Genomic DNA, 57,671 nt, shown 5'->3' with positions numbered 1-57,671 from the left:
GCGCGTCGATATGCGCGGCGAGCGGGTCCTCGAACTGGCCGCCCATCGCGATCTGCACACGGCGGCGGATCACGTGGTGGTAAAGCACGAAGCGGGCATCGAGCGAGGATCGGAGCAGCACTTCGCGCGTGGCGACGTGCGCGTTGAGCTCATCGCTGTCCGCCGTCTCGAATGCGAGCCCCGGCACCATCAGCGAGAGCATGACCGAGCCGTCACGCAGCAGCACGACATTCTCGTCCACCAGCGCCTGGTAAGGCAGCCGGTCTCCGACCAGCGTTTCCCTGGCTCCCCAACCCTTGAGAACCGATTTCCTGTTTCCGGCCATCGTCATTTCCCCCGCTTCCCCGCATCCAGACCCGTACCCGGGCCGGGATCAGGGCGCGTAACTGTTGCAGCCCCAGCGCTGCCAGTTCGGCACGCGCGGGCATTTGCTGACCTTGGCGATCCACAGGTCGAACACCCGGGGCTCGCGAAGACAGGCGAGGTATCCCGCGCCATGGATCGCGATCGCCGCCGGCACCGCCCAGAAGCTCTTGGTGATGAGGAATATCTCCGTCGTCACCGCGGCGTTGATGATGAAGAAGCTGTACGTCACGCCCCCGAACATCTGCGGGCGGGTGAGCGCGCGGTGCACCGGATAGCGGGCGAGGCTCATCAGCCGTCCTCAGCCCGCGGCCGACTGGATGCCGGTCACGATCGCGCCCGCGCCGAACAGCACGAAGCAGCCGATGATGACCGTGGCACCGAACCGCCAGTTCATGCGGCCGGTCAGCATCATGAAGCCGACCGCGGCAACCGCCATGACCGCAACCGCCGTGGCGACATTGCCGAGCAGCGTCCCCTGGAGCCAGCCGAGCGCGGCCACGATCGGGCCGGAACCGGCCGGATCGGCGCGCGTGCCCGCCTGTGCATGGGCGATTGCCGGTGCAAGACCGAAAGCAGCTGCAAAAATCGTGAAAAGACCGCGCATATTGCGGATCTGAAACTGAGCGTATCGAATCACCATGCCCTCCGTATGAGGGCGCAGTGCTCCATCCTGATGACAGAAGTGTGACGACAACACGGCCAAATCGACAGCCATGTTGCAATCGTCACACCCGATTTCCGTTCAGCGATCCCAGCCTGCGCCCATCCCTCTGCGCATGAGCCCTTATACTTCAGGGGTACTCAAAATGGCCAGTATCCGCCAATTCCTTGGGGAAAATTCGGTAGCTCCCGAAGTTAGAACGATTTAATTTCGAAATCGCCTAGCGAGACGCCCGCGCATTGGCGCGCAGCAGGTTGTTGAGCGCCAGCCGGGCAGCTGCGCGCGAATCGACCCAGCTGCCGTCGGCCAGTTGCAGATCGTAGCGATCCGAGCTGCCGACAGCGGCGCGATAGGCCGCTATCGCCTTTTCGGTCTGCCCATTGGCGGCATAGGCCGTACCGAGATTTATCAAGGTGGCGGGATCGTCCGACCGGGCCGCGCCGGTGCCCTCCAGCTTGCGCACGGCAGCATCCGCATTCCCGGCCGCAAGCTCGGTATAGGCCACTTCCACGCGGTCGTCGCGGGGCACATCGGTCATCGGCGTGGCGGCGGCCTGGCTGAGCATGAGGGTGGCGGCAAGGGCAGTGAGGGACATGGCGGTTCTCCCGTTTCTCTATCTGTGGACTATCGGCAACATCCGCCCAGCCAAGTCGCTCCGCAAGAAAATGACGTTACTGTCATAAAACTGCAATGGACGTGTGAACCGCCCCCGACAGCCGCGAGTCGCGCCGACCGGGAGCCTCACTTGCCCCTCATGGTCACACTGTCGTCGTATAAGTGCAGATTTCTGTCACGGTATCGCCAACAAACTGTCACCCCTCAGCCCTAGACCCCGCGCTCAGCGAAGGCGGACTCGCCGTCTCGTTCCGACCTGACCAACGGGGGAATTCACGTGAAGACCATTCATGGCGTGCTGCTTCTGGGCTGCAGCGCACTCGCTCTCGCCGGCTGCGGCGCCGACGACATCTCCTCGCCGGGCGCCGGCTCGATCGACGTGGACATCAACAACCCGGCTCCCACGCCCACCCCGACCCCGGGCACCGGCCTGGTCGAGGCAGCGGCGGAGTGCCCCGGCACCGCGGCCACCGGCGGCCTCGTGCTGAGCAACGACGGCACCATCGAAGGCCCCGAAGGCAGCTGGCGCGTCTGCACCCTGCCGGCGCTGGTCAACGTCAGCTCGACGCTGCCCAAGCGGACCGGCGTGGTCTATCGCCTCAACGGCCGCGTGGACGTGGGCTGCGACGGCGGCTTCAAGGCGCCGACCGCGACTTCGACGTTCGCCACCACGACCGTCGCCTGCGGCGCACGCACGCTCAGCGCCGACACGAACGTGACGCTGACCATCGCGCCGGGCGCGATCGTCTATGGCGACAGCACCTCGGCTCCGGCCTGGCTCGCCGTCAACCGCGGCAACAAGCTGATGGCGGAAGGCACCGCGGCACTGCCGATCATCTTCACCAGCCTCCAGAACATCCAGGGCTCGAACACCAACGATTCGATGGGCCAGTGGGGCGGCGTCGTGCTGCTCGGGCGCGGCGAGATCACCGACTGCTCGACCGGCATGGGCACCACCGCAGGCAACAACTGCGAGCGCGTGACCGAAGGCGCGGCAGATCCGGCGAACTTCGGCGGCCAGGACAACACCTACAACGCCGGCAGCATGAAGTACGTGCAGATCCGCTTCTCGGGCTATTCGCTCGCTCCGGGCAACGAACTCCAGTCGCTTACCGGCGGCGGCATCGGCAGCGGCACCCAGCTCGAATACATCCAGTCGGTGAACAGCTCGGACGACGGCTCCGAATTCTTCGGCGGTGCGCTCAACCTGAAGCACTACGTCGCCATCAATGCCGACGATGACAGCCTCGACCTCGACACCGGCGTCCAGGCGAACGTCCAGTTCGCCCTGATCGTCCAGAAGCCGAACGCCGGCGACTCGTTCCTCGAGTTCGACAGCAACGGCAACGAAGCCGACGATCCGCGCACCAAGATCACCGTCGCCAACTTCACCGCTGTCCAGACCAGCGTGGGCTCGGGCAACAGCGGCAACCAGGCCTCGATGCTGTTCCGCGGCAACTCGGACGTCACTCTCGTCAACGGCGTGGTCTACACCCCGACGAACGAGTGCCTCCGCCAGAACGGCACCACCGCAGGCGGCTCTGCTGCGACCTCCCTCACCGCCCACTCGGTGGTGATGACCTGCGGCGGCACCGGCGCCTTCCTCGGCACCGGCACTTACGACAATGCCGCCGTCCAGGCCGCATTCAACGCCGGCACCAACAACAACGCCGCCTTCACCTCGACGCTGACGAGCACGTTCGTCAACGGCGCCGGCGAAACCGCGGTCCCGGCTTACGCCAGCCTGTCCACGCTCTCGAGCTTCTTCACCAACGTCACCTATATCGGCGCGGTCAAGGACGCTTCGGACACCTGGTATCGCGGCTGGACCTGCGACACCACCAACGCGAACCTCGGATCGAACAGCGCCTGCACCGCAGTGCCCACCGTCTGATCCGACCGCCCGCAGCATAACGAAGGGGGGCGGTCCAAGCTGGCCGCCCCCCGTTCGCATCCGATCCGATCGCATCCGTTACGTGTTCCAGGGGGACAATCCATGATCAAGCCGCGGCTCGTCACGCTGCTGCTCTCCACCGCGTTGCTCGCGCCGACCGCGGCGTGGGCACAGGACAGCACTTCCGCTCCCGCCTCCGGCATTGCCGGCGCCGTTCCCACTCAACCGGCGGATGACGCGGCGGCCGGAGAAGAGGCGCCCGACGTCTCGATCCCGGGCGGTGCGATCATCGTTACCGGCCAGCGCAGCCGCAACATCGAGCGCACGGCCCCGCAGGTCATCTCGGTCCTTTCCAGCGAGCAGATCGCGCGCACCGGCGAAGGCGACATTGCCGGCGCGCTGGGCCGCGTCACCGGCCTTTCGGTGGTCGGCAACGGCTACGTCTATGTTCGCGGCCTCGGCGACCGCTACTCGCTCGCACTGCTCAACGGTTCGCCGCTGCCCAGCCCCGAGCCGCTCAAGCGTGTCGTCCCGCTCGACCTCTTCCCCACCAGCATCATCGCCTCGTCGCTGGTACAGAAGAGCTATTCGACCAACTTCCCCGGCGAATTCGGTGGCGGCGTCATCAACCTGACGACCAAGTCGATCCCGGAAGAAAGCTTCCTGACCATCGGCGGCGGCATCGGCTGGGATACCGAAACCACCAACAAGCTGGGCTACACCTATTACGGCAGCCAGACCGACTGGACCGGCTACGACAACGGCAACCGCTCGCTTCCCGCCCCGCTCAAGGCTTACCTGAAGAGCGACACCGTGATGGGTTCGGGCAGCGACCAGGCGCTTGAAATCGGCAGCACGCTGTTCCGGGGCCGCAACTCGGTGGTCCAGAAGGTCGACAAGATGCAGCCGAACTTCTCGGCCGATCTTTCGGCGGGTACGCGCGCCGAACTCGGCGAGGCCACGCTGGGCGTGATCGCGGCGGCCGGCTACTCGAACAAGACCCAGACCCGCGATGCCGTGCAGCAGCTTACGCAGGGCCTGAGCGCCAACCCGGACAACCTCTGGGAAGACTACCGCACGGTCAGCACCGACAACCGGATCATCGTCAACGGCATGCTGGGCCTCGGCCTCGAATGGGGCGACAACTCCATCCGCTGGACCAACCTCTACATTCACGACACCAGCAAGTTCACGCGCCTTCGCGCCGGCCACCAGGAGAGCAACCAGGACGTCGACTACATCTCGCAGAAGACCGCCTGGTACGAACGCGCGCTGCTCGACACCCAGTTCACCGGTGAGTTCAAGCCGGACGACAAGACCTCGATCGACGTACGCGCCGGCTTTGCCAACTCTAAGCGGCTCTCGCCGTTCGAGATCGACTCCGAATATATCCGCACCAACGACGGCACCCAGTTCGGCGAAAACTTCGTCAACACCATGGGCACCGGGGCGGTCGATCCCACCACGATCAGCTTCTCGCGCCTGAGCGAGGACGTGTGGTCGGCCGGCGTCGACGTCTCGCGCCAGTTCTTCGACGGCTGGCGCGGCACCGCCGGCTATGCCTATCAGCTGAACCGGCGCACCAACACCAACCGCCAGTTCGGCGTCTATGCCAGTGGCGACCAGTCGCTGATCCAGGCGTTCGGCCTGCTGCGGCTCGACGTGCTGCTGCAGCCGGGGATGTGGTATCTGAACGATGCCTCGGGCATCAACTACAACCTCGAACTGCGCGACCTGACCGCCAACGTCGGCCAGTTCGATGCCCGCCTGCTCAACCACGCCTATTACGGCAAGTTCGATGGCCAGATCACCGACAGCCTCTCGATCGACGCTGGCGTGCGCTGGGAATATGCCAAGCAGACGACCGTCCTTCGCCCGGTCGGCGGGGTGGCCACGCCGACTACCGGCCTCAAGAAGGAATACTTCCTGCCTGCCCTCACGCTCACTTACGAGCTTGAGCCCGGCATGCAGGTCCGCGTGAACGGCTCGAAGACGATCGCCCGCCCGCAGTTCCGCGAGCTGGTCTACCAGAACTTCTACGATCCCGACAGCAACCGCACCTATCGCGGCAACCCGTTCCTGAAGGACAGCCAGCTCACCAACGCCGAGGCCCGCTTCGAATGGTACTTCGCGCGTGACCAGCGCGTTTCGGTGGGCGGTTTCTACAAGCACATCAAGAACCCGATCGAATCGATCCTCGCCGGCTCCGAAAGCTTCATCACAACTTACGCCAACGCCCCTGCGGCGGATCTCTACGGCGGCGAGCTGGAAGTACAGAAGAACGTCGATCTCGATACGATCGGCGGCGCCTTCTTCGAGAACCGCCGTCTCGTGCTGATCGGCAACTACACCTACACCAAGTCGAAGCTGAAGGTCGGCGCGGAAGACACCACCGACATCTACGGCGCCAGCACGACCCAGCTTGCCAGCGACTACTTCCAGAACGGCGCGCCGCTCACCGGACAGTCGGAGCACCTGCTCAACTTCCAGCTGGGCATGGAGGACACCTCCGGCCTCTCGCAGCAGACGATCCTGCTCAGCTATGCCAGCAAGCGTTCGGTCAGCCGTGGCCTGGTGGGCAGCATCCGCCAGCCCGACGTCATCGAATACCCCGGCCTGCGCGTGGACGTGGTGCTGCGCCAGGGGATCGCACTGGCCGGCAGGGAACTGGAACTCAAGCTCGAAGGCCGCAACCTCACCGGGCGCAAGCACCTCGAATACCAGACCTTCGAGGACGGCCGCGTGGACTTCAACACTTACGCCCTCGGCCGGGTCTTCTCGCTTTCGGCCACGGCCAAGTTCTGACGATCTCACCAGGGAGGCGCCTGCCCTCCCTACGGCAACTGACGACCGGTCGCAGCGATGCGGCCGGTCCTTTTTTCTTTGCCAGCACCGGTCGCCCGCGCTAAGGGCCGGCTTGTCATCTGGGGAGTAGCCGCCTGCGCCCCTTGCCCCGGCCATCGCCCGGACAAGACCAGCAGGACCTGTCGTCAACATACTTGGTCGAGAGACCATGGCGCACAGGAGGACGGAAAATCCGTCCGGGCGAGACCAATGGCGTTGCAGTTCCGTCCGGCCGGGCGGGTTCTGCCGCGCTATTGTCTTGTCTGTTGCCCGGCCCGGAGAATTCACTTGGAAGCCCTGCTGACGTCCACCGCCGTGGTCGCGCTCGCCGAAATCGGCGACAAGACGCAATTGCTCGCGATCGTCCTCGCCACCCGCTTCAAGCGCCCCTGGCCCATTGTCGGCGGCATCTTCGTGGCGACGCTCGCCAACCACTTCCTCGCAGCGCTGGTCGGCGAGCAGGCCTCCGCCTTCCTCGACGGCCAGTGGTTCCGCTACCTCGTTGCGGTCAGCTTCATCGCCATGGCCGCATGGACGCTGATCCCCGACAAGTTCGACGAAGACGACGAGCCCAAGCCCAGCCGCTTCGGGCCCTTCGTGGCCACCGCCATCGCCTTCTTCCTCGTCGAGATGGGCGACAAGACCCAGCTTGCCACGATCGCGCTGGGCGCCCGTTTCCAGAGCGTGCTCCCGGTCATGGCCGGCACCACCATCGGCATGATGCTGGCCAACGTGCCCGCGGTGTTCCTCGGCAACGAGATCATCAAACGCGTCCCGCTGAACGTGGTGCGCACGATCGCGGCGCTCCTGTTCCTGGTGATCGGCCTCTGGCTTCTTGCCCAGACCGCGGGCCTGCTGGGCTGACGATCCCTGCGGTTTCCGCGCCCTCGCGAGGTAAATCTTTCGCCTTGCGGGGGACGGCGGAGCCGGAACGACGCCGCCTCGGCAGCGGATGGCGAGCCCTCGGCTTCGTCCGGCAGCTCAGATCGCGTCGAAGACGTAGCCCAGGGAGCGCACGGTGCGCAGCGGATTGCCCGCACCCACACCCTTAAGCGCGCGGCGCAGGCGGCCGATCCAGACGTCCACCGTGCGTTCGTCCACCGGCGGCTCCTGCTTGCCCAGCGCGGCGATCAGCTGGGTACGGGTGAAGACCCGGCCCGGATGCTCGATGAAGTAGCGCAGCAGCCGCAGTTCGTTGGGCATCAGCGAGATCGGCCTGCCCTGCCAGCGCGCCTGGAACGCCGCGACATCCACCGACAGTTCGCCCTGCGCGAGGACGCGGCCGTTGGCGGTGTCCTGCTCGCTGATATTGGCGCCCAGCACCCGGTCCAGCAGGGCCGAGCGGGTCAGCGGACCGACCATGTAATCATCCGCGCCCATGCGCAGCGCACGCTTGCGATCATCGACGTTGTCTTCCTCGAGCACGATCGTGACATGTGCATGCGAGGTCAGACTGTCGGCCCGCAGGCGGCGGCACAGCTCAAGGCCCGACATTTCGGGCAGCACCCAGTCGATGAAGACCCAGAGCGCACCTTCGATCAGCGGAAGCTCAGCAAAGTCGGTCCAGCGGTGAAGGAGGACGTCGAAATCGTCGTGCCGAAAGGCCGCATGGCCCCCGGAAAGCTCGCTCGCCAGCAATATGTCGATCCGCCGCATGGCCCCCTGCGCATTAGCTACGGGCGGCTACTTGCCGCGCCAGTGTGACGAACAGGTGACATATCGGTGACATCACCATGAAAACACGGGCCGAACCCGCCTGTCATCGAAGTGACCCGCAACCGTCACCGCGCCGCAACGCGAAAGTGGGAATATCCCGGCAACTGGAACGGGGGCGCAACCGATGCGGAAAGACGTGGACACCCTTCTCGAACGCACCACCGGCGACAATGCAGGCGCCTTTGCCGGCACCAACATTCCCGCCTGGCTCGACCTGCCGGACCCGAAAGGCTTCCGGCCCAAACGCAAGTACGAGACGATCTGGATCTCCGACGTGCATCTCGGCACGCGCGGCTGCAATGCCGAGATGCTGGTGGACTTCCTGCGCTCGGTGGAATGCAGGACGCTCTATCTCGTGGGCGACATCGTGGACGGCTGGCGCCTGCGCAAGGGGTGGTACTGGCCCGATGCCCATAACGAAGTAATCCGCCGCATCCTCAAGATGGCGCACCGGGGCACCCGCGTGGTCTTCGTGGCAGGGAACCACGACGAGATGCTGCGCGATTATGCCGGGCTGACGTTCGGCGGCGTGGAACTGGTGCTGGAAGCGGTGCACGAAACGCTCGACGGCCGCCGCCTGCTGGTCACTCACGGCGACGCCTTCGACGGCGTGGTGCTCTACGCCAGATGGCTCGCGTTCCTCGGCGACAAGGCCTACGGCGCGTTGCTGCGGGCAAACATCGTGTTCAACGCGGTGCGGCGCAAGCTGAAGATGCCGTACTGGTCGCTCTCCGCCTACATGAAGAAGAAGGTGAAGAACGCGGTCCAGTACGTCTGCAGCTACGAGGAAGCCGTGGCGAACGAGGCGATCTCGCGCGGGTTCGACGGCGTGGTCTGCGGCCACATCCACTGCGCCGAGATCCGCCAGTTCGGCGGCATCACGTATCACAACGACGGTGACTGGGTGGAGAGCTGCACCGCGCTGGTCGAGGACCTCCAGGGTCATATCGCCATCGTCGACTGGATCGCCGAGACCGGCGGCCACACGGCGGATGGCGTGGAGGCGATCCGCGCCGAGGCGGCGGAGTGAAGCTGACCCTGGCGACGGACGCCTGGCTGCCGCAGGTCAACGGCGTCGTCCGCTCGCTCTCGGCCACGCTCGATGAACTGGTGCGGCTGGGGCACGAGGTGGAAACCCTCACTCCCGACCGGTTCTTCACGGTGCCGATGCCCGGCTATGCCTCGATCCGGCTGGCCATGGCGCCGCGCTTCGGGGTGCGCCGGATGCTCGACAAGGCGCAGCCGCAGATCGTCCATATCGCCACCGAAGGCCCGATCGGCTGGGCCGCACGCGGCTGGTGCCTTTCGCGCGGAGTGCCGTTCACTTCGGCCTTCCACACCCGCTTCCCCGAATATGCCGCCGTGCGCACCGGGCTCAGCGCCGAGCGGTTCTGGCCGATCATGCAGCGCTTCCACGCCCCGAGCCAGGCCGTGCTGGTATCGACCGACAGTCTCGCACGCGAACTCGCCGGACGCGGCATCTCCCACACCCGCCGCTGGAGCCGGGGCATCGACCATGCCCAGTTCCACCCGCATGGCACGCGGCACCCGGCGATGGCCGCCCTGCCCGGCCCGGTCCTGCTGAACGTCGGCCGCGTGGCGCCGGAAAAGAACCTCGAAGCCTTCCTCGACGCACCCGTGCCCGGCAGCAAGGTCGTGGTCGGCGACGGCCCCGCCCTGGAAAGCCTGCGACGGCGCTATCCGGACGTGCTGTTCCTCGGCGCGCTTTCGGGTGACGAACTGGCAAGCGCCTACCGCGCGGCCGACTGTTTCGTTTTCCCCAGCCTTACCGATACCTTCGGCCTCGTGGTGATCGAGGCGCTGGCCTGCGGCACCCCGGTCGCCGCCTATCCGGTAACCGGCCCGGTCGACATCCTCGGCCGCGACGGATGCGGGGTGGACGAAGGCCTTCGCGCTCCGGCAGGCGCGGCGGACGCGGTGCTGGAACGGGCGATCGCGGCCGCGCTCACGGTCCGGCGCGAGGACGCGGCGCTACTGGGCTCGCGCTTCTCGTGGCAGCGGGCGACCGGCCAGTTCCTGACGACGATCCAGTCCGCTCTCGAAGCCGCCGAAAGCCCAAGACGCGCGGCCGCGTAAAGCGCTGCGGCGCTCAGCGAAAACCGAGGCTGCGGGAGATATCCGCCGCCTCCTGCTGCACCAGCCGCGCAAGATCCTCCAGCCGGCCCTGCGCGCGCGGGGTGGGCGCGGCCACGACCAGAGCGCCGAGCACCAGTCCCGCGGCATCGCGAATGGCCGAGGCAGTGCCGGTTACGCCGTCAGCCGCCTGATCGACGGTCTGGGCGACGCCCTGCTCCCGCGCATCGGCAATGGCAGCGGCCAGGGCCTGGCGGTCCACCAGAGTTGCCGGGGTGAAGGCCTGCGCGCTCAGGCGGCGCAGGTAACTGTCGGTCGCATCTTGTGAGCATGTCGCCAGCAGCGCCCGTCCGCCCGCCGTCGCGTAAAGCGGGCGCCGGTCGCCTACACTGACCGAATAGCGCACGACGTTGCGGCTCTCTACCATGTCGACATAAGTGAGCTGGTCGCCATTCCCATCGCCCACGGCGAACAGCACGGTTTCGCCCGTCGCGGCGCAGAGACGGCGCATGCCGTCCCGGATCAGATCGGAGCTTTGCAGGCGGCGGCGTGCCTCGGCCAGTGCACTGCCGAGGCCGAAGGCGCCGGGGCCCAGCCGCCAGGTGCCATCCGCGCCGATCACGAAGTCTTCCTCTGCCAGCCCGCGCAGCAGCGCCGCGAGGCTGCTCTTTGGCGTGGCGAGACGGCGGCTGAGGTCCGCCAGCGACAGCGGCTCGCTGCTGGCGCAGAGGGCTTCGAGCAGGCGGACCACGCGCGTCACCGATTGCGGCGAGGCCGCCCGCGCTCCCACGCCTTCCGCGACCGTTCCGTCCTGCTCCGTCACCGTGCTCAAGCCTGCCTCACCGAAATGCCGGGATCACTTCATCCGCGAAGGTCCGGGCATAGGCAAGGAAACGCTCCGCCGGAAGGCCCGGCGGCATCATCATCGTGAAATGCTCAACCGGCGCCTTGTCGCGGAGGGCGCGGAAGCGGTCCACCGCCTCGGCCGGGGTAAGCACCTGAAGCACGCCGCTGCGCTTGAAGGTATCGAGGTCCATCGGCTTCATCGCCGCATCCTCGATCCCGATGGCCCGGTCCTCGGCCATCCACGCCGCATAAGTGTTGCTGACGTGATGAAAATAAGGCGCCAGTTCCTCGACCGCAGCCGCCTTGTCATGCGCGACGACCAGCATCAGTTCCTGCAGCCAGATCTTCGCAAGCGCCGGGTCCTTGCCCTGCTCCTCCAGCTTCTGGCGATAGAGCGGCCAGATATCGACATTGCCGAAGTATCCGTCGCCATGCCTCGCCACCCGCTCCATCGCCTTGGGCGCGAAGCCGCCGATGTAGAGCGGCACCTGCCCCCGGCTCGACAGCGCCGAAACCCGCGCGCCTTCGAGGCTGAAATGGCGGCCCTCGAAGTCCACCGTCTCGCCCGCCCAGAGCCGCCGGACGATGCTCAGAAATTCGTCGAACCGCGCACCGCGCCGGGTGAAGTCGAGGCCGTGGGCTGCATATTCGCGCGCCCGGTAGCCGATAGCGAGCCCCATCGCCAAGCGCCCACCGCAAAGCGTGTCGAGCACCGCGCAGTCCTCGGCGAAACGCAGCGGCTCGTAGAGCGGGCCAAGCGCGATGCCGGCACCGATGCGCATCCGCTTCGTGCGCGCTGCGATGGCCGCCAGCGCCACCAGCGGCGAGGTCATGTAGCCGTCCCCGGCGAGGTGGTGTTCGGGCACCCAGGCCCCGTCGAAGCCCAGCGCCTCGGTCTCGGCAACGACGTCGAGAATTTCGCCATAAAGCGCTTCCGGCGCCCGTCGCCACGGGCCGGGATTGCGGAAATCGTAAAGGTAGCCGAAGCCGAGTTCGCCCATCGTGCCCTGTCCCGTTCGTTTTCGGGAGGGAGCCTAGCGGCCGGGGCCGAGGCGGCAAGGCGCGGGGGCGATGAGTTGGCGAAGCCCGCCCGCCGCCAGCCGCCGCAGGGCGCCGGAGCGGCTCCCGGAGGAAGAGCCCTCCGGGAGCTTTCCTGCCTTACTTCTCCAGCTTGACCGGGCCGATCAGCCCCGAAGGTCTGAGCGGCGCATCGGCACGATAGGTCGGCATCGCCGTCCAGGTGATCGGCTTCGCGCCGGGCTGCGCATCGCCGACGAGGCGATTGACCCAGAGATTGGCCACCTTCACCTCGATGGTGTTGGCGCCGTTCTTCACGGCCTTGCCGATATCGATCCGGTAAGGCGCATGCCACGCCGCACCGACCGGCTTTCCGTTCACCGTGACTTCCGCCAGGTCGCCCACCTGCCCAAGGTCCAGCCAAAGCGGCTGCCCCGCTTTCGCACCCTTCGGCAGGGTGAAGCTGCGCGAATAGGTCGCCTCGCCGGAGAAGTACTTCACCCCGGCTTCAGCATTCTGTTCGAGCGGGGCGAGCTTCGGCATCTCGATCGAGGCGGGAGCGCCGCGGTCAGCCTGGAACCGCACCGTCCAGCCATCGTCAAGCGAAGCCAGCGCCTGCACCGGCCTGGCAGGCAGTGTAAGGCTCTGCTTCGCGGCCGCCTTGCGGAACACCACGAAGACCGCGTCACCTTCGGCCAGCGAGAGCGGCACGACCGTCTCGCCATTCTCCATGCGGTAGCTTACCGGCTCGCTGGTTCCGGTTTCCGGGTGCCAGAGTTCGGGAGCCTTGCCGGTGACGCGGAAGCGCGCCTCGATGGACTGCGCGCCTTGCGGATTGGAGAGGTAGTAGATCTCGCCCTGCCCGTCGCGGCGGTGGACGAAGGGGATTTTCGTATTCGCCTCTGCTCCGGTGAAGGTGAAATCCGGTGCCACCGACAGCTTGCTAAGCGCGCCTTCCACGTCCTTGCCGGCGATCACGCGGCCCTTTCCGACTGCGGCGTCACCGCTGCCCGGCCAGAGCTTCGCCACCAGCGCCGACCATTCCGCGTCCTGCGGGCCCATCATGCCCCCTGCCATGCTGGGCGTCGAGACCGGCGCATCGCCGATCACCGTGGCGCCGCCCTCGACCAGCGCGGCGAGCTTCTTCAGCGCTCCCAATGTCATGCGCTGCGACGAACCACCGAGGTAGATCGCCCGGTAACGCGCGCCGCCGGGCGCGGCGACCTCGTTGCCCTCGTTGGTGAGCAAGCCGGTGAGCGCATCGTAGCTGAGGAAATCGTAAGCGTGCGAAACCGGCGCATCGGCCGGCTTGTCGCCATAGAGCCCGGTCAGCGGTGCTTCCTCGCCGTAGAAGTAGGCCACATCGGCCACGTTCCGCCCCGCCTGAAGCAGCAGCGAGGAGCGCGAGATGTAGTCCACCCAGGGCTTGGCCATCTCGCCCCAGCTTTCCATCCGGTTGAAATACTGGCCGAAGATGAAGAGCGAGAGGCCGGGCTTCTTGTCGTCCACCGGCACATGGACCGAGGTATGGACCACCGGGCGGTTGACGCCGTTGACGAACTCCATGTCGATGAAGCGCTTCAGATCCTTGGGCGCGAAGGCCCAGGGCGACATCGAGGCGGTCATCGATTCCGCCGCGACGAGGTTCTGGCCGTAGAGATGCGCGACCGAAGCCGCGCCCTTCATGTCGGCGATCAGGGTCTGGCGCGGGCCTTCCTCGCGGAAGGTCCACATCGCGGCCATCGGGATATCCGTGTGGCTGCGCATGGTCATGTCGTCGCCCAGCATCGGACGCTTGTCTTCCAGCGCCTCGCCATAGACCTTGAGGCCATTCTCGTGAGCGACCCTGGCGACGGTGCCGTAATGCTCGCTGGCCAGCAGGTCAGCCAGGGTGCGGCGATAGTCGTAGAGGAACTTGTCCGATTGCGCGCGCGTGCCCACCAGCACGCCGGTCAGCGCCGGCAGCCAGGGCCGCGCGTCATAGCCGCGCAGGCGCTGGAACTGCTCCAGCATCTTCGGCGTCCAGTTCGCCTCTCCCACCTCGATGGAATCGTGAGCAGCGCGCGCACGCCGCGCTGGCCGATCATGTCCGGCCCGGCGGCATCCTTGTACATGCCGATGTAATGATCGAGATAACGGCGCACCGCGTCGCCATCGAACTTGTCCACCTCAAGCCCGGTCGCCTCGGGCGGTGCCGGGTGGTTGGTGGTGCCGAGCAGCGAATAGCCCATGCGCAGCACCCGCCAGCGCTGGCCCTTGGGCAACGCCGGGGCCTGCCAGTCGAGCGTGCCGTCCGCGTTGAGCTTGCCGGTGAGGTCGACAACGCTGGCGGGGGCGATACCGGCGGCACCGTCCTTCGGCTCCTCCAGCGCGTAATAGTCGCGGCTCATCACGAAGCCGGCCTTGGTCTCGAAACGGTCTACTTTCGCGGCGGCATCGAGCGTGAAGGTGCCGACGATCAGCGGCTTCTTCGCCAGCATCGCGCCGACGCCGTCGAACAATCCGTCCATGGCAATGCCCGGCGCGGGCGATCCGAGGCCGCCGTCCTGCTTGCGAGGATTGAGCACGACACGGAAATGCGCGGCGGTAACGGCGGGGAAGCTGACGGTCGTGGGTACGGCACCCAGCGTCAACGTGGCAATCGGCGTCCACGTGTTACCGTCCCCGCTCGATTCCAGCGCGCCCGTGAAAGCGGCTCCGGCGAAGGGAACCACCACATCGGGCACGAAGACCGTCGCGGTGGAGATCCGGGCCGGCTTCGCATAGTCGAGCCGCAGGCTGGGCGCCTCGCCTTCCTTGCGGGCCAGGGTTACGCCCTTGGCAAGATCGCCATCGAACAGCGCGGCAGCGGAGAGCACATTGCCCAGCCCATCCGCCGCGCGCGGCAAGGAGACTGCGGGTTCAACGGCTTCCGGATAAGCGAAGACGCCGACATCTCCGTAGTACGACGGCCCCGGAGGGGCGGGATGACCGGAGATCATCTCCTCGATGGACACCGCGGCACCCAGCGCCTGATAGGGCCCGGTCGCCGAAGGCGGCGCGGAAAGCTTGCCCGAGAAGCGCTGCCCGGCGGCTACCGGGGTCTCCGACCAGACCAGTTTCTTCAGGCCGTCCTGCGGCTGAACCCAGGGGCCGCCGGTTTCCGACCATCCGGGCGAGGCGGCGATGGCGAGTTCGAGCCCCTGCCGGTCCGCCTCGTGCGCGGCGAAACGGAAGGCGTCCTTCCACTCCGGCGTCATGTAGACGAGGCGCTTGTCGACCACTTGCGGGGTCTGAAGATTGGCGTCGAAGTTCTGCAATCCCCCGATGCCGACGCGCTTCATCCACGCCATGTCCTTGGCGATGCCGTCCTTCGAGATATTGCCGTTCATCCAGTGCCACCACACGCGCGGGCGGGCGGAATTGGGCGGATCGCGGAACTGGTCCTCAAGTGGAGCGGTAGAAGCAGCGGCTTCGGCGACGGGCGCCTGTTCCTGCGCGGCGGCAGGCATCGCAGCCAGCGCCGAGGTGAGTGCGGTTGCAGCGCACAGCACGGTACGAAACGATTGGATCGGCATAATTTCCCTCCCAAATCCAAATGGTTGTGTAGATTTTTTATTATTGCAGCAGTCTTGTCTTCACCTTGCCGCCGGGACGGGGAGTCCCGGCGATAAGGGTTTTCCGGCTGGGTTTGTTACCCTTTGGTCCGGCAGCATTTCAGGATGCGAAAGGGATCAGACGATCCCGGCGCCGAGGCCCACGGCCTTGCGTTCCTGCGCCTTGCGGTCGCGCCAGCGGCTTTCGCGGTAGACGCCCAGCACATCCGCCGCACCGCCCGCCTCCACGCGCGCCTTGGCAAGGATCGGGCTGACATCGACGTTGTAGGCCCGGCGCAGCGCCTGGAAGGCCATCATCGTGTCGTTGGCTTCCTGAGAGAGATGCAGCGCCTCGCGGTCCACCAGCAGCGCCTTGGCATAGCAGGAACCAATGGCTTCGGCGGAGGACAGCATGGATTCGATCGGATCGGTGACGTTGTGCGACTGGTCGATCATGTAGCTGGGCTTGAATCCGTCACGCGGGGCCAGTTCGGCTTCGACCAGTTCGTTGAACACCAGGAACAGCTGGTGCGGGTTGATCGAGCCCGAATCGAGATCGTCATCGCCGTACTTGCTGTCGTTGAAGTGGAAACCGCCCAGCTTGCCGAAGCGGTGGAGACGGGCCACGATCTGCTCGATATTCACGTTCGGCGCATGGTGCCCAAGGTCGACCAGACACTTGGCCTTGGGGCCCAGTTCCTGAGCGGCGAGGATCGAGGAGCCCCAGTCGCTGATGACGGTGGAGTAGAACGCCGGTTCGAACATCTTGTGTTCGAGCAGCATCCGCCAGTCATCGGGCAGCGCGGCATAGACCTGTGCGGCGGCATCCAGATAGCGGTCGAGGCTGCGGCCGAGGTCCTGCTGGCCGGGGAAGTTGGTGCCGTCCCCCACCCAGACGGTGAGATCGGTGGAGCCGAGCTGCTGGCCGATCTCGATGCATTCGATGTTGTGCTCCACCGCCTGCTGGCGCGTCGCCTCGATGGTCGAGGAGAGCGAACCGGTGGAATAGCTGTGCGCCTGATCTTTCTGGTCCTGGAAGGTGTTGGAGTTCACCGCATCGAAGCCAAGGCCAAGGCTGGCCGCTTCCTCGCGCAGCGCCTTGTAATCGCTCACCTTGTCCCACGGGAAATGCGGCGAGACGCGGGGGGTCAGGCGCGAAAGCTGGTTGATGACGGCGCAGTCTTCCAGCTTTTCATGGATGTTGGTGGGTTCGCCCGCAATCGGGAATTTGGCGAAGCGGGTTCCGCCCCGGCCAGCGCCCCACGAGGGAACGGCGACCGAGAAGGCTGAAACCTTGTCCTTGATCGCATCGATGGCGATGCCAGAACGCTCCAGCTTGCGGCCGAGCGAGGCATATTCGTCCTCCAGCGCATCTGCAGCGCGGGCATTGGCTTCGGCGATCAGTTCATCGGAAATCGGCAGTCTGCTCATTCTCTTATCCTCTTCCGCATCCGGCACCGCGATGCCGGAAAGGGGGAATGCGCCGGTTCGTGCATTCCCCCGAAAAACATCTCTTAGCGCGTGAACGCCTGTGCGTTACCCGCATCGACATTGATCATGTTGCCGGTCGATTTCGCCGACTGGTCACCGGCCAGGAAATAGACCGCCTCGGCAATGTCGGAAGGCAGCACGTCGCGCTTCAGCATGGAGCGGTTGCGGTAGTGTTCTTCCAGTTCCTTGCCGGTGTCGATCCCGTGGGCGCCCGCGCGTTCCTTGCGCCAGTCGCCGTCCCAGATCTTGCTGCCCTTGATGACCGCATCGGGGTTGACCACGTTGACGCGAATGCCGTGCGGCGCCCCTTCCAGCGCGAGGCAGCGCGCAAGGTGGTTCGCCGCTGCCTTGGCCGAAGCATAGGCAGAGGCATTGGTGGCCGCCGCCACGCCGTTCTTCGAACCGATGAACACCACCGAAGTCCCGCCCTGCTCCTTCATGCCCTTCAGCAGCGGCCATGCGGCGCGGCTGGTGAGGAAGTAGCCCTGCGCCAGTACGTCGTAATTGCGGTTCCACAGTTCGATCGTGGTTTCCTCGATCGGGGCCGAGGAGGCGATACCGGCATTGGCGACGAGGATATCGAGCCCACCGAACTCCCGCGCGGCGACGGCAAATGCCTCGGAAACTTGCGCTTCGTCGGTCACGTCACAGACGGCGGCGCGGACCACGTCCTTGCCGAACTGCTTCGCGAAACCGGCGCGAACTTCCTCCACGGCACCCGCATCGCGGTCGGCCAGCAGCACGCAGGCCCCGTCCGCCATCAGGCGCGCGGCGGTGGCGGCACCGATGCCGCCGGCGCCGCCGGTGACGAGCGCCACGCGGCCGACCAAGGGCTTGGGTGCGGGCATGCGCTGGAGCTTGGCTTCCTCAAGCAGCCAGTATTCGATGTCGAACGCTTCCTGCTCGTCGAGCGCGATGTAGTCGCCAATGGCCTCCGCGCCGCGCATCACGTTGATGGCGTTGCCGTAGAATTCCCCGGCAAGGCGCGCGGTGGTCTTGTCGGTGGCGAAAGTGATGCGACCCACACCGGGGACCAGCACGACCACCGGGTTTGCATCGCGCATCGCGGGCGAGTTGGGACGCTTGCAGCGCTCGTAATAGGCTGCATACATGTCGCGATAATCGGCAATCTTCTGAGCCAGATAGTCCTGGTCCTGAAGACGCGTAGGGTCGAGGGTCAGGGGAGCGATCTTGGTGCGCAGGAAGTGATCGGGGCACGAGGTGCCGAGACCGGCCAGACGCTCGAACTCCGCCGAGTTCACGAATTCCAGCGCTTCGGCGTCGTCCGAGAAGTGGCCCAGCTTGCGGCGCGCGCCGGTCATCAGACCGCGCAGGCGCGGCATGAGATCGGCGGCGATCTCCGCGCGGTTCCCGGCAGTGCCATGGGCCGCGCCGCCGAAGGCAGGCTTCTCGCCCAGCTTGGCGTTGAGATAGTTCGCCGCATCCGCAATCAGCTCGACAGTGTGTTCGTAGCAGGACTTGGCGCTATCGGCCCAGCAGATGATGCCGTGACCGGCAAGCATGACGCCCTCGACGCCTGGATTGGCCGCCACATAGTCGCGAAGCTGGACGCCGAGCGTGTAGCCGGGGCGCTTCCAGCCGAGCCAGCCGATCTTGCCGCCCCAGATTTCCTGCGTTGCCGCTTCGCCGCCCGAACTGGCGGCCAGCGCGATGATCGCGTCCGGGTGAACATGGTCGACATGGGCGAAAGGCAGCAGCGAGTGCAGCGGCGTATCGATCGAGGCGGCGCGCGCGTTCAGGTTGAAGGTGCAGTGCGGCAGGTAGCCGACCATCTTGTCGTCGTCTTCCGGCCCGGCATAGTGCGCCTCAAGGCCGAGCAGCTTGTCCTGATAGAGCGTGGCGAAACCGTCGAGCTTCATCGAGCCGATGTCGCCGCCCGAACCCTTCACCCACAGCACTTCCACCGTTTCGCCGGTGAGCGGGTCCACTTCCGCCAGCTTGGCCGAGGTATTGCCCCCGCCGAAGTTGGTGACGGTCAGATCGGAACCCAGCAGGTTCGAACGATAAAGCAGCAATTGCTCGGGAGACAGCGTCGCGGCCAGCGAATCGTCCCAGCGGCTGGAAGGAACGGCAAACGGTATCGCAGCCGGGCGGGAAGCGGTCATGGTATCCATAGTCATCCTCTACCAATTCGTGCTTGCATGAGCAATCTGTTTCGCTACAAAACGATCACGTTCGATCATCAAAGTCAATCATAATTGGTCAGAGCGTGTTTGGGTTGGAGGATGGTTGGAGAGCCATGACGGGTACCGGTACATTCATCGTCGTCGATATCGGCAAGACCCTCAGCAAGGTGACGCTGTGGACGCGCGGCGGGCGCATGATCGACCGTCAGGTGCGCCCCAACGTCCCCTGCGAGCATGACGGGCTGCGTGTTCTCGACGTCGAGGGAATCGGCCAATGGCTGCGCGCCACGCTGCGCGGCTGGTCCGGCCATCCGGTGGAAGCGATCATCCCCGTGGCCCACGGCGCGGGCTTCGCCGCTCTCGACGGCGCCGGCGGCAATGAGGGCCTGCTGTTCCCCCCGCTCGACTACGAACAGGCCGTCCCCGAAGACGTGATGGCCGACTATCGGCGCGAGCGTGACGCCTTCACCCTCACCGGCAGCCCCGCCCTGCCCGACGGCCTCAACCTCGGCACGCAAGTCTACTGGATGGCCCGCCGCCACCCCGAGGAGATGGCCCGCGCCACGCTCGTTCCCTGGGCGCAGTACTGGGCCTGGTTTCTCTCCGGCAAGGCCGCGAGCGAAGTGACCAGCCTCGGCTGCCACACCGATCTCTGGTGCCCCGCCGATGCGCGATTCTCGCCCATGGCCGAACGATTCGGCTGGGCGGAACGCTTTGCCCCCGTGGTCAAGGCGAGCGACGTGGTGGGCACGCTCCGCCCCGAGATCGCCGCCGAGACCGGCCTTCCGGCCACGGCCCAGGTGCTGGCAGGCCTCCACGATTCGAACGCCGCTCTCCTCGCTGCGCGCGGCTTTGCCGAGATCGCGCGGCTGGAGGCGACGATTCTCTCCACCGGCACCTGGTTCATCGCCATGCGCCTTGCTGCCGAGACCTTCTCCATCGCCGCCCTTCCCGAGGCGCGCGACACCCTCGTCAATGTCGATGCCTATGGCTGGCCGGTGCCTTCCGCGCGCTTCATGGGCGGGCGGGAGATCGAATCGGTAATCCAGATCGACACCCGCCGCGTCGACATCCGACCCGACCAGCCCAGGCTGATGGACGCCGTACCGGGCCTGCTCGAACGCGGGACGATGATGATGCCCACGCTCGCGCCGGGTTTCGGACCGTTCCCGCACGGCAAGGCAGACTGGGTGGACAAGCCCGAGGAATGGGCCGGCACCTGGTACGCGCGGCGTGCCGCGATCTGCCTCTATGCGGCGATGGTGGCCGACACCTCGCTCGACCTGATCGGATCGAAGGAGCGCCTCCTGATCGAGGGTCGCTTCGCCGATGCCGAAGTCTTCGTGCGCGCCCTCGCCGCGCTGCGGCCGGAAACCGAAGTCTATGTGGCGAACGCACATAACGACGTCTCGTTCGGCGCGCTGCGGCTGATCAATCCGCTGCTGCAAGCGCAAGGCGGGCTGCGCCGTGTCGAGCCTCTCGAAGGCGATCTCATGGCCTACCGCGAAAAGTGGCGCGCGCACATGCGGGAGCTTGCCTGATGATCACCGCCTCGATCCCCGACTTCCGCGAGGCCGCCCGCCGCCGCCTGCCGCGCTTCCTGTTCGAATATATCGACGGCGGCTCCTATGCCGAGGCAACGCTCCGGCGCAATGTCTCCGACCTTGCTGACCTTGCGCTGCGCCAGCGGGTGCTGCGCGACGTTTCGCAGCTCGACCTCTCGACCGAATTGTTCGGCCAGAAGCTCGCCCTGCCCGTCGCCCTCGCCCCGATCGGGCTGGCCGGGCTCAACGCCCGGCGCGGCGAATGCCAGGCGGTGCGCGCGGCGGACAAGGCGGGCATTCCCTTCACGCTCTCCACCGTGGGTGCCTGCACCATCGGCGAAGTGGCCAAGGCGGCGAGCAAGCCGTTCTGGTTCCAGCTCTACATGATCCGCGACCGCGCCTTCATGAAGGACCTGCTGGCCAAGGCGGTCGAGGCAGGCTGTTCCACCCTCGTCTTCACTGTGGACATGCCCGTCCCCGGCAGCCGCTACCGCGACTATCACACCGGACTTGCCGGAACCGGCGGGCTCAAGGGCGCAGCATGGCGCGCGGCGCAGGCCGTCGTCCGCCCCGCATGGGCATGGGACGTGGGCCTCAACGGACGGCCCCACACTTTGGGCAATGTCGCCCCCGTGCTTCAGGGCCGCACCGGCATCGAGGATTTCTTCGCCTGGATGCGCAATAATTTTGACCCTTCGATCAACTGGCGCGATCTCGATTTCATCCGCTCGGAATGGAAGGGGCCGCTGGTCATCAAGGGCATTCTCGATCCCGAGGATGCGAAGGAAGCCGCCGAACTCGGCGCGGACGGGCTCGTCGTTTCCAACCACGGCGGCCGCCAGCTTGACGGCGTGCTTTCCAGCGCGCGCGCCCTGCCCCCCATCGCCGACGCCGTGGGAGACCGCATGACCGTGCTGGCCGACGGCGGCATCCGCTCCGGCCTCGACGTCGTGCGGATGCTGGCGCTCGGCGCCAGGGGCGTGCTGCTCGGCCGCGCATGGGCCTGGGCGCTCGGCGCCGGGGGCGAGGCGGGCGTAACCAAGATGCTGAAATTGATCGAGGCCGAGATGCGCGTCGCCATGGCGCTCACCGGCACGACGAAAATCGCAGAGATCGACAGAACGATCCTGGCGGGAGGGACCTGAAAATGACTGAAACCACGGGACAAGAGGACAACTGGCGCAACACCATACTCGCCGGCCTCGCCAATTATATCGACGCCGGCTCGATCGTCGCCGGCTCGGCAGCGCTCGCGCTCTGGCAGGAAAGCTACCACCTCTCCAACGACTTCGTCGGCCTGATCGCCGCCTTCGGCCCCAACGCCATCGGCGCGGGCGTGGGTGCGCTGATCGGCGGCTGGCTCTGTGACAAGCTGGGCCGCAAGAAGATCTACCAGTGGGACATGCTGATCTACGCGCTGGGCATGTCGATGCTGGTCTTCGCGGTAGCGCCGTGGATGATCGTGGTCGGCTTCCTGATCGTCGGGCTCGCCGTGGGCGCGGACATTCCCGCAAGCTGGTCGCTGATCGCCGAACAGGCGCCGGACAACAAGCGCGGCAAGCATTCCGGGGTGGCGCAGGCGCTGTGGTATCTCGGCCCGGTCGTGGTGCTGCTGATGAGCCTCGCGCTCACTTCGCTCGGCGTGCTCGGCGCGCGGATCGTCTTCGCGCACCTCGTGGTGATCGCGCTCGGCCTTACCCTGCTGCGCTCGAAGATGAAGGAATCGGAACGCTGGGTGGAGGCCCAGAAATCCGAGGTGAAGCGGCCGCCGGTCTCCAGCCTGTTCAAGGGCAAGTACCTCGCCTCGATCCTCGGGCTCGTGGGCATGTACGGGTTCTGGAACCTCTGGGCCGGCACCAACGGCTTCTTCTTCCCCTATATCCTGCGCACGATGGGCGCGGCCACCCAGGCCCAGAGCGTCGCCATTCAGGCGGTCTCGTTCTTCGTTGCCATGATCTCGGTGACGTTCATCTTCATGCGCCTGTCGGACAAGGTGAACCAGCGCACGCTGTTCATCGTCTCCGCGGTTATTCAGGTCGCGGGCATGATGCTGCTGGCGGTATTCCCGCTGACGATCCCGGTCGCGCTGCTCTATGTCTTCCTGCTGCAATTCGGCGGCGGCTTCGGCGCGCAGAGCTTCTTCCAGCTCTGGAGCTCGGAGATGTTCCCCACCATGCTGCGCTCCACCGCGCAGGGCGTGTGCTTTGCCATCGTGCGCATCTCGCTGGGCGTGTTCAGCTTCTTCGTGCCCATGCTCAACGCCACGGGCTTTACGAACCTTGCCTGGATTCTTACCGGGTTCCTTGTCATCAGCGGGATCATCGGCGCACTCTGGGCGCCGCGCAACGAAGGCAAGTCGCTAGAACAGCTCGAAGCCGAACAGGCCGATCCCGGCCGGACTCAAAAGGAAGCACAAGTCGCATGCACGCCGAGGAACGCGAACGCCTGATACTCGAGGCCGTCGCCGATACGGGCTTCGTGAGCTACCGTGCTCTCGAAGCCCAGCTCGACGCCTCGCCGGCCACGATCCGGCGCGACCTGACGCGGCTGGAGGAATCCGGCCGCATCCTGCGCGTCCACGGCGGCGCCAAGCTGCCCGAGGACGAGAAGCCTGACAGGCCCCAGGGTCTGGCAGGCACGCCCTTCGAGCAGTCCATCACCCAGAACCTGCCCGCCAAGCAGGCCATCGGCCGCGCCGCCGCCCAGCTCTGCCGCCCCGGCGAGGGGATCATGATCGACGGCGGCACCACCACGCTTCAGATGTGTCCCTATCTCGACGGGCTGGACATGCAGGTGCTGACCAACTCACTGCACATCGTCCACACCCTGCTGCCGCAGACCGGAACGCGGGTGCTGCTGCCGTCAGGCACGGTATTCCGCGAACAGAACATCGTCCTTGCGCCCGCGGGCGAGGATTCGATGCCGCGCTTCCACGCGCCCAAGCTGTTCATGGGCGCGGCGGCGGTCGGACCTCAGGGGGTTATGCAGCAGGACGTGATCCTCGTCGCTGCCGAGCGCCGGTTCATGGACCGGGCCGAGGAAGTGATCCTCATGGTCGACAGCTCGAAGTTCCGCTCCTCCTCGGGCGCGATCGTCTGCGGGCTGGACGAGGTGGACGTGGTCATCACCGATGCGGGCGTGCCGCAGGATATGGCTGAACGGCTGCGGGATCTCGGGGTGAAGGTGATCGTGGTTTAAGGAAGAGGAAGGTCCGCTCCTTGCGGCGCAGCCAGTAAGCGGAAGTCGGTTGGTCCGTCTGACCTCGACAGTATTGGGGGTGCAGGGGGTATTGCCCCCCTGCCTTTCCTCTTCCCCTTTAAAGCGAATTGCGCTTCGCAATCCCACCCAGCACCGAAGCGCTCGGCTTGGGCGTCCGCGCGAAAGTCGTGCGGTCCACGCTGCACAGGCCGAAGTGGGGCTTATAGCCGAAAATCCACTCGTAATTGTCCAGCAGCGACCAGTGCATGTAGCCGAGCACCGGCACCCCATCATCCATGGCCTGCTTCAGCCCTTCCAGCGCGGCGGGAATGAAGCGCGCGCGCAGCGTGTCGTCCTCGGTGCCCACGCCGTGTTCGGAGACCAGCACCGGAACCTTCGTGGCAGCGTGGACATAGCGCACCGCGCCCGCCAGCGACGGCGCCCAGACTTCGGTGCCGGACCAGTTGCGGTCGGCGCCGTCGGGCGCGGGCAGACGGCCCTTGTCGTTCCAGACCGCGCGCTCGTAGTTCTGCACGCCGATGAAATCGTCCCCCTTGGCGATCTCCAGCCAGCCGCCGTAAAGTTCGGCGCGGACCTTGTCGCGCAGGGAGTTCTTGCCGGCAGCCTGGTCATCCAGCACCGAGAGCGTGAAGCCCACCGGCAAGTCGCCGCGTACCGCCTTGATCGCGGCACGTGCGGCCTTGTGCCCGGCCATCTGGCCGGCGACGATGGCGTCCACATCCTCGCGACCGGCGACATTGGCGCAGAGGAAACGCTCGACGCCAAGGCGCTTGGTGGCGGCGGCAAGGGTCTGGCGCTGCATGTCCCATACCGGCGGCGGCAGGATGTTCTTGAGAATGAGCAGGATATTCGGCTCATTCAGCGTCATGGCCATGGCGATGTCCGCACCGATCGCGCGGGCCACCTTGTCGCAGTAGCGGGCGAAGAGCTGTGCCGATTCCGGGTTGGTCCACCCCCCTTGCGCGCTGAACCAGAGCGGCGCGGTGAAGTGGTTGAACGTCACCAGCGGCGCAAGCCCGCGCGCGTGGCAGCCCTCGACGATGCGCTTGTAGTGATCGAGCATGGCCTGAGAGAACAGGCCCTTCTCCGGCTCGATCCGCGCCCATTCCACGCCGAAGCGATAGGACGTGAGCGCCAGCGACTTCACGATATCGAGATCGGTCGCCCAGAGTTCCAAGCTGTTCACCGCGTCGCCCGAGGGCTCGGCGAAGACGGTGGGCTTCTGGTTCTCCACGAACCAGAGATCGGAGGAGACGTTGTTGCCCTCGATCTGGTGCGGCGCGGTGGCGGCGCCCCACAGGAAGCCTTTCGGGAAAGCCGGGGCCGGACGCTTGGAGGCCGCATGCGCCATCACCGGCGCAGCCGCTGCCAGCGCGCCCACGGCAAGCAGGCTTCGGCGGTCGAGATTGGGTATCTTGGTCATCGAGAAAGCCCCTCAGGAAAGATCGGCGAAAAAGGAAAGCAGTTCGTCCGACAGCCGGTGGTCCGACGTGCCGAGATGCATGGCCATCGAGTAGTGGTTGTGCCCGGAGGCATAATGCGCGCGCGGCAAGTGACCGTGGCGACCGAGGCGGGCTTGCAGGAGGCTGGCCCATTCGGCCTGGAAACGCGGCGGATCGAACTCGGCGCAGGCGACCATGAGCGGCAGGCCCGTGGCCATCACCGCGCCCATCGGCATGCGCAGGTCGTAGCAGTCCTGCGGGCCGTAATAGCGCATGTCGCGCTCGTCGAGCGGGGTGAAGCCATAGAGGCCCGAGAGCAGCGCCGCGCCGCGCACAAGTGCCGCGTGGTCTTCACGCGCCTTGAGGAAGGCGGAGACATGGACCGCGCCTGCCGAAGTGCCGAGCAGGAAGATCCGCTCCGGATCGCCGCCATGCGCGGCGACGTTCGCCCGCAGCCAATCGACCGCGAGACCCACGTCTTCCGCGCCCGAGGGCCACATGTGCGCCGGGGCGAGCCGGTAGTTCATTACCGCGCCCACCATGCCGTTCGCCGCTGCCCAGCGCCCGACATGGGCATTCGCCCAGCCGCTTTCGCCGCCCTTGTCGCCGACAAGGAACCCGCCGCCATGAACGAAAAGGACGACGGGGCGCGGCCCCCCGGCCTCCCCCTCGCGGTAGAGATCGAGCCGGTTGCGCGGGTCCGGGCCGTAGGCGCAGTCCACCGACAGCGGCGCAATCCGGGCGGCCAGCGCCTGCTGCTCGGCATCGAACAGGTCCCGGCAGGCGCCACGATATCGGGGCCGAGCTTCGTGCCCATCGCCGCGATGGCGCGCCCGGTTTCACCAGAGCTCATGCCGGTTCACTCCCTTGTGCGAACAGCCGGGTGAGCGCGAATGTCGTGCCGGCCACGCCCAGCGCGGTGCCATAGACCAGCTTCATGCCCAGTGCGACAAGCCAGCCGATCTCGCGCCACGGTCCGAACAGGCAGAGCGCGGCCAGCAGCGCGGCGCTCGCAAGGCCCGCCAGCACCACGCTCAGCACGGTCCGCGCGATGAAGGCCCCTCCGCCGGTCCGCCCTCCGGACCTGCGCAGACTGCCGGAAACCACCAGCAGCGGCACCAGCGAAGACATCAGAGCGATCGCGGCGGACTGCGGCAGGAAGTCGAGCGCCAGGTTGTCAGGTGCGGCGAAACGAAGGGGGCGGTTTTCCAGCCCGAACACGCCGAGGAAGAACGCCGCGCTCAGCACGAGGTTGATGACCCCGCTGGTGCGCTGCTCCCGCCGCAGCCGGGCTGCGATATTCATGGCCGGCACCCCAGGTCGAAGCTTTGCAGATCGCGGGCGAGATCGACCGCCCCGTGATAGCGCGCGGCGATCCCCGCGCGAATGGCCGGCTCGAACTGCGGCAGCGGGCCGGGCGGGACCGCGAAGTGCGTGAGCACGACCCGGCCGACCCCGGCCTGCGCGGCGATCTCGCCCACGGCCTCGGGCCGCAGGTGATGCGTCGAAAGATGGCGCTCCATCCCGGCCAGCATCTCGGGCGAGGCGTCCTTGCGGCGCGCGCGGATTTCACCGAGCAGTGCATCGAGCGCGATGACTTCGGAAACGAACATGTCGCTGCCCTTCGCCAGCGCGGTGACCGCGGCGCTCGGGCCGGTGTCCCCGGTGTAGGTAATGCTGCGCGTGCCCAGCACGAAACGGTAGCTCAGCGAGGCGTTGTCGGGATCGGGCTTGCCGTCATGGTCGAAATGACTGTTGGCGGCGACCTTCACGCCTGCGCCCGCGCCGAGATCGAGCGATTGCCCGTCCGCGAGTTCGATCACCCGCACCGAGTCCGCCGGACGCGGCGGCGGCGTACCGAGACCGAAGCCGATGCTTCCCGGCGTCGCCATGGAGGCGACGATGCCTTCAACAGCGGCCCGCGTGCCGACCGGGCCGTAGACCGTCAGGACACCGGCAAACTGGTTCATCCAGCGCAGGCCATCACTGCGGCGAGGCCGCCGGTGTGATCGAGATGGTTGTGGCTGATGAACACCGTGTCGACGGGCGCCGAGGTCCAGCCCGATGCGAGCAAGCTGGTCCACGGTGCCGTCACCGGTATCGACGAGTATCCGCCGCTCGCCGATGGTGAGGAGATTGGCCGGCTCCGAACGCTCGGCGGTCGGGACCGGGCCGCCCGCCGTCCCCAGCGTCGTCCAGCGCAGCGCCGGGCAGCTTGTGGCCGCAAGCGCGGGAAAGGAAGAGATCGCCACTGCCGAGAGCGCCAGTGCCGTCATTGCGCGTTTCACCTGCATCTTCACCCTTGTTTCGGCGGCCTCTTGCGGGCCATTCGGGAATATGGCCGAACCTTGTTCGCAAGGTTCGGCCGGACACGATCAGAACTTCGTTTCGACCTGGACGCCGATGGTGCGGCGGCCTTCGCGGGTCAGCCAGTTCACATAGGCGCCCGAGTCCGCGAAGGGCAGGTGGATTACCGAGGCGTGGAAGCGCTGGTCGAGCAGGTTGCGCACGAAGGCGCCGATCCGCCAGTTGCCGTCCGGATGACCGATCCCGGCGGAAAGGCCGATCGTTCCGTAACCGTCCTGATAGGCATAGGCATTGGCCACCGCGTACTGCACGCGGCTGCGGTAGTAGATGTTGGCCGAAGTATCGAACTGGAGGTTGTCGTTGATCGGCAGCTTCACGTCAGCGCCAAGAGTAGCGCTGTACTTGGGCGCGCCCGAAAGCGGTTCGCCCTTGGCCTGCACCAGGCTGGTGACGCCGTCCGCCGCCAGATAGCAGGCATATCCCGCCTTCACGTCCTCGGGGCAGGCAGTCACGTAGTCGGTGAACTTGGTGTCCGAATACGTGAAACCGCCGTTGAACGAAAGCACCGGGCTCACCCGCCAGGAAGCATCGATCTCGAAGCCCTTGGCGGTGAAGCCGCCGGCATTCTCGGTCACGAATTCCACGCCGTTGAACACCGATGTCTGGAGGTTCTTGTACTTGTCGTAGAACAGGTTGGCGTTGAAGGTCACCGCACGGTCGAAGAGCTGCGACTTGATGCCCACGGTGATGTCGCGAACGGTCTGCGGCTTCACATTGGTGCGCGTGCCGGTGAGGCCGGTGAAGGTCACCGTCGGGCCGAGATAACCACGCGCGATGGTGCCGAACAGCATGACGTCAGGCGTGATCTTGAACTCGGCGCCGCCACGGCCCGACCACGAACCCTTCTTGGTGCTGCCGGTCTGCAGCGCGGTGGGCGTATAGGGCAGGACGAAGCCGGAACCGTCTGCCGCTGGCGTACCCGGCGTGAAGTTGGGATCGAGGATCGAGAAGTACGAGGCCTTCACCCAGTCGTACTGATAGCGCAGGCCGCCGATCAGGCTGAACTGGTCGGAGACGTGGAACTTCCCGTCGAAGAAGGCTGCCAGCGAGTCCGACCGCGTCTGGGTATTGCCCTGCCCGCCCGAGATACTGACGATGAAGCTGTCGAACGGGTTGGCCGGGCGAAGCTGGGCGCGGTTGAAGTCGTTGTCGTCACCCACCTTGCGCCGCGAGGCATATACGCCCGAGGTGAATTCGAGCTGGCTGCCGCTGGGCGAGCTGATGCGCAGTTCCTGCGAAAGGAAGCTCTGGTCGGTGCCGGTCTGCTGGGCGGTGAAGACCGGGACGCTCGAACCGTCGATCGCGAAGACCTGCGGGCCTTCGTCAAGCCGGCGGTAGGCCGTGATCGAGGTCAGGTTATACTCGCCCAGCGCGTAGTTGATCTCCATCGAAGCGCCGTAGTTCTGCTCCGACGAATAGCCGCCGTAGTCCTCGACCGACTTGTTGTTGTCGAAGCCCGCCGTCACGCCAAGCGCCGAGAGGTTGCCGAAGCGCGCCGCCATGAGCGGGTTGGCGAAGCTCGGCAGGCGATTGAGCGTCCAGAGCTGACCCGGACCCTTGCGGCTGATCTTCGAATAGTCGCCGATCAGGTAGATCGACAGGTCGTCGCTGGGCTCGAACAGGAACTTGGCGCGGCCGCCGTAGCTTTCCTCGCCGCCCCAGGTCTCGTCACGGTAGACGTTCTTGAGGAAGCCGTCGTTGCGGCGATAGAAGCCGAACACGGCCAGCGCCGAGTTCTGCGAAACCGGCACGTTGACGCTGGCATTGGCGTTCACTTCGTTCAGTTCGGCATAGCTCAGGAAGGCCTTGCCGAAGAAGTGCGAAGGGTCGGGCTTCTTCGTGGTGATGTTGATGACGCCGGACGAGGCGTTCTTGCCGAACTGCGTGCCCTGCGGCCCCTTCAGCACTTCGACGCGCTCCAGATCGCCAAGGCTGTTGATCGGGTTGCCGAAGGGAATGACGACGTTGTCGACCACGGTGCCGACGTTCTGTTCCGACGAACTGGAGAATCCGCCCGCCGAACCCACGCCGCGCAGACGGAAGCCGGAATCGTTGGGCGAGGAACCGAACTGCACGCCCGAGAACTGGTACTGGATGTCGGTCAGCTTCTGGAAGCCGCCTTCGGTAAGCTGCTCGCCGCTAATGGCCGAGACGGCGATCGGCACGTCCTGCAGGCGCTCGGCCCGGCGCGATGCGGTGACGATGATGTCCGTGCCTGAAATCACCGGTGTCTCGGCGGCCTGCGGCGCGGTGTCCTGCGTCGCTTGCTGAGCCATGGCCGGCGCACTGATCGCGCCGAGCGCGATACCGGAAAGCAGAGTGAACTTGCTGATGAAGGTGTTCATGTTGGTCTCTCCCCAAACGGATTGTTTTTGCCGGTGTTTCCCGGCTGTTTTTGCGACCCGTCAGGTCTCGTCGATGACGGGGTTGGTCAGTGTGCCGATCACGCCGATGGACACTTCCACCGCGTCGCCGGCCTTCAGGTAAAGCGGAGGCTTGCGCTTATCGCCGACGCCGCCGGGCGTGCCGCTGGCGATCACGTCGCCGGGCTTGAGGTCGGTGAAAGTCGAGCAGTAGGCGATGACCGTGGGGATATCCCAGATCATGTCCGACACCGGCTGATCCTGCACCAGCTCGCCGTTGACTCGGGTCTGCACGCGCTGCGAGGCCAGGTCTTCCACATCGGCAGCGACAACCATCGACGGACCGAAGCCGCCGGTGCCGGGCCAGGTCTTGCCGGGCGTGAACTGGATGTTGTGGCGCTGCCAGTCACGGATAGACCCGTCGTTGAACGGCGCGAAACCGGCAACGTGCTCCCAGGCGTTTTCGGGCGCGATGCGGCGGCCGCCCTTGCCGATCACGACGGCCAGTTCGCCCTCGTAGTCGAAGCGCTCGCTTTCGGGCGGGCGGACCATGGCGTCACCGTCAGCGATCAGGCTGTCGGCCCAGCGGGTGAAAATCGCCGGGTGCTCCTTCTGCTCGCGGCCGGTCTCGGCAACGTGAGTGGCGTAGTTGAGGCCCACGCAAAGGATCTTTTCCGGGTTCGGAACGACGGGCAGCAGCTTGACGGCATCGGCTGCGAATTCGCCCGTCGCGGCCAGCGCGGCAAGATCGCCGGCCAGCACGTCCTTCAGCCAGGCGTCACTGCCGGATGCGCCGAGATCGATCACGTTTTCCCCTTCGAGGCGGCCGAAGCTCTTGGTGCCATCGGGACGTTCGAAGCTGATGTAACGGTTCATGCGTATTCTCCCCTGCCCCGCGTGTCTTGCGGCGGCGGTCAAATGGTCAGAGCGGCGCGGCTTCCCAGTCGCGGCGGAAGCGGAAGCGCTCCTCTGCGCGGCGAAGCCCATCGAAATCCTTGTCCGAGATGCCCCACTGGTCGATGCGGTTCGGTGGCCAGGTCCAGTCTTCCGGTGCCCCGGCTTTGTAGTCCTCCGGTACCTTTTCGACGGCGGTCGAGAACTCGATCACCGGGCCGAACGGGGCGATGAAATAGGCGTAGACATTGGCGCCCGGGCCGTGGCGGCCGGGCCCCCATGCGGGGACCAGGGCGTGATCGCGCAAGCGACCGATCCCGCGCATCACCGCATCCATGTCCTCCATTTCGAAAGCGACGTGGTTGAGCGAGGCAAAGCCGGCACGGGCAAAGGCGGTGGAATGGTGGCTGTCGTTGCAGCGCACGAAGACCATGCCCTTGGTACGGTCCGATACGCGGAAGCCGAGAATGTCCTCCACCGCATGGCCGCAGGCTTCGGCATCGGCGGCGTTGAAGACCACATGCGTGAGCTTCACCGGCAGGTCGCGCCCGGTGACGGGTTCGACTTCCGCCGCATCCACCAGGAAGCGCAGGATCGTGCCTTCGGGCAGTTCGACCAGCAGGCCATGCCCGCCGCCGAGATCCTCGCTCACGGTCGGGCTTGCCATCCAACCGGCAGCCGCAATGCGCGCCTTCAGCGCTTCCAGTTCCCCGGCCGTGCAGACGAAGGTGGTCGAGCGGACGAACTCGTCGTCCGACTTCTCGAACGCGACGAGGTAGGGGAACGGGCCGGAGCCGCGCAGATAATGCGTATCGCCTTTCGTTTCGGCGTCGGCCATGCCCCAGATTTCGGTCATGAACGTGGCGGCCGCGGCCGGATCGGGCAGCGCCAGTTCGATGCTGCGCAGTTTCATGGCTTTTGCTCCTGAAGAAGACCCGCCGCGCGGATACCGGCGCGGGCACACTGGTCATCGCACTCGCCCGTGTCACCGCTGACGCCTACGGCGCCGATCAGGGTGCCGGTGGCATCGCGGATCACTACCCCCCCGGGCGAGAACGCGATGCGGCCGCCGACGGCAGCGGTGACGCTTTGAAAGAAGATCGGGTTGCCCTTGGCCCGCTCGGCCAGCACGGCGGTATCCGCGTCCATGCCCACGGCGCCCTCGGCCTTGGCCTTGGCAATGTCGAAACGGTAGAGGCTCGCCCCGTCCTCGCGGGCGAAGGCGACCGGGTGTGCGCCCGCGTCGAGCACGATCACCGCCAGCCTCTTGGCATTGCGTGCCCGTGCTTCGGCGAGGGTGCCGGTGACGATGGTCTGGGCCTGAGCCAGCGTGAGAGTCATGCGGCAAGCTCCTGATGGCTGGAAAGCTGCGCCGCACGGGCGGCAAGAAGGTCTTCGGCGCTGTGGCTGGCCGTCCCGAAAACGTAGTGATCGGGGCGGATCAGCACGGCATCGGCGCGGTGTTCGTCGAGCCAGGCGGTGACCGCGCCATTGTCCGGCAGAGTGCCGACGGAAATGCGGGTGACGCCCTCTGCGCTGCCGGGCACCGCATCGTCGCGAACGAACAAGCGCCAGTCGCCGCCGGTCAGGTCGTCGAGCTTGCGGCCATCGGTCAGCACCGGCTGCACGAAGCGCGCGCCTGCGCCGGAGGTCTGCGCGAGAACTAGGCCATCGGCGATGGCCGGGATCAGATCGTGCGCTGTCTCTCCGGCCTTCTGGCGAGCTTCCTCGCGGATGCGGGCATCGCGCGCGGCAGCCTCGACAGGATCGAGTTCGCAGATGTACCGGCCGGCAGCAACAGCCGCGCCGATCACCGCGCGGACATGCGGATCGCGCTCACGCTGATAGGTGCCCAGCACGGAAGGCGCGGCACCGTGATTGGCCACCGCATCCATCTTCCAGGCCAGATTGGCGACATCGCGCAGGCCATGGCACATGCCCTGCCCGAAGAACGGCGGCGTCTGGTGCGCGGCGTCTCCGGCGAGGAAGACGTTGCCGACCTGCCACTGATGCGCGACGAGCCCGTGGAAGCGATAAGTGGCGGCGCGCACGATCCTGTGCGGAACATCGGCCATCCATGCGCCGACCAGTTCAGCTACCTTTTCCGGCGCCATCATCGCGGTGTCATCCTCGCCGGGGAGCAGCATGAACTCCCAGCGGCGATGGTCGCGGCGGCCGGGGACCACGGTGGCCGGGCGAGAGGGATCGCACATCATCACCGAAAGACGCTGGAGATCGGCCCCCTCGGGCACCCCGGAAAGCTGCGGGAAGGCAACCGGGCCTTCCACTTCGGCATCGACGACGAGCCAGGGCTCCTCGAAATCGAGATCGTCCAGCCCGACGCCCAGTGCCTTGCGGACAGAGCTGCGCGCCCCGTCGCAGGCGATCACCCAGCGGGCGCGGGCGCTGCCGGCCTCGCCATTCTCGCTGTAGTCGACAGTCACACCGTCATCGTCCTGCGTAAGGCCGATGAAAGTGGCGCCCAGCACGAGTTCAACATTGTCCCTGTCCGCAAACCCCTCGCGCAAGTGCGCTTCGAGTTCGGGCTGGTAGAAGAAGTAATCGTTGGCCCACCCGAACGGGCGCGGCTTGCCCACGGTGCCCATGTAGCGGATCACGCCGTGGTCGGCGCCGACATGGAGGTGCCCGTCGGTGGCGATCATGTCGCCCTGCACGCGGTCGATCACGCCGGCGGACTGGAACAGGCGCATCATCTCGTGATCGAGATGGACCGCGCGCGGCAGCGGGTAGTGTTCCAGTTCCCGTTCGAGAACCAGTACCTTGAGCCCTTTCAGGCCGAGAAGGTTCGCGGCCAGCGCGCCCACAGGGCCGCAGCCTACGACAACCACGTCGTACGACATCATTTTAGCCCTTGGTTACTCGGTTGCTTCGATCTCGGCAGGCGCCTTGTGGAACGCCCCGCCCTTCATGATCATCTTCAGCCGGTCCTTGTCCTGCAGCACCGCGACATCCGCCGTGGGATCGCCGTCGACCAGCAGGAGGTCGGCCAGCCAACCCTCCTTCACCAGCCCGACCTCAAGTCCCATCAACTCGCCGCCGTACTGGGTGGCGGAGCGCAGGGCTTCGGCGGGTGTGAAGCCGAAATACTGGACGAAATGCTCCAGATCGCGGGCATTGCGGCCATGCGGATTGAACGGGAAACCGTAATCGCCGCCGGTCAGGATGCGCACGCCGCGCGCCTTGAGTTCAGGCACCAGCTTGCCTTCAAGGCCCATGCGCTCATGCGCGCTGGCCTTCATGTGCGTCATGTCGACATGCGGCGGCGGGTTGGCCTCGATGGCGGCCACCGAAACGCCGGGACCGGGCGCGTAGAAGAACTTGTCCTTGTCCGCCGCCATACGCTCCACGGTCGCCGCGTCCGCGAAGGAGCAGTGGTAGAGAATGCGCGCACCGGCATCGAGAGCGAGGCCGATGGCTTCCGGCGAATAGGCGTGAGTGGCGATCCACATGCCCGCCTCGCGGGTCGCTTCGCCGGCGGCGAGCATTTCCTCACGGGTATAGAGCACCTGCATCGCCGAGCCGGGCTTCAGCGCATCCTCGCCGGAGACGACCAGCTTGATCGACTTTACGCCCTCGTCCTTGCAGTAGGACACGAACCGCCGCATCGCCTCGGGCCCGCGCCCGTTGAACACGTCTCCGGTCTCGACGCCTTCGTCGCCTTCCGGGCTGCGTTCGAGGGTGGAGGGCACCATGCGCGGCCCCGGCGTTTCGCCCGCGGCAATGGCCTGCGCCAGCTCCGGTTCGATCATGTCACCCAGCGCACCGGCCGAATAGATCGAGGTGAAGCCGTGGTCCAGCAGCACCCGCGCATTGCGCCATGCCGCGACCTTCAACTCGTCAGGCGGGAGGATGAACTGGTGGTAGATCTTCTCGACCGAGGAGCCCCAGGTGAGGTGCGTATGCGCGTCGACCAGTCCGGGCATCAGGGTCATGCCGTGCCCGTCGATCACCAGATCGGCCTGCTCATCCGCCAACGCGTCAGCGCCGTAGGCAAGACGGGCGATCCGCTCACCGTCCACCAGCACCGAGCCGGTTTGGAGAGCGCTGCCGCTGCCGTCGAAAATGGAAACCTGGCGGATCAGGGTCCGCATCGCTCTCTCTCCCGGTTTTTGTCGTTCGGATTGAGAGTGGTTCTAGCGCTCTATCTGCCCTCAAGTAAAATAATGAGTTTTGGATTTGCCATAGCTAAAGACTATGGAATGGCCGGCAAGGCATGAAGCATGGCTTCAGCCAGCGGTGACAGCCTCCGCCCGGCCAGGCGCAGCACCCCGACACTGCGTTCGAAAACGGCTTCCTCGATGGCGATGGCGCGGATCGAACCGTCCGGCGCACCGTCCAGCGCGACCGCGCGCGGCAGCACCGTGACGCGGTCGGTCTCCCGCACGATGGCCCGCGTCGTCAGCAGCGAATCGCAGCGGATCGTCGTGCGCGGCACCGAGACGCCGGCGGCGATGAACAGCGCGTCGACCTGCCGCCGGAACGCGCCGCGCGCCTCGGGCAGCACCCAGGGATAGTGCTCGACATCGCGCAGCGAGACACGCTCCCCCAGGTCGGCATGGCTCGGGCCGACGATCAGCGCGAAGGGATCGCGCGCGCAGGTCACTTCCGCGACGTCCGAAGGCACGTTCTGGATGCGCGTGGTGACGAAGGCCAGTTCGATTTCCCCCTTGCGCAACATGTCGAGCAACTGCTCGTCCGGCCGTTCGACCGCGCTGAGAGCGAAATCTCCCACCGCCTGCTCCACCCGCATGATCGCGCCGGGAAGCAGGGTGAGCAAGGCGCCCGGCGTTCCCCCGATCCGCAGCGGCCCGGCAATGCGGTGACGGGCGTGCTCCACATCGCTCACCGCGTCGGAAAGCAGGCGCGCCATGGCCTCGGCCGGGCGGCGCAGCACTTCGCCTTCCCGCGTGAGGACGATGCCGCCGCGCCGGCGCTCGAACAGGGTCACGCCAAGGCGGCGCTCCAGCAGGGCGATGGTATTGGAGACGGAAGGCTGAGACAGGTTCAGCGCCCGCGCCGCCGCGCTGATCGAACCGGTCTCGCAAACGGTGCGAAAGGTCATCAGCGCGCGGGGATCGATCGCGGGAAGACGCGCAAGCGGCTGCGACGTCGCTGTTTCATCCGCCATGCCGGTCCCGTCCCTCTCGTCGATCCATTCGCTTTCGCATCTGGAGGCAATCCGGGAACCGATCAAGCCGGACGAAGGACGCCAAGGCTAGATCTGGCGCTTTTCCAGCTTGCGGGCGAGCGTCCGGCGATGAAGGCCGAGGCGGCGCGCGGCCTCGGATATGTTGAATTCGCATTCCACCAGAGTGCGGTGGATATACTCCCACTCCAGCGTCTTGATCGAACTGCGCCGCCCGTCGACCGGGACGCTGGCGTCGCCCTCGATGCTGGTGAAGGCGGCCTCGATATCGTCGGTATTCGAGGGCTTGGCGAGATAGTGCGAGGCGCCGAGCTTGATCGCCTCCACCGCAGTGGCGATCGAGGCGTAGCCGGTCAGCACGACGATCCGCGTCTCGGGAGAACGGGCGTGAAGCGACTGCACGACCGCCAGCCCCGAGGACGCGCCGAGCTTGAGATCGACCACAGCATAGTCGAACACTTCGTCCTCGCTCAGCGTCTCGGCCTCGTCCGGGCTGCCGGCCGAGCTGACGCGATAACCGCGCCGTTCGAAGGAGCGGCGCAGGGTGCGTGCGAAAGTGGGATCATCCTCGACGATCAGCAGGCTCGCGCCATCGGGATCGATCATTGCTGCTTCTGTCATGGCGCCCCGGCTGTGTCCTCGCCCTTCCTGGGCTCGTAGGCCAGTGTAGCAAGGGGAATGGCAAGTTGCACCCTTGCGCCGCCATCGGGCAGATTGTCGACCGCGACCTTGCCGCCCAGCTTGCGGATCACGTTGACGACAAGGAACAGCCCCAGCCCGCCGCCGTCGCGTCCCTTGGTCGAAGCATAAGGCTGGCCGACACGGGGCAGCATGTCCGCCGCGAAGCCGGGGCCCCGGTCGCTCACGGTCAGCACCAGCCCGCCGTGCTCCACCCAGGCCTCGATCACCACGAGGTCGGGCGAAACTTCGACGGCATTGTCGATCACGTTGCCGATCACCTGCCTGAGGCCGGGATCGGAGACGATCGGGCGATCCTCGGCTATGCGGTCGATGAAGCGCAGCTCGCCGGGCATGCGCGCGCGCCATTCCTCGAGGATTTCGCCGATGAACCCGCGCATGGTCGTCACCGCCGGCGCCACCCCCCGGATTTCCCCGGCCGACATCAGGATGCCGCTGACGATGTTCTTGCACCGCGCCAGTTCGCGGCGCACGTCGGCAAGGTCCGCCGCGAGGTCGGGATCGTCGGCGATGCCAGGCTGGTGGCTCCAGTCCCCCAGGATCACCGAGATCGAGGACAGCGGCGTGCCAAGCTCATGCGCCGCGCCGGAAGCGAGCAGGCCCATGCGGATGATGTGATCCTCCTCCACCGCCTGCTGGCGCAGTGCCGCCAGCTTGGCGTCGCTCTCGCGCCGGGTGAAGTCGAGCCGCGCCACGAAGACGATCAGCAGCACCGCTGCCAGCACGAAGCAGAACAGGCTGCCGTAGATATAGAGCTCGAAGGGATGCTCGGCATAGCGGGCGGGCAATTGCAGCGGAACGTAGAAGAACGTCAGCAGCAACATGCAGAGGCAGGCGTTGATCGCGACCAGCGAACTCCATCCCAGGTCGAGGATCACCGCCGCGATCACGATCTGGAGCAGGAACAGGAAGGTGAAGGGATTGGTCGCGCCGCCGCTGTGGTAGAGCTGCCAGCACAGCGCGATCACGTCGACCATCAGCGCGGAGAACAACTCGCCCTGCGTGAAGTCCCGCGGCGGCAACCACGCTGGCCGATGCGAGATTGACGACGATCAGCAGGAGCGGCGCCAGCAGCAGCGGCGCCAGCTCCAGCCTGACCCCCAGTCCCTGCGAGACGATGACGATGGTGGCGAGCTGGCCGAACACCGCCGTCCAGCGCAACTGCGTCAGCAGCACGACATTGGCCCGGCTCGCCGATCCGCCGGGCACGCCGTGCGGCGCGAACAGGGCGATCAGCCGTTCCATCGTCTCCGGCGCCAGACAAAGAGCAGCGCCATGATCGACATCGCCGCCAGCGCGAACCAGGTGAGCGCATAGGTGAGGTGATTATCGGGGAACTGGATCTGGGTAAGGCCCGGCACCGGCGCGGCCGCCCCGGGCACCGGAGCGCCCTTCTCCATTTGCGCATCGACGAAGACCGGAACGACCGCCCCCACGCCGCGCGCCTGCGCCATGGCGCGGACATCGCGCGAATACCAGCGGTCGGCGCCGGGCTGATTGGACTGGAGCAGGCTGCCCCCCGCCTCGGTCGGGCGCAGCAGGCCGGTAACCTCGACCGGGCCGGACGGCGTGGTCGCCGCAGCTGCCTGCACCCTGGTTCCGGCGGGCAGGAAGCCGCGGTTGATCCACACCTGCCGCCCGTCGCCCAGTTGCAGCGGCGTCATCGTCCAGTAGCCGGTGCCGAGGCCGGTGGCCGCGCGGACCAGCACGGTGGCCTTGCCCTCGTAAGTGCCGGAGACGTGGACGCGCAGGTATTCGAGGTCCTTCGGCGCAATTGCCGCCAGCCTCGCCTCAGCCGGAAGCGGCACCGGCGCGGCATGGACGCGCGCGTCGACCCGGGCGATCAGCGCGTGCTTCCAGTGCATCCGCTGCACCTGCCACACGCCCAGCGCCACGAAGCCGCAGAGCGCCACCAGCAGAAACGCGGCGAGCCCCCAGGGCCGCCGCGCTTCCGTTTGATCCGTTTCTGTCCGCATGTGTTCGGTCAGTTTCGTCTCGTTCATCGAACCACGATCAGGGCAGCTGGCCCGCCTCGTGGCTCGTCATCGGCATCATGTTGTGGTTGAGGTGGTACATCACCCACAGCGAACCGGAAAGCGTGATCACGAGGATGACGATCGTGAAGATCAGCGCCATCACCGTCCAGCCGTTCTCCGACTTGGTGTTCATGTGCAGAAAGTAGATCATGTGGACCACGATCTGCACCGCCGCGAAGGCCATGATGACGAGCGCCGTCGTCGACTTGTCGGTGATCGCGCCGGTCATCACCAGCCAGAACGGAATGGCGGTGAGGACGACCGAGAGGATGAAGCCGATCACATAGTCGCGCAGCGAACCGTGGCTGCCGTGATCGTCCTCGAGGTGGTGATTGGGGTGGACGTGCTCGCTCATCACAGCATTCCCATGAGATAGACAAAGGTGAAGACGCCAATCCAGATCACGTCGAGGAAGTGCCAGAACAGCGAAAGGCACATCAGGCGACGCTTGTTGGCCGGGATCAGGCCCTTCTTGCCGATCTGGACGACCAGCGTGAACAGCCAGATCAGGCCGAACGTGACGTGCAGGCCGTGCGTGCCCACCAGCGAGAAGAACGCGGTGAGGAAGCCCGAGCGCATCGGGGTCGCACCCTCATGGATGAGGTTCGCGAATTCGTAGAGCTCGATCGAGAGGAACGCGGCGCCGAACACCGCGGTCACGAGCAGCCAGAGCTGCGTCGCGCCCTTCTTGTCCTTCTCCATGGCGAGCATGGCGAAGCCGTAAGTGATCGACGAGAACAGCAGCATCGCCGTGTTCACCGCCACCAGCGGCAGCTCGAAGAGATCCTTCGGACCCGGACCCGCCGCGAAGCTGCCGCCGAGAACGCCGTAAGCGGCGAACAGCATCGCGAAGATGAGGCAGTCGCTCATCAGGTACATCCAGAAGCCCAGCATGGTGCTGCCGCCTTCGGGATGGTCGTGCTCGTCCAGGTCGTAGAACGCGGCCTGGAGCTGGGGCTGGGTCAGCGTCTTGGTCATTTCAGCAGTGGCAGTCATCGATCAGGCTCCCGCTGCTGCAAGCTGGCGCGTACGCTCGGCCTCGGTCGCTTCGACCGTCTCGACCGGGATGTGATAGTCGCGCTTGTAGTTGAAGGTATGGAAGATGGCGTAGCCGAGGATTCCCGCGAAGGAGACGGCTGCCAGCCACCAGATGTACCAGATCATCGCGAAACCGAGGACCGTCGACAGGCCGGCGAGAACCAGGCCGGTACCCGTGCCCTTGGGCATGTGGATCGGACGGAAGCCGGTGGTCGGACGTTCCACGCCGCAGCGCTTCATGTCGTCCCATGCGTCGATGTCGTGGACGATCGGCGTGAAGGCGAAGTTGTACTCCGGCGGCGGCGACGAGGTCGACCATTCCAGGGTACGGCCGTTCCACGGATCGCCGGTTTCGTCGGTCAGTTCCTCGCGCTTCCAGATCGACACCGCGAACTGGAGAAGCATGGCGCCGATGCCGCCCGCGATCATCACGGCGCCGAAGGCGGCCACGATGAAGAAGGGCTGGAGCGACGGATCGTCGAACACGCGCATGCGGCGGGTCACGCCCATCAGGCCCAGGATGTAGAGCGGCATGAAGGCGAACCAGAAGCCCGGAACCCACAGCCAGAAGCTGACCTTGCCCCAGAACTGGTTGAGCTTGAAGCCGAAGGCCTTGGGCCACCAGAAGTTGATCGCCGCGAAGATGCCGAACAGCACGCCGCCGATGATGACGTTGTGGAAGTGGGCGATCAGGAACAGCGAGTTGTGCAGGACGAAGTCGGCAGGCGGCACCGCAAGCAGCACGCCGGTCATGCCGCCGATGGTGAAGGTCAGCATGAAGGCGACCGTCCACATCATCGGCAGTTCGAACCGGATGCGGCCACGATACATCGTGAACAGCCAGTTGAAGAGCTTCGCGCCGGTCGGGATCGAGATCACCATGGTGGTGATGCCGAAGAACGAGTTGACGCTCGCGCCCGAACCCATGGTGAAGAAGTGGTGCAGCCAGACGAGGTACGAGAGGATGGTGATGACCAGCGTCGCGTAGACCATCGACGAATAGCCGAACAGGCGCTTGCCGCAGAACGTGGCGGTGACTTCGGAGAAGACGCCGAACAGCGGCAGGATGAGGATGTAGACTTCGGGGTGGCCCCAGATCCAGATCAGGTTCACGTACATCATCGGCGAGCCGCCGAAGTCGTTGGTGAAGAAGTTGAAGCCGAGATAGCGGTCAACCGTCAGCATCGTCATCACGGCCGTCAGCACCGGGAAGGCGGCGACGATCAGGATGTTGGTGCAGAGCGAGGTCCAGGTGAAGATCGGCATGCGCATCATGGTCATGCCCGGCGCGCGCATCTTCACGATGGTCGCGATCAGGTTGACGCCCGATAGCAATGTCCCGACACCCGCGATCTGCAAGGCCCAGATGTAGTAGTCGACGCCGACCCACGGGCTGTACGCCAGGTTCGACAGCGGCGGATAGGCCAGCCAGCCGGTCTGCGCGAACTCGCCGATAAACAGCGAGGCCATGACCAGCACCGCGCCCGCGGTCGTCATCCAGAAGCTGAAGTTGTTCAGGAACGGGAAGCTGACGTCGCGTGCGCCGATCTGCAGCGGCACGATGTAGTTCATCAGGCCGGTGACGAAGGGCATCGCCACGAAGAAGATCATGATCACGCCGTGGGCGGTGAAGATCTGGTCGTAGTGGTGGGCGTTGAGGTAGCCCTCGTTGCCGTTGAAGGCGATCGACTGCTGGATGCGCATCATCACTGCGTCGGCGAAGCCGCGCAGGAACATGATGAGGCCCAGCACCATGTACATGATGCCGATCTTCTTGTGGTCAACGCTGGTGAACCACTCCTTCCAGAGATAGCCCCAGAGCTTGAAATAGGTCAGCCCCGCCACCAGCGCCGCGCCGCCGAGGGCGACGACGACGAACGTGGCGAGCACGATCGGTTCCTGTGGCATGGCGTCCCACCACAGGCGGCCCAATAGTGGGCTCCAGTGCGAATGGTCTACAGCTTCCATTGTTCTGTCAGTTCCGGGAAATCTGGGAGGAGTGCGCGTCGCCCATGGCAACGGGCTCGGTCTTCTTGGGCTCCGCGGCCTTGGGCTCGGCAAGAGCCTGCTCGCTCTTGCCGAACAGCGGCAGCGATTGCGGAGCCTTCATGCCGGCGCCGGTCAGCGAACGCAGGCTGTCGGGCGCCTTGACCGTATGGTCGGGCGCGGCGCCGGGCATCTGGCGGCAAAGCGCGCGGACCCAGGCCAGCTCGCGCTGGATGGCGGCCGAAGGATTGGCGTTGGCGGAAGCAGCGGCTTCGCGGCCGCGCTTGTCGTAAGTCAGCATCTCGACGTTGCGGATGCCGGCCTTGCCGAGACCGCCGCGCGCATCGAGCGCCATCATTTCGCTCATGCACATCTTGCCCGGCTCGACGCACATGTCGACGATGGCGTCATAGAGGTCGGGCGAGACCGAGGCGTAGCGGATGACCGGAACCTTCTCGCTCGGCTTTTCGAGCTGGAGGTAGGCAGTGCGGTCAAGCGTGCCGCCGGCAGTACCGCCGTTGGCCGATTCGCCGCCGGCCTTCACGCCCTGCGCCCACTTCGCGAAGTCCGCATCGGAAACCGCGTGCGTGGCGAAACGCATGTTGGAGAAGCCCGCGCCCGAATAGTTGGCGGAGAAGCCGACCGTCTCGATCGGCTTGTTGATCACGGCGTGCAGGCGCGTTTCCATGCCCGGCATCGCGTAGATCTGGCCGGCCATGGCGGGCACGTAGAAGGAGTTCATCACGCTCGACGAGGTGATCTTGAACTGCAGCGGACGGCCGGTCGGGACGACCAGCTCGTTGACCGTGGCCACGCCCTGCTCGGGGTAGATGAACAGCCACTTCCAGTCGAGCGCGACGACTTCGACTTCCAGCGGCTTGGCATTGGCGGCGACCGGGGTGGTGGCGTCGATGCGGCCGATGGTGCGGTAGGGATCGAGAAGGTGCGTGGTAACCCAGGTCAGGGCACCCAGGCAGATGATGATAAGGAGCGGCGCGGTCCAGATCAGCAGTTCGAGCTGGGTCGAGTGATCCCAGTCCGGTTGATAGTCGGCCTCCTTGTTCGACGCGCGATAACGCCACGCGAACAGGACCGTCGCGATCATGACGGGGACGATGATCAGCAGCATCAGCAGCGTGGAGATGACCACAAGGTCCCCCTGCTGACGTGCGACATCGCCGGCCGGATCGAGCACGACGGTGTTACAAGCGGAAAGCGCGCCAGTCAGGGACAAGGCGGCAAGGACTTTGGCGAGCGCGGTCAGCTGCCGCGGCTTCGGTCTGGACTCGGGTGGGCGCATGGGTGGAGCCCCTAGGCCGATGCCGCGAGTGCGAACATAGGACATTTTGTCCAATCCCCTTGAAGCCGGACAATGACGATACGCCCCCCATTATGTAGCCGGGCGTTTCGCGCGCCCGCCTTGATTCGTCCACGCGCGGAAGGCTGTATCAGGACCGGCCGCTCGCGGACCCGAAACGAAGGCCGCAGAATCGAAATGACCAGCACTCCCCAATCCGGCGAAGCCTTGGGCCAGTCCCGCGAAGCCTTGGGCCTGCCGACTTTCAAGGAGCACCATCAGCCCTCGCCCGGCGAGATCGCGATCGGTGTCATCATCGGGCGAACCTCGGAGTTCTTCGACTTCTTCGTCTATGCCATCGCTTCGGTGCTGGTCTTCCCGAAGCTGTTCTTCCCCTTCGTCGATGCGCTGACCGGCACGATCTACTCCTTCGCGATCTTCGCGCTGGCGTTCGTCGCCCGCCCCTTCGGCAGCCTCGTGTTCATGGCGATCGACCGCGCCTACGGCCGCGGCACCAAGCTGACGATCGCGTTGTTCATGCTCGGCGGGTCGACCGCGGCGATCGCGTTCCTGCCTTCCTACCAGACGGCAGGCAGCACCGCGATCACCCTGCTCTGCCTGTTCCGGCTCGGCCAGGGCTTCGCCCTCGGCGGCACCTGGGACGGCCTTGCCTCGCTGCTCGCGCTCAACGCGCCTGAAGGCAAGCGCGGCTGGTATGCGATGATCCCGCAGCTCGGCGCGCCGTTCGGCCTGATCGTGGCCAGCGCCCTGTTCGCCTTCATGATCGCCACCCTCCCCGCCGAGGACTTCCTCGACTGGGGCTGGCGCTATCCCTTCTTCGTGGCCTTCGCGATCAACGTCGTGGCGCTCTTCGCGCGCCTTCGCATCGTCGTCACGGACGAGTTCGAAAACCTCTTCGTCAGCCGCGACCTGCAGCCCGCCGCCGTGTCCAGCACGATCAGCCGCGAATGGCGCACGATCGTGATCGGTGCCTTCGCACCGCTCGCCAGCTTCGCGATGTTCCACATGGTGACCGTGTTCCCGCTCTCGTGGGTGTTCCTGTTCACCGCCGATTCGCCGATCGGCTTCCTGCTGATCGAGGCGCTGGCCGCTGCCTTCGGCGTCGTCGCCGTGATCGCCTCGGGCCGCATCGCCGACCGCTTCGGCCGTCGTAACCTGCTCGGCACCTGCGCCGTGGGCATCGCGATCTTCTCGGGCTTCGCGCCGCAGCTGCTCGATGCCGGCCCGGCCGGCGAGATCGCCTTCATGATCATCGGCTTCGTGCTGCTCGGCCTCGCGTTCGGCCAGTCCTCGGGCGTCGTCGCCTCGGGCTTCTCGAGCGAACACCGCTATACCGGCTCGGCGCTCACGAGCGATCTTGCCTGGCTGTTCGGTGCCGGCTTCGCCCCGCTGGCGGCACTGCTGCTGTCCAGCAACTGGGGCCTGATCGCCTCGGGCGGCTACCTGCTCTCGGGCGCGATCGCCACGCTGGCGGCGCTCTGGCTCAACAAGGAGCTGGCCAGCCGCAACTAACGGCAAGCCGTCGCTTCGGAATTCGGGAAAGGGGGTGCTTCGGCGCCCCTTTTTCTTTGCGCCACGGATCAATCGTCCGTGCGATCCATTTTCGCAAAACTCGAAATAGAAGGCGTATTTCAACAACTTACCCGATGTTTGAGCGAGTGTTCAAATAACGCCATGCCGTAGTTTGGCAGAAATGAAGCCATTTCATTTGACAGAATCGGGGGTCAGAACGCACCCAAACTCCCAATCGAAAAGCAAAATATCCGGAGGGAGAGTAAATGCGTTCTTTCAAGCAGCTTCTGCTGTGCTCGGCAGGCTTGGCCAGTCTTGGCAGTCCCGCGTTCGCGCAGGAGCAGCCGGATGATTCCACGCACGTCAACGAAGCGAACGTCATCATCGTCCAGGCCCGCCGCCGCGACGAAGACGTGCAGGACGTTCCCGCCGTCATCGACACCGTCACCGCGGACGACATCTCCAAGCTGAACCTGCGCGACTTCCGCGAGGTTTCCACGCTCACCCCCGGTCTCCAGCTCGATACCAACGCCAACGGCATCGGCGGCAACGCCAAGATGCGCGGCGTCAACTTCGACGTGAACGCCAGCGGCAACAACCCGACCGTCGAATTCTACATGAACGACGCGCCGATCACCGCCGGCGTCGTGCTCCAGCAGATGTACGACATCGGCCAGATCGAAGTGCAGCGCGGGCCCCAGGGCACCCTGCGCGGCCGTGCATCGCCGTCCGGGTCGATCACCGTCACCACCAAGAAGCCGGACCTCTATTCGTGGGGCGGCGTGGTGGACATGACCGCCAACGACATCGGCACCATGAACTTCAAGGGCGCGCTCAACATCCCGGTGATCGAAGGCATCGCCGCGATCCGCGCCGCCGGCGTCTGGGACGAGAACGAGGTGGACCGCGTCCACTCGATCTACAGCAACCGCGATCCCTTCGCCCGCACCAAGAGCGGCCGTATCTCCGCCCTCGTTACGCCGACCGACTGGCTGCGCTTCGAAGGCATGTACCAGCGCCTTGATCGCAACCAGCGCAGCTACGACCAGATCGCCTCGTTCTCCGAGGTCAATCCCGATGCGATCGAGAGCCCGGTCTACATCTCCTCGAAGGATCGCCTCTCCAACTACGAGAGCCCGCGCCTCGTCAGCCAGGTGTTCGACGTCTACAACTGGCGCGCGGAAGCCAGCGGCTTCGGCCAGCGCCTGATCTACCAGGGCCAGTACTACACCCAGAAGATCCACTCGACCGAGAACTTCGACCGCGGCAACCTCTTCGAAGGTGACGTGAACCAGTTCACCGACACCCGCTCCACCTCGAAGTCGCATGAAATCCGCCTGCAGAACGAAGAACGCCTGTTCGACATGGTCGATTACGTGGTGGGCTTCTTCGACAGCCGCAACAAGCCGCACACCGATCTCACCAACCCGACCATCGTGGCCCTGCCGGAAGTGTTCGGAGGCGGTATCGCACAGCTGGTCCAGACCCCGATCACCAGCCAGGGCAAGACGCACGAACAGTCGTTCTTCGGCAACCTGACCGTGCACATCGGCGATGCCACCGAAGTCTCGGGCGGCCTGCGCCGGATCGACTACAAGGACGAAAGCCAGCTCATCGTCAACGGCATGACGATCTCGAACAACGTGCAGTCGGCCAAGAAGTGGATCTACAACGGCTCGCTCAAGCACAACTTCACGCCGGACCTGATGGTCTACGTGGGGACCGGCAGTTCGTGGCGCCCCGGCATCAATGTCGTCGGCGATTTCAACATCGCGCAGTCCGACCTCGAAAAGTCGTTCCTCCACCTGCCGGCGGAAACCTCGAAGTCGTATGAAATCGGCATGAAGTCCACGCTGCTCGACGGCCGCATGCGCTTCAACCTCACTGCCTATCACCAGAAGTTCAAGAACTACCCCTACCGCGTGCCGGGATCGGGCGTGTTCTTCGTCAATACCGTTGCCCTGCGCGATTCGGCCGGCAATGTCACCGGCACCGCCCAGCAGGTCAGCAACTTCAACTTCGCCGGCGCCGTGCCGGTGGAAGTCAACGGCATCGAAGGCGATGTCTCGTTCGACGTCATGCAGGGCTGGACCCTCGGCGCGTCGGCCAGCTACTCGATGGGCAAGATCAAGGGCGGCACCGTCCCCTGCAACGATCTCAACGGCGACGGCGTGCCGGACGCAACGACCAGCGCGCCCTCGCTCGACGACCTGATCGGCGCCGTCGGTTCGAACAACATCGCCGCCTGCCAGGTCTCGCAGCGTTCCTCGTTCATGGCGCCCTTCTCGGCCACCGCGCAGAGCGAATACGCGTTCCCCGCCTTCAGCGGGACCGACGCCTACCTGCGCGGCATCGCGACCTATACCGGCAAGTCGAAGGGCGATCCGGGCAATGCCTGGGACAACGTCGGGGCCTATGCCCTGGTCAACCTCTTCGCTGGCCTGCGCGCGGATGACGGCGCCTGGGAAGTGGGCCTCTATGCCAAGAACGTCTTCGACACGACGAAGACCCTGACCCGTACCAACCCGCTGTTCACCTCGTACCAGCAGCTTGGCTTCGCCGGACAGTTCGATCCCACCACCGGCCGCCCGATCTTCACCGGACCGACCGCCGCCACGGGCACGAGCACGTACACCGGCGTGACCACCACCGCCCCGCGCGAGTTCGGCATCAACGTGCGCTACGCTTTCGGCTCGCGCTGATCGCATAGGCCGGATGAAAAAAAGGGGGCGGCAAGGTCACACCTTGCCGCCCCCTTTTCCGTTTGCCTTGCCGGCGCGTCAGGTCTGCTGCCAGCTACCGCCAAGCGCCCGGAACAGATCGACCTGCGCGAAAGCCACCGCACGGGTCGCCGCCGCAAAGTCCGCTTCGGACTGTGCAAGGGTACGCTGGGCATCGAGCACGTCGAGCGAATCGATCTGCCCCCTGCTCTCACGCGCCAGGCTGACATTGGCCGCGCGCTCCGCCGCATCGCGGGCGGAAGCGAGGCGCTCCTTGCGCAACAAGGCATTGCGATAGGCCGAAAGCGCGGTCTCGGTCTCTTCCAGCGCCCGCAGCACGGTGCCGTCGAACGTGGCGAGATCGGCCTTGGCATCGGCCTTCGCCCCGCCGATCCGTGCCCGGATCGCTTCCTGGTTGGGGAATGCCCAGGAAATCATCGGCCCGAGCAGCCAGCGCAGCGGGCCGCCGCCGAACACGTCGGTCGCGCCGACCGCAGTAGTGCCGATCGAACCGCCCAGCGTGATCTTCGGATAGAGATCCGCCGTCGCCACGCCAACGCGCGCGGTATCGGCGGCAAGACGGCGTTCCGCCGCCTTCACGTCGGGACGGCGCGCCAGCAGGGTCGCCCCGTCGCCAACCGGAATCGCACGGCTGACGTCAGGAGTCGTCGTGCGGGTCCGCGCCGCTTCCGGCAGGTCCTGCGGCGTCCGCCCGGTCAGCGTCGCGAGACGGAACAGCGCCGCGTCGCGGGCTGCCTGAAGGTTCGGGATCATGGCCGCCTGCTGCTCGCGCAGCTGGGTTACGCGGATCACGTCGAGCTTCTGGTTGAGCCCCCGCTCGAAACGGGCATTGGTGATCCGCGCCGAACGGTCGAGCAGGTCGACCGTGCGCTGGGCGACGCCGAGCTGGTCGGCGGCGCTGGTGGCATCGACATAGGCCCGCACGGTGTCGGCCACGACCGTCACCCGCACCGCGTCGGCATCCTCCTGCGCGGCGGCGAGATCGGCGCGAGAAGCCTCGATCCCGCGTGAAACGCGGCCGAACAGGTCCAGTTCGTAGCCCACCGAGAACTCGCCATCGACGCGGCGGCCTTCACGGTCGTAGCCCGGCAGGACCTGGCTTTCCGAAACCCGGCCATAAGTGCCGCTGGCATCGATGTTCGTCTGCGGCAGGCGGTCGGAACGCGATCCGCGCAGGCTGGCCCGCGCCTTCTCGATCCGGGCCACGGCCACGCGCACGTCGTGTTGGCGGCGAGCGCATCGGCAACCAGACCGTCAAGCACCGGGTCGTTGTAGAGCCGCCACCAGCTGTCGTCGGGCGCGGCGGTGGTGACTTCGGCAGTCTGGACGCCCACGAAGGGCGCCGCTGCCGCGACCGGCGGCGTCGGCGCGACATAGTCGGGTCCGACGGCGCAGGCCGAGAGGGCGGTCGCGGCGAGAAGTCCCGCAACCAGGTTCTTGATATTCATGGACATCATCCGTCCTTTCATTCCGCCGGAACCACCGCGTGGCTCTGGTGATGCGGCGCTGCCGGGTTCCGGCGAAGCGCCGCTGCGAGCTTGCGGCAGACGACGTAGAAGGTGGGCGTGAACAGCAGGCCGAAGCCGGTTACGCCGGTCATCCCGAAGAACACCGCCGTGCCCAGCGCCTGCCGAAGCTCGGCGCCTGCCCCATCGGCGATCACCAGCGGCACCGTGCCGAGGATGAAGGCCAGCGAGGTCATGAGGATCGGGCGCAGGCGGGTGCGGGCCGCATAGACGGCTGCCTCCACCGGCGAATAGCCCCGTTCCTCTTCCGCCTGCTTGGCGAATTCGACCACGAGGATCGCGTTCTTGGCGGCAAGGGCAATCAACACGACCAGACCGATCTGGGTGAGGATATTGTTGTCCATCCCCCTGAGGTTCACGCCGGTCATCGCGGCGAAGAGGCACATCGGCACGATCAGGATGATCGCCAGCGGCAGGGTCAGGCTTTCGTACTGGGCGGCGAGCACCAGGAAGACGAACAGCACCGCCATGCCGAAGACGATTCCGGCGGTATTGCCCGCAGTGGCCTGCTGATAGGCGATGCCGGTCCACTCGGTGTCATAGCCGGTGGGCAGGGTTTCGCCCGCGATCTGCTCCATCGTCGCCAGCGACTGGCCCGAGGAATAGCCCTTGCCGTAGCTGCCGTCGATTTCCACCGCCGGGTGCAGGTTGTAGCGCACCACGCGGTAGGGGCCGGTCTGGTCCTTGAACGTCGCAACCGAGCCGACCGGAACCATCGCGCCCGATTCCGAGCGGGTCTGGAGGTTGGCGATATCCGCGGTGGAACCGCGATAGGCCGCGTCAGCCTGCGCGGTGACGCGATAGGTGCGTCCCAGCAGGTTGAAGTCGTTGATATAGGCCGAACCGAGGTAGACCTGCATGGCCTCGAAGATCTTGGCCGGAGAAACGCCCAGCATGTCCGCCTTGCGGCGGTCGACGTCGGCATAGACGCGCGGGGTGTTCATGGTGAAGAGGGTGTAGACCTGGCTCAGTTCGGGGGCCTGGTTGGCCTTGGCGATCAGCGCGCCGGCAGCCTTCTGCAGCTCGGCCAGACCGCGCCCTTCCTTGTCCTCCACGACCATGCGGTAGCCGCCCGGGGGGACGATGCCGTTGATGGTCGGCGGCGGGATCAGCAGGACCTGCGCCTTGTCGTAACCCTGCATCGCGGCCTGGGCCTGGGCCATGATCCCTTCATAGGTCACGCCCAGCTGTTTGCGCTCCGCGAAGCTCTTGAACGGGAAGTAGATGGCGGCGGCGTCAGGCGCGGCCGTCTGCGAGGGACCGTGGAAGCCGGCGAACATCACCGCGCCGCGCAGGCCCTTGATCGGCAGGATGCGCTTGGCGACTTCCTGCGTCACTTCGTCCGTACGCGTGAGCGAGGAGCCCGGCGGCAGGAAGATCGCGGCAAGGAAATAGCCCTGGTCCTGGTTCGGGATGAAGCCCGCAGGCGTCGCCCAGAACATGCCAACGGTGGCGGCGATGAGCGCGGCATAACCGGCCATCATCTTCACCGGGCGCTTGACCAGCGTGAGAGTGAGGCGGGCATAGCCGTCGCTCATCCGGTCGAAGCCGCGGTTGAACCTGTCGGCGGCGCCTTGCAGCGTCCGCTTCCAGCGCGGGGCGCCCTCCGGCAGGGCATGGCGTTCGCGCAGCAGGATCGCGGCGAGCGCCGGAGACAGCGTGAGCGAGAGCACCAACGAGATCACCGTGGCGGTGGTGATGGTGACGGCGAACTGCTTGTAGAACTGGCCCGACATGCCGGTGATGAACAGCGTCGGCACGAAGACCGCGCAGAGCACCAGGACGATGGCGATCAGCGCGCCGGTCACTTCGTCCATCGAGCGGCGGGCGGCCTCCAGCGGAGACATGCCCTCCTCGATGTAGCGTTCCACGTTCTCGACCACGACGATCGCGTCATCGACGACGATGCCGATCGCGAGCACCAGCCCGAACAGCGAGAGGTTGTTGAGCGAATAGCCGACGGCCGCCAGCATGATCGCGGTACCGACCAGCGAGACCGGGATCGCGATGATCGGAATCACCGCCGCGCGCCAGTTCTGGAGGAACACCAGGATGACGAGGACGACGAGGATCACCGCCTCGAACAGGGTGTGGTACACCGCGTCGATCGACTGGCCGATGAACTCGGTGGGGTTGTAGATGACGGAATATTCGAGGCCCTTGGGGAAGGCCTTGGCAACGTCGTCCATCTCGGCACGCACGGCCTTGGCGGCATCGAGCGCGTTCGAGCCCGGGCGCTGGAGCACGGCGATCACGACCGTGGGCTTGCCCGACAGATAGGTGTTGGTGGTGTAGTCCTGCGCGCCCAGTTCGACACGCGCCACGTCGCGCACGCGGACCTGGCGGCCTTCGGCATCGGTGCGCACGACGATGTCGCCGAACTGCTCGGGCGTGGTCAGGCGGCCCTGCATCTCGACGCCGACCTGATAGGCATTGCCCCGGTCATAAGGCGGCGCGCCGATCGCGCCCGAGGAGACCTGCACGTTCTGGGCCTTGAGCGCATCGACGATCTCGCCCGCGGTCAGGTTCATGGCGGCGGCCTTGGTGGGGTCGATCCAGATGCGCATGCCGTAGTCGCGCGAGCCGAACAGCTGCACGTCGCCCACGCCGTCAAGGCGCGAGAGCCGGTCCTTGACCTGCGTGAGGGCATAGTTCGACAGGTAGTCGCGGTTGAACGTGCCGTCGGGGGACTGCAGGTTCACCATCATCAGGAATTCCGGCGAGGTCTTGCGCGTCACCACGCCCATTGCGCGCACGGCGTCGGGAAGACGCGGTTCGGCAATGGCGACGCGGTTCTGCACCAGAACCTGCGCGGCATCGAGGTCGGTGCCGATCTTGAAGGTGACGGTGATCGTCACCTTGCCGTCACCGGTGGACTGCGATGACATGTAGAGCATGTCGTCGACGCCGTTGATTTCCTGCTCGATCGGAGCAGCCACGGTGTCGGCGACGGTTTCGGCGGAAGCGCCGGGATATTGGGCGGTCACCGTCACCGTCGGCGGGACGATGTCGGGATACTGGCTGACCGGCAGGCCGAAGAACGCAAGCGCACCCACCACGGTGAGGATCACCGCGATGACGCCTGCGAAGATCGGCCGGTCGATGAAGAACCGGGAAAATCGCATGGGAATATGCCCCTGTCACGGGGAGCGGTCACTCAGGTCGAGGACCGCTCCCCCGATGGGTGAATGTCAGTTGGCGAGCGTGGCCTGCGCGGCAATCGGCGCATTGGGGCCGGAGGCGACATTGGCCGCCTTGGGGTCCACCGCGATCTGGCCGCGGCGGGTATTGACCTTGGCGCCGGCAATGGCGGCCTGGTAGTTGGAGATGACCACGCGGTCCGCAGGCGCAAGGCCCGAGCGGATGACACGCAGCCCGTCCACCAGCGGGCCGAGTTCGACCGGCTTGGCCGCGACCACGCCGTCCTTGCCCACCGTCAGCACGACCTTGCGCGCCTGGTCGGACTGTATGGCGTCGTCAGGCACCAGCATGGCCTTGACCGTGCCGCCTTCCGCCAGACGCATGTTGCCGAACATGCCCGGCGTCAGGAACCCGTCGGAATTGTCGAGCACGGCACGCACGCGGATCGTGCCCGAGCGCGGGTCGAGGCCGTTGTCGGTGAAGTCCAGCTTGCCGTTCCAGCGGTACTGGGTCTCGTCCTGAAGGCGAACCTGCACGTCGGCGGCGCTCTTGTGCTCGGCCTTCTCGCGCTGGGTCTTGAGGAACAGCGCTTCGGAGGCATCGAACGTGAAGTAGATCGGGCTGACCGCGTTGATCGTGGTCAGCAGGGTGGCGCCGGTGCCGTTCTCGCCCGAGACGAGGTTGCCCACGTCCACCCGGCGGTCGGAAATGCGGCCCGAGATCGGCGCGCGCACGGTGGCGAATTCGACATCGAGCGAACGCTGGCGCACGCGGGCCTCGGCCCCCGCCAGCGCGGCGGTGGCGGCGCGGACCTTGGCGCGGAGCTGGTCGACCTCGCTGGCGGCCATGGCCTCGTCACCCTTGAGCCCGGCAACGCGGGCATAGTCCGACCTGGCGAGGACCAGAGCGCTCTGGGCGGAGGCGACTTCGGCCTGCGCCTCGGCCAGGGCGGCGCGGTAGGGGCGCGGGTCGACGGTGAACAGCGGCTGCCCTTCGCGGACGAAATCGCCGTCCTTGAAGAAGAGCTGCGTGATCGCGCCCGAGACGCGCGGACGCACTTCCACCGATTTGCTGGGTGCGAAGCGGCCGACATAGTCGTCCCATTCGGTCACGTCGCGGATCAGCGGGGTTGCGGCCTGAACGACGGCAGGCGCATCGGCGCCGCGTCGGCCTGCGTATGGCTGAAGGTCTTCCAGCCGATGCCGGCCACCGCGATCAGCGCGATGGCGGCAATGGCGACGTGTCGTCCGCGGCGAGGACGGGTAGCCTGGCTGCCATCGGGCAGTTCGGTCTCCGTCGCCGTCGCGGCGAGCGTTTCTGGAGATACGGGGAAATTCACGCGGCAAGCCTCCGGAACGGGGCGCGGGAGCGCCCGATAAAGTCGATGACGGCGCCGATCTTGGCCTCGCTGTGGCCGGCCACGCGGGCTTCCTTCATCACGGAAGCGGGCAGCGTGTAGCCATGGTGCCAGGCCTGCACGGCCAGGCGGCGCAGCGCCTCCAGTTGCTCGTTGGCGAGCATCGGGGACGGCGGCTGCGGGCCGAAGATCAGGCGGGCGAACCAGCCGCGCTTGCGCTGCGGCCGGAGCGTGGCGAGGCCATCCTCGCGCGCCAGCTCCACGATCCTGCGCTCGAAGCGCGAGAGGGGTTCGGAAACGGCGCCGAAAGGAGTCTCGGCAGGAATGGGGCGCCCGGAAAAGGCGGAAGTTGCGGGCAGCGCCTGGAGCGCCGCATCGGTAAAGTCGATGAAGGCCATGTTTCGTGCTCCCTGAAAGTGCCCGGCGCGCGCCCTCGGGACAGGAGGGGGAAAGGACGCGCGCCGGGGCGTTCCGGCGCAAGCGGCGTCGGAAAGTCTTCGGGCACAGGCGGACACCACACGAACATCCGATTTCCATCGAAGTCCTGCATGCCGACTGCACGGGTTCGTTTTTGTATGGAGCCACCTGCGGGGGGACAGGCAGCACCGAGGGCCGACCGGCATTCACCGGCCGCGGAAACTTGGCCCCCCGAACTCCCATCAAGCGGCGAGTCGGGTTACCTCGTTCTGTAACAAGCGGTATATATCGCGGTGCGGTATCTCGTCAAGCGACTTTCTGTACCGCTTGGTAAGATTTGTTCGAAAGCGCCCTTTTCAAGGGCCTGAACGCCAGTTGAATGAACTTTTTTAGGCGGCGCGAAGGTTTTGCGAGCCACCGTGCGCCGTAAAGGACCATTTTGCCGATCCGAAGGGAGAACCGAGTCGGAGCCCGGCTTTCCGGGAAGGTGGCGGGGACGCGTGCCCCGAGGCGTTTACCGCCCGGGCCACATCGTCAGGTAGGTATCGACCACGCCCTTCAGCTCCTGCGCGCAGGAGCCGCCCTGGGCCTTCACCGACATGCCCTGAAGCACCGTCGTCAGGCATTGCGCCAGGCAGCGGGGGTCGACGGTTTCGGGAAGGTCGCCCTCCTCCTTGCCGCGCGCGAACCGTTCGATCAGGGCGTCTTCGGTGGCGATCCGGCGTTCCGTCACGAAGTCGCGGATGGAGGGATCCTCCATCGTGCAGGTGACGGTGGACATCACGCCCAGGCACCCGTGTGGATCGCTGCCGCCGCAATGCGTGGTGATCGCGCCGTTCAGCAGCCTTTCGGCAACACCGCGCGCGGTGGTCGCTTCCAGTGCCTTGCCGACATAGGCCAGCTTGTCGCGCTCGTAGAGATCAAGCGCCTTCTTGAAGAGCGCTTCCTTGTTGCCGAAACAGGCATAGAGGCTGGGCTTGGTGATGCCCATGGCCTCGGTCAGTTCCGCCATTGACGCGCCTTCGTAGCCGCGCTGCCAGAACACCCGAAGCGCAGCCGTCAGGGCTTCTTCAGGGTCGAACTCGCGCGGGCGACCCCGAGTCGATGTGGGAGCTGAACATTTCATACCGGTCGGTATATAGGTAGCAGGCTGCTGTCCGTAAAGTGTCACGCTCGCTCACAGACCGAGCGTGACATGCAACGGCAAGGCGCCCTGTTCTCTAACCGACGCCCTGTTTACCGACGCCTTCTTAACCGACGAACGCGCGTTCGATGACGAAGTCGCCCGGCTTGGCGTTCGAACCCTCGGTGAAGCCCCAGGATTCGAGGTCGGCCGAGAAGTCCTTGATCATGTCCATCGAGCCGCAGAGCATCACGCGGTCGGTCTCGGGATTGAAGCGCGCATCGCCCTTCAGGCCTTCGAACAGGCGGCCGCTTTCCACCAGCGCGCCGATGCGGCCGGTGGTGTGGAACGGTTCGCGGGTGACGGTGGGCACGTAGGAAAGCTGCACCAGTGCCTGCTCGGCAACCAGCGGATCCTCGGCCAGCTGGCTTTCCAGTTCCTCGCGGTAGGCAAGGTCGCTGACGCGGCGGACGCAGTGGACCACCACGATCTCGTCATAGAGATCATAGACGTCCGGGTCGCGGATCAGCGACATGAACGGAGCAAGGCCCGTGCCGGTCGAAAGCATGAACAGGCGCTTACCCGGCAGCAGCGCGTCGGTGACGAGCGTGCCGGTGGGCTTGCGGCCGAGATAGATCTGGTCGCCCGGCTGGACGAGCTGGAGGCGCGAGGTCAGCGGGCGTCCGGCACCTTGATAGAGAGGAATTCGATTTCCTCGGCCCAGGAAGGGCTGGCGATTGAATAGGCGCGCAGCAGCGGGCGCTTCTCACCCTGGAGGCCCAGCATGACGAACTCACCCGAGCGGAAACGGAACGATGCCGGACGCGACATCGTGAAGCTGAACAGGTGCTCGTTCCAATGCCGGACAGTAAGAACTTCCTCAACCGTCAGGGCGGCAGTGGGTTCAAGAGTGGGCATCACGGCCTGACCGTCGCTCATCAATTCATTCCTCGGGTGGTAGAGTGGCAAAGCCCAGACAGGCGCGAGCCCGCAGAGTCAAGGCAGTTTTCGGTGCGTTTCGCGGAAACGGCAACGGCCCGCGTGCTTGCGTAGACCGCAAGGCCGGCTTCCCTCCGCGCAACCTGCACGCGGTGTCCGCGCATAGCAGACGCATTCGCAGGCGCAAGCGCCCGGTGCCGGGAGGTGCCGAAATGGTTCATGGGCCGGAGGTTCCGCCTAGTAGCCGTCCCGCGCCGCTATGCAACGCAATTGCATTTTCACGGCCGAAAGCCAGACTTGGCGCCAGCGCGGCCATCAGCCGTCGAGCCGGTAGGTCATCGGCACGAGGAACCCGCGCTGCGAGGAGGAAAGGCCGCGCGGCGGACGCGGATAAGGCACCGCCTCGCGAATCTGCTCCAGCGCCAGCGCGTCCAGCGCGGCATGGCCGCTGCTCCGGGCGAGTTCGGCGCGCTCCAGCCGTCCATGCTCGTCTATCAGAAGGCGAACCAGCGCGGTCCCTTCGCGGCCTTCGCGCGCGATGCGGCCGGGATAGCCCTTGTGGCGGCCGATCCACGTGAACACGCGGCGGGCATAAGTATCCTCGCCCCGGCTGCCGCCGGATGCCGTCGCGGCGGCCTGCGCACGGCCTGCCCCCTCGCCCGGACGCCGCGCCGCTAGCGGCGCCCCTCGCCCGAAGAGGCGGAAACCGGGGCGGCGGGCGGCATCGCCGGCGAAGCTGCCAGGGCCAACTGCGACAACCGGATCGCAGGCGCCGCCACCGGCTGGACGGTCACCACCTGCGGACGGGCAGGCGCGACTGCTGCCAGTTCGGCTTTCGGAGGAGGCGCCAGCGCCGGACGCGGCGGCTCGCTCTGCGCCTCTTCCTTGCGCGCGGTTTCCTTGCGGTCCTCGTCCCGGTGCGACAGGTCCACCGCGCGGAACGACACGATCCCCGCGCCGCGCCCCGGGGCACCCACGGGCTGGCTCGCCCCGAAAGCACTCCAGGCGAGCGCGAAGACCACCGCGTGGACGGCGCCGGTCATCGCCAGGGAAAGAGGTCTTGAGGAAATCATTGCGCGCCGCCTAACAGTACTGCTATCGACTCGCAATAGCATACTAAGGAGCCCCGATGATTTCGCGCCGGTTCGAACGGGTCGCCCTCTCCGTCAATGCGGCCTTCGCGCTGTTCTGCCTGGCCGGTGCGACCAACCTGCTCTGGCTGGCGGGCCATCGCGGCAACGCACCCGAACATGAGCTGGTCGCGGGCCTCGCGCTGCTGACGATGCTCTGGCTCGCCAATGCCGCGCGCCTTGTGTGCCCGCTGCGCCGCCGCGCGCTGCCGCAAGCGCTTCTGAACGGCGCCGCGCTGCTTCTCGGCGTGCTTGGACTGCTGCTCGGCTTCGCGGACCCGGTGGCCTGGCTGGCACCGATCGTGACCCTGCCGCCGGCCCTCACTTACCTTTGGACCAGGCACGCTAGGTCGTAAACTCATAAACGCACCATCGAGGCGCCCAAATGGCGAACAGCTCGGGCCGAAGCTGCCTTGGACGGGCAACCAGCCCGCCCGGCGGCAGCT

At 66.1% G+C, this 57,671-nt stretch carries 45 protein-coding genes, 5 pseudogenes and 1 riboswitch (1 of these 51 running past the window's edge); of the genes and pseudogenes, 12 read left to right on the top strand and 38 right to left on the bottom strand.

Annotation, left to right across the window (positions count from 1 at the left end):
• From ADT71_RS21770 to ADT71_RS21755, 4 genes and pseudogenes are all read right to left on the bottom strand, one after another.
• Window positions 1–325, bottom strand: a pseudogene (locus tag ADT71_RS21770) (VirB4 family type IV secretion/conjugal transfer ATPase) (it extends 2,118 nt beyond the left edge of the window).
• 48 nt (window positions 326–373) lie between these two features.
• A complete protein-coding gene (locus ADT71_RS21765; RefSeq protein WP_054440221.1) occupies window positions 374–655 on the bottom strand; it encodes a type IV secretion system protein VirB3 in 282 nt (93 codons plus the stop codon).
• A 9-nt stretch (window positions 656–664) separates the two neighbouring features.
• Window positions 665–970 carry a TrbC/VirB2 family protein gene (locus ADT71_RS21760; protein WP_054440388.1) on the bottom strand — a complete coding sequence of 102 codons (306 nt, stop codon included), beginning with the start codon at window positions 968–970 and terminating at the stop codon, window positions 665–667.
• Window positions 971–1,247: 277 nt separating this feature from the next.
• Window positions 1,248–1,622 (bottom strand): tetratricopeptide repeat protein, encoded by a 375-nt coding sequence (locus tag ADT71_RS21755; RefSeq protein WP_054440219.1) that lies wholly within the window; start codon window positions 1,620–1,622, stop codon window positions 1,248–1,250.
• Between the two features lie 297 nt (window positions 1,623–1,919).
• On the opposite strand from ADT71_RS21755, the gene ADT71_RS21750 reads away from it, so the two are divergent.
• The 3 genes from ADT71_RS21750 to ADT71_RS21740 all read left to right on the top strand — a co-directional run bounded on the left by ADT71_RS21750 (window position 1,920) and on the right by ADT71_RS21740 (window position 7,244).
• A complete protein-coding gene (locus ADT71_RS21750) occupies window positions 1,920–3,536 on the top strand; it encodes a hypothetical protein (RefSeq protein ID WP_054440217.1) in 1,617 nt (538 codons plus the stop codon).
• A gap of 102 nt (window positions 3,537–3,638) precedes the next feature.
• Complete coding sequence (locus ADT71_RS21745; RefSeq protein ID WP_054440215.1) at window positions 3,639–6,341, top strand: TonB-dependent receptor domain-containing protein; 2,703 nt, start codon at window positions 3,639–3,641, stop codon at window positions 6,339–6,341.
• 108 nt (window positions 6,342–6,449) lie between these two features.
• A riboswitch (yybP-ykoY riboswitch) is annotated at window positions 6,450–6,579 on the top strand.
• An 89-nt stretch (window positions 6,580–6,668) separates the two neighbouring features.
• Window positions 6,669–7,244: a TMEM165/GDT1 family protein gene (locus ADT71_RS21740; RefSeq protein WP_054440213.1), complete on the top strand. Its 576-nt coding sequence runs from the start codon at window positions 6,669–6,671 to the stop codon at window positions 7,242–7,244.
• Window positions 7,245–7,361: 117 nt separating this feature from the next.
• Here the strand turns inward: ADT71_RS21740 and ADT71_RS21735 are convergent, their stop codons facing one another.
• Window positions 7,362–8,036 carry a response regulator transcription factor gene (locus ADT71_RS21735; RefSeq protein WP_054440211.1) on the bottom strand — a complete coding sequence of 225 codons (675 nt, stop codon included), beginning with the start codon at window positions 8,034–8,036 and terminating at the stop codon, window positions 7,362–7,364.
• A gap of 184 nt (window positions 8,037–8,220) precedes the next feature.
• On the opposite strand from ADT71_RS21735, the gene ADT71_RS21730 reads away from it, so the two are divergent.
• Window positions 8,221–9,126 (top strand): UDP-2,3-diacylglucosamine diphosphatase, encoded by a 906-nt coding sequence (locus ADT71_RS21730; protein ID WP_054440210.1) that lies wholly within the window; start codon window positions 8,221–8,223, stop codon window positions 9,124–9,126.
• Complete coding sequence (locus ADT71_RS21725; protein WP_054440209.1) at window positions 9,123–10,193, top strand: glycosyltransferase family 1 protein; 1,071 nt, start codon at window positions 9,123–9,125, stop codon at window positions 10,191–10,193. The genes ADT71_RS21730 and ADT71_RS21725 overlap by 4 nt, the downstream gene beginning before the upstream one ends.
• A gap of 13 nt (window positions 10,194–10,206) precedes the next feature.
• Here the strand turns inward: ADT71_RS21725 and ADT71_RS21720 are convergent, their stop codons facing one another.
• The 6 genes and pseudogenes from ADT71_RS21720 to ADT71_RS21700 form a co-directional block, all read right to left on the bottom strand.
• Entirely contained in the window at window positions 10,207–11,013 is an 807-nt protein-coding gene (locus tag ADT71_RS21720) for an IclR family transcriptional regulator (RefSeq protein ID WP_231636107.1), read from the bottom strand.
• A gap of 16 nt (window positions 11,014–11,029) precedes the next feature.
• Entirely contained in the window at window positions 11,030–12,037 is a 1,008-nt protein-coding gene (locus ADT71_RS21715; protein WP_054440207.1) for an LLM class flavin-dependent oxidoreductase, read from the bottom strand.
• A gap of 157 nt (window positions 12,038–12,194) precedes the next feature.
• Window positions 12,195–12,596, bottom strand: a complete 402-nt coding sequence (locus tag ADT71_RS35945) for a glycosylhydrolase-like jelly roll fold domain-containing protein (protein WP_369818324.1) — start codon at window positions 12,594–12,596, stop codon at window positions 12,195–12,197.
• Window positions 12,597–12,842: 246 nt separating this feature from the next.
• Window positions 12,843–15,424, bottom strand: a pseudogene (locus ADT71_RS21710) (glycosyl hydrolase); the annotation flags it as partial.
• A gap of 342 nt (window positions 15,425–15,766) precedes the next feature.
• Window positions 15,767–17,059: an L-rhamnose catabolism isomerase gene (rhaI, locus tag ADT71_RS21705; RefSeq protein WP_054440205.1), complete on the bottom strand. Its 1,293-nt coding sequence runs from the start codon at window positions 17,057–17,059 to the stop codon at window positions 15,767–15,769.
• 83 nt (window positions 17,060–17,142) lie between these two features.
• The gene (locus tag ADT71_RS21700; RefSeq protein WP_231636094.1) at window positions 17,143–19,245 is read right to left on the bottom strand and encodes a bifunctional rhamnulose-1-phosphate aldolase/short-chain dehydrogenase; all 2,103 of its coding nucleotides are present in this window, start codon (window positions 19,243–19,245) and stop codon (window positions 17,143–17,145) included.
• Between the two features lie 134 nt (window positions 19,246–19,379).
• On the opposite strand from ADT71_RS21700, the gene ADT71_RS21695 reads away from it, so the two are divergent.
• Genes ADT71_RS21695 through ADT71_RS21680 form a run of 4 tightly spaced genes read left to right on the top strand, consistent with a single transcriptional unit; the run spans window position 19,380 to window position 24,008 of the window.
• Complete coding sequence (locus ADT71_RS21695) at window positions 19,380–20,807, top strand: FGGY-family carbohydrate kinase (RefSeq protein WP_054440201.1); 1,428 nt, start codon at window positions 19,380–19,382, stop codon at window positions 20,805–20,807.
• Complete coding sequence (gene lldD, locus ADT71_RS21690) at window positions 20,807–21,955, top strand: FMN-dependent L-lactate dehydrogenase LldD (protein WP_054440200.1); 1,149 nt, start codon at window positions 20,807–20,809, stop codon at window positions 21,953–21,955. The genes ADT71_RS21695 and lldD overlap by 1 nt, the downstream gene beginning before the upstream one ends.
• A gap of 2 nt (window positions 21,956–21,957) precedes the next feature.
• Window positions 21,958–23,259, top strand: a complete 1,302-nt coding sequence (locus tag ADT71_RS21685) for an MFS transporter (RefSeq protein WP_156336735.1) — start codon at window positions 21,958–21,960, stop codon at window positions 23,257–23,259.
• Window positions 23,232–24,008, top strand: a complete 777-nt coding sequence (locus tag ADT71_RS21680) for a DeoR/GlpR family DNA-binding transcription regulator (protein ID WP_054440198.1) — start codon at window positions 23,232–23,234, stop codon at window positions 24,006–24,008. Before ADT71_RS21685 ends, ADT71_RS21680 begins: the two co-directional genes overlap by 28 nt.
• 118 nt (window positions 24,009–24,126) lie before the next feature.
• Here the strand turns inward: ADT71_RS21680 and ADT71_RS21675 are convergent, their stop codons facing one another.
• From ADT71_RS21675 to cyoA, 19 genes are all read right to left on the bottom strand, one after another.
• The gene (locus ADT71_RS21675; protein WP_054440196.1) at window positions 24,127–25,452 is read right to left on the bottom strand and encodes a family 1 glycosylhydrolase; all 1,326 of its coding nucleotides are present in this window, start codon (window positions 25,450–25,452) and stop codon (window positions 24,127–24,129) included.
• A gap of 12 nt (window positions 25,453–25,464) precedes the next feature.
• A complete protein-coding gene (locus tag ADT71_RS21670) occupies window positions 25,465–26,193 on the bottom strand; it encodes an alpha/beta hydrolase (protein WP_231636093.1) in 729 nt (242 codons plus the stop codon).
• 127 nt (window positions 26,194–26,320) lie between these two features.
• Window positions 26,321–26,776 (bottom strand): hypothetical protein, encoded by a 456-nt coding sequence (locus ADT71_RS21665; protein ID WP_054440193.1) that lies wholly within the window; start codon window positions 26,774–26,776, stop codon window positions 26,321–26,323.
• Window positions 26,773–27,363, bottom strand: coding sequence for an MBL fold metallo-hydrolase (locus ADT71_RS35940; RefSeq protein ID WP_369818323.1), 591 nt, complete (start codon window positions 27,361–27,363; stop codon window positions 26,773–26,775). The genes ADT71_RS21665 and ADT71_RS35940 overlap by 4 nt, the downstream gene beginning before the upstream one ends.
• A 74-nt stretch (window positions 27,364–27,437) precedes the next feature.
• On the bottom strand, window positions 27,438–27,506 hold the full coding sequence (locus ADT71_RS35935) for a hypothetical protein (protein ID WP_369818322.1): 69 nt from the start codon (window positions 27,504–27,506) through the stop codon (window positions 27,438–27,440).
• Between the two features lie 340 nt (window positions 27,507–27,846).
• Window positions 27,847–30,183 (bottom strand): TonB-dependent receptor, encoded by a 2,337-nt coding sequence (locus tag ADT71_RS21655; protein ID WP_054440190.1) that lies wholly within the window; start codon window positions 30,181–30,183, stop codon window positions 27,847–27,849.
• Between the two features lie 60 nt (window positions 30,184–30,243).
• Complete coding sequence (locus tag ADT71_RS21650; protein WP_054440188.1) at window positions 30,244–31,077, bottom strand: fumarylacetoacetate hydrolase family protein; 834 nt, start codon at window positions 31,075–31,077, stop codon at window positions 30,244–30,246.
• Between the two features lie 46 nt (window positions 31,078–31,123).
• Window positions 31,124–32,008, bottom strand: coding sequence for a VOC family protein (locus tag ADT71_RS21645; RefSeq protein WP_054440186.1), 885 nt, complete (start codon window positions 32,006–32,008; stop codon window positions 31,124–31,126).
• A complete protein-coding gene (locus ADT71_RS21640) occupies window positions 32,005–32,436 on the bottom strand; it encodes a heme-binding protein (protein WP_054440184.1) in 432 nt (143 codons plus the stop codon). The genes ADT71_RS21645 and ADT71_RS21640 overlap by 4 nt, the downstream gene beginning before the upstream one ends.
• Window positions 32,433–33,956 (bottom strand): bifunctional 3-(3-hydroxy-phenyl)propionate/3-hydroxycinnamic acid hydroxylase, encoded by a 1,524-nt coding sequence (locus tag ADT71_RS21635; RefSeq protein WP_054440385.1) that lies wholly within the window; start codon window positions 33,954–33,956, stop codon window positions 32,433–32,435. Before ADT71_RS21635 ends, ADT71_RS21640 begins: the two co-directional genes overlap by 4 nt.
• A 15-nt stretch (window positions 33,957–33,971) precedes the next feature.
• Window positions 33,972–35,207: an amidohydrolase family protein gene (locus ADT71_RS21630; RefSeq protein WP_054440182.1), complete on the bottom strand. Its 1,236-nt coding sequence runs from the start codon at window positions 35,205–35,207 to the stop codon at window positions 33,972–33,974.
• A gap of 101 nt (window positions 35,208–35,308) precedes the next feature.
• A complete protein-coding gene (locus tag ADT71_RS21625) occupies window positions 35,309–36,244 on the bottom strand; it encodes a LysR family transcriptional regulator (RefSeq protein ID WP_054440382.1) in 936 nt (311 codons plus the stop codon).
• An 87-nt stretch (window positions 36,245–36,331) separates the two neighbouring features.
• Window positions 36,332–36,883, bottom strand: coding sequence for a response regulator transcription factor (locus tag ADT71_RS21620; protein ID WP_054440180.1), 552 nt, complete (start codon window positions 36,881–36,883; stop codon window positions 36,332–36,334).
• Window positions 36,880–37,983 (bottom strand): ATP-binding protein, encoded by a 1,104-nt coding sequence (locus ADT71_RS21615; protein WP_369818320.1) that lies wholly within the window; start codon window positions 37,981–37,983, stop codon window positions 36,880–36,882. Before ADT71_RS21615 ends, ADT71_RS21620 begins: the two co-directional genes overlap by 4 nt.
• A 210-nt stretch (window positions 37,984–38,193) precedes the next feature.
• Complete coding sequence (locus tag ADT71_RS21610) at window positions 38,194–38,964, bottom strand: SURF1 family protein (protein WP_082370487.1); 771 nt, start codon at window positions 38,962–38,964, stop codon at window positions 38,194–38,196.
• 10 nt (window positions 38,965–38,974) lie between these two features.
• Complete coding sequence (gene cyoD / locus ADT71_RS21605) at window positions 38,975–39,352, bottom strand: cytochrome o ubiquinol oxidase subunit IV (protein ID WP_054440178.1); 378 nt, start codon at window positions 39,350–39,352, stop codon at window positions 38,975–38,977.
• The gene (gene cyoC / locus ADT71_RS21600) at window positions 39,352–39,975 is read right to left on the bottom strand and encodes a cytochrome o ubiquinol oxidase subunit III (RefSeq protein ID WP_132469107.1); all 624 of its coding nucleotides are present in this window, start codon (window positions 39,973–39,975) and stop codon (window positions 39,352–39,354) included. Before cyoC ends, cyoD begins: the two co-directional genes overlap by 1 nt.
• 21 nt (window positions 39,976–39,996) lie before the next feature.
• Window positions 39,997–42,003 carry a cytochrome o ubiquinol oxidase subunit I gene (cyoB, locus tag ADT71_RS21595; RefSeq protein WP_054440174.1) on the bottom strand — a complete coding sequence of 669 codons (2,007 nt, stop codon included), beginning with the start codon at window positions 42,001–42,003 and terminating at the stop codon, window positions 39,997–39,999.
• Window positions 42,004–42,010: 7 nt separating this feature from the next.
• The gene (cyoA, locus tag ADT71_RS21590; RefSeq protein WP_054440172.1) at window positions 42,011–43,321 is read right to left on the bottom strand and encodes a ubiquinol oxidase subunit II; all 1,311 of its coding nucleotides are present in this window, start codon (window positions 43,319–43,321) and stop codon (window positions 42,011–42,013) included.
• A gap of 195 nt (window positions 43,322–43,516) precedes the next feature.
• Between cyoA and ADT71_RS21585 the strand changes: the two genes are divergently transcribed.
• Together ADT71_RS21585 and ADT71_RS21580 are read left to right on the top strand one after the other, a co-directional pair.
• A complete protein-coding gene (locus tag ADT71_RS21585) occupies window positions 43,517–44,851 on the top strand; it encodes an MFS transporter (RefSeq protein ID WP_054440171.1) in 1,335 nt (444 codons plus the stop codon).
• Window positions 44,852–45,117: 266 nt separating this feature from the next.
• Window positions 45,118–47,553: a TonB-dependent receptor gene (locus ADT71_RS21580; protein WP_054440169.1), complete on the top strand. Its 2,436-nt coding sequence runs from the start codon at window positions 45,118–45,120 to the stop codon at window positions 47,551–47,553.
• A gap of 78 nt (window positions 47,554–47,631) precedes the next feature.
• Here the strand turns inward: ADT71_RS21580 and ADT71_RS21575 are convergent.
• The 8 genes and pseudogenes from ADT71_RS21575 to ADT71_RS32335 all read right to left on the bottom strand — a co-directional run bounded on the left by ADT71_RS21575 (window position 47,632) and on the right by ADT71_RS32335 (window position 57,168).
• Window positions 47,632–49,040 (bottom strand): annotated as a pseudogene (locus ADT71_RS21575) (efflux transporter outer membrane subunit).
• Window positions 49,041–49,057: 17 nt separating this feature from the next.
• Window positions 49,058–52,243, bottom strand: coding sequence for an efflux RND transporter permease subunit (locus ADT71_RS21570; protein WP_054440167.1), 3,186 nt, complete (start codon window positions 52,241–52,243; stop codon window positions 49,058–49,060).
• 66 nt (window positions 52,244–52,309) lie between these two features.
• A pseudogene (locus ADT71_RS21565) lies at window positions 52,310–53,598 on the bottom strand (efflux RND transporter periplasmic adaptor subunit).
• Window positions 53,595–54,014 carry a hypothetical protein gene (locus tag ADT71_RS21560; RefSeq protein ID WP_054440165.1) on the bottom strand — a complete coding sequence of 140 codons (420 nt, stop codon included), beginning with the start codon at window positions 54,012–54,014 and terminating at the stop codon, window positions 53,595–53,597. Before ADT71_RS21560 ends, ADT71_RS21565 begins: the two are co-directional and overlap by 4 nt.
• A gap of 533 nt (window positions 54,015–54,547) precedes the next feature.
• Window positions 54,548–55,159 (bottom strand): TetR/AcrR family transcriptional regulator, encoded by a 612-nt coding sequence (locus ADT71_RS21555; protein ID WP_054440163.1) that lies wholly within the window; start codon window positions 55,157–55,159, stop codon window positions 54,548–54,550.
• Between the two features lie 124 nt (window positions 55,160–55,283).
• A pseudogene (locus tag ADT71_RS21550) lies at window positions 55,284–56,095 on the bottom strand (ferredoxin--NADP reductase).
• 315 nt (window positions 56,096–56,410) lie between these two features.
• Window positions 56,411–56,677, bottom strand: a complete 267-nt coding sequence (locus ADT71_RS32340) for an energy transducer TonB (RefSeq protein ID WP_054440161.1) — start codon at window positions 56,675–56,677, stop codon at window positions 56,411–56,413.
• Between the two features lie 92 nt (window positions 56,678–56,769).
• On the bottom strand, window positions 56,770–57,168 hold the full coding sequence (locus ADT71_RS32335) for a hypothetical protein (RefSeq protein WP_197283098.1): 399 nt from the start codon (window positions 57,166–57,168) through the stop codon (window positions 56,770–56,772).
• 56 nt (window positions 57,169–57,224) lie between these two features.
• Here ADT71_RS32335 and ADT71_RS21535 point away from each other — a divergent pair, with 56 nt between their 5' ends.
• Window positions 57,225–57,581, top strand: coding sequence for a hypothetical protein (locus ADT71_RS21535; protein ID WP_054440156.1), 357 nt, complete (start codon window positions 57,225–57,227; stop codon window positions 57,579–57,581).
• The last annotated feature ends 90 nt before the right edge of the window (window positions 57,582–57,671 follow it).

The sequence above is a fragment of the Novosphingobium sp. ST904 genome (genome assembly GCF_001298105.1).
Classification (GTDB): domain Bacteria; phylum Pseudomonadota; class Alphaproteobacteria; order Sphingomonadales; family Sphingomonadaceae; genus Novosphingobium.
Note: the sequence above shows the minus strand (reverse complement) of the source record. Positions and strands in the feature narration are given on the sequence as shown.

Coding starts and splice junctions, on each gene's coding strand:
- ADT71_RS21580 (WP_054440169.1), top strand. CDS start 45,118: ATGCGTTCTTTCAAGCAGCTTCTGCTGTGCTCGGCAGGCTTGGCCAGT.
- ADT71_RS21760 (WP_054440388.1), bottom strand. CDS start 970: ATGCGCGGTCTTTTCACGATTTTTGCAGCTGCTTTCGGTCTTGCACCG.
- ADT71_RS21650 (WP_054440188.1), bottom strand. CDS start 31,077: ATGAACCGTTACATCAGCTTCGAACGTCCCGATGGCACCAAGAGCTTC.
- ADT71_RS21735 (WP_054440211.1), bottom strand. CDS start 8,036: ATGCGGCGGATCGACATATTGCTGGCGAGCGAGCTTTCCGGGGGCCAT.
- ADT71_RS21555 (WP_054440163.1), bottom strand. CDS start 55,159: ATGAAATGTTCAGCTCCCACATCGACTCGGGGTCGCCCGCGCGAGTTC.
- ADT71_RS21560 (WP_054440165.1), bottom strand. CDS start 54,014: ATGGCCTTCATCGACTTTACCGATGCGGCGCTCCAGGCGCTGCCCGCA.
- ADT71_RS21680 (WP_054440198.1), top strand. CDS start 23,232: ATGCACGCCGAGGAACGCGAACGCCTGATACTCGAGGCCGTCGCCGAT.
- cyoB (WP_054440174.1), bottom strand. CDS start 42,003: ATGGAAGCTGTAGACCATTCGCACTGGAGCCCACTATTGGGCCGCCTG.
- ADT71_RS21535 (WP_054440156.1), top strand. CDS start 57,225: ATGATTTCGCGCCGGTTCGAACGGGTCGCCCTCTCCGTCAATGCGGCC.
- rhaI (WP_054440205.1), bottom strand. CDS start 17,059: ATGAGCAGACTGCCGATTTCCGATGAACTGATCGCCGAAGCCAATGCC.
- ADT71_RS21655 (WP_054440190.1), bottom strand. CDS start 30,183: ATGAACACCTTCATCAGCAAGTTCACTCTGCTTTCCGGTATCGCGCTC.
- ADT71_RS21640 (WP_054440184.1), bottom strand. CDS start 32,436: ATGACTCTCACGCTGGCTCAGGCCCAGACCATCGTCACCGGCACCCTC.
- ADT71_RS35940 (WP_369818323.1), bottom strand. CDS start 27,363: ATGGCGACGCCGGGAAGCATCGGCTTCGGTCTCGGTACGCCGCCGCCG.
- ADT71_RS21715 (WP_054440207.1), bottom strand. CDS start 12,037: ATGGGCGAACTCGGCTTCGGCTACCTTTACGATTTCCGCAATCCCGGC.
- ADT71_RS21745 (WP_054440215.1), top strand. CDS start 3,639: ATGATCAAGCCGCGGCTCGTCACGCTGCTGCTCTCCACCGCGTTGCTC.
- ADT71_RS21610 (WP_082370487.1), bottom strand. CDS start 38,964: ATGAACGAGACGAAACTGACCGAACACATGCGGACAGAAACGGATCAA.
- ADT71_RS21570 (WP_054440167.1), bottom strand. CDS start 52,243: ATGCGATTTTCCCGGTTCTTCATCGACCGGCCGATCTTCGCAGGCGTC.
- ADT71_RS21730 (WP_054440210.1), top strand. CDS start 8,221: ATGCGGAAAGACGTGGACACCCTTCTCGAACGCACCACCGGCGACAAT.
- ADT71_RS21755 (WP_054440219.1), bottom strand. CDS start 1,622: ATGTCCCTCACTGCCCTTGCCGCCACCCTCATGCTCAGCCAGGCCGCC.
- ADT71_RS21620 (WP_054440180.1), bottom strand. CDS start 36,883: ATGACAGAAGCAGCAATGATCGATCCCGATGGCGCGAGCCTGCTGATC.
- ADT71_RS21685 (WP_156336735.1), top strand. CDS start 21,958: ATGACTGAAACCACGGGACAAGAGGACAACTGGCGCAACACCATACTC.
- cyoC (WP_132469107.1), bottom strand. CDS start 39,975: ATGACCAAGACGCTGACCCAGCCCCAGCTCCAGGCCGCGTTCTACGAC.
- ADT71_RS21665 (WP_054440193.1), bottom strand. CDS start 26,776: ATGAATATCGCAGCCCGGCTGCGGCGGGAGCAGCGCACCAGCGGGGTC.
- ADT71_RS21700 (WP_231636094.1), bottom strand. CDS start 19,245: ATGACCGCTTCCCGCCCGGCTGCGATACCGTTTGCCGTTCCTTCCAGC.
- ADT71_RS32335 (WP_197283098.1), bottom strand. CDS start 57,168: ATGATTTCCTCAAGACCTCTTTCCCTGGCGATGACCGGCGCCGTCCAC.
- ADT71_RS21675 (WP_054440196.1), bottom strand. CDS start 25,452: ATGACCAAGATACCCAATCTCGACCGCCGAAGCCTGCTTGCCGTGGGC.
- lldD (WP_054440200.1), top strand. CDS start 20,807: ATGATCACCGCCTCGATCCCCGACTTCCGCGAGGCCGCCCGCCGCCGC.
- ADT71_RS21695 (WP_054440201.1), top strand. CDS start 19,380: ATGACGGGTACCGGTACATTCATCGTCGTCGATATCGGCAAGACCCTC.
- ADT71_RS35945 (WP_369818324.1), bottom strand. CDS start 12,596: ATGCCGAAGCTCGCCCCGCTCGAACAGAATGCTGAAGCCGGGGTGAAG.
- cyoD (WP_054440178.1), bottom strand. CDS start 39,352: ATGAGCGAGCACGTCCACCCCAATCACCACCTCGAGGACGATCACGGC.
- cyoA (WP_054440172.1), bottom strand. CDS start 43,321: ATGCGCCCACCCGAGTCCAGACCGAAGCCGCGGCAGCTGACCGCGCTC.
- ADT71_RS21635 (WP_054440385.1), bottom strand. CDS start 33,956: ATGTCGTACGACGTGGTTGTCGTAGGCTGCGGCCCTGTGGGCGCGCTG.
- ADT71_RS21765 (WP_054440221.1), bottom strand. CDS start 655: ATGAGCCTCGCCCGCTATCCGGTGCACCGCGCGCTCACCCGCCCGCAG.
- ADT71_RS21625 (WP_054440382.1), bottom strand. CDS start 36,244: ATGGCGGATGAAACAGCGACGTCGCAGCCGCTTGCGCGTCTTCCCGCG.
- ADT71_RS21630 (WP_054440182.1), bottom strand. CDS start 35,207: ATGCGGACCCTGATCCGCCAGGTTTCCATTTTCGACGGCAGCGGCAGC.
- ADT71_RS21585 (WP_054440171.1), top strand. CDS start 43,517: ATGACCAGCACTCCCCAATCCGGCGAAGCCTTGGGCCAGTCCCGCGAA.
- ADT71_RS21645 (WP_054440186.1), bottom strand. CDS start 32,008: ATGAAACTGCGCAGCATCGAACTGGCGCTGCCCGATCCGGCCGCGGCC.